The organism is Streptomyces olivochromogenes, assembly GCF_001514115.1.
GTDB lineage: Bacteria > Actinomycetota > Actinomycetes > Streptomycetales > Streptomycetaceae > Streptomyces > Streptomyces olivochromogenes.
Map to the genome: position 1 here is coordinate 1 of NZ_KQ948469.1, position 57,671 is coordinate 57,671.

45 protein-coding genes and 4 pseudogenes (1 of these 49 running past the window's edge) are annotated in these 57,671 nt (G+C 70.3%); 28 read left to right on the forward strand and 21 right to left on the reverse strand.

The window, feature by feature from the left end:
- Positions 1-228 precede the first annotated feature (228 nt).
- Both AQJ27_RS37950 and AQJ27_RS37955 read right to left on the reverse strand, forming a co-directional pair.
- Entirely contained in the window at positions 229-1,443 is a 1,215-nt protein-coding gene (locus AQJ27_RS37950) for a glycosyltransferase (RefSeq protein WP_067379176.1), read from the reverse strand.
- Positions 1,440-2,243, reverse strand: coding sequence for a MerR family transcriptional regulator (locus AQJ27_RS37955; protein WP_067379178.1), 804 nt, complete (start codon positions 2,241-2,243; stop codon positions 1,440-1,442). Before AQJ27_RS37955 ends, AQJ27_RS37950 begins: the two co-directional genes overlap by 4 nt.
- A 162-nt stretch (positions 2,244-2,405) precedes the next feature.
- On the opposite strand from AQJ27_RS37955, the pseudogene AQJ27_RS59145 reads away from it, so the two are divergent.
- The 4 genes and pseudogenes from AQJ27_RS59145 to AQJ27_RS59155 form a co-directional block, all read left to right on the forward strand.
- Positions 2,406-2,543 (forward strand): annotated as a pseudogene (locus AQJ27_RS59145) (SAM-dependent methyltransferase); the annotation flags it as partial.
- Positions 2,544-2,664: 121 nt separating this feature from the next.
- Positions 2,665-2,827: pseudogene (locus AQJ27_RS59150) on the forward strand (IS5/IS1182 family transposase); the annotation flags it as partial.
- 299 nt (positions 2,828-3,126) lie between these two features.
- Positions 3,127-4,410 carry a phosphatase PAP2 family protein gene (locus tag AQJ27_RS37960; RefSeq protein ID WP_067379182.1) on the forward strand — a complete coding sequence of 428 codons (1,284 nt, stop codon included), beginning with the start codon at positions 3,127-3,129 and terminating at the stop codon, positions 4,408-4,410.
- A gap of 264 nt (positions 4,411-4,674) precedes the next feature.
- Positions 4,675-4,884 (forward strand): annotated as a pseudogene (locus tag AQJ27_RS59155) (tRNA (adenosine(37)-N6)-threonylcarbamoyltransferase complex transferase subunit TsaD); the annotation flags it as partial.
- Here AQJ27_RS59155 and AQJ27_RS56695 read toward each other — a convergent pair.
- Positions 4,855-5,031, reverse strand: a complete 177-nt coding sequence (locus AQJ27_RS56695) for a hypothetical protein (protein WP_159064494.1) — start codon at positions 5,029-5,031, stop codon at positions 4,855-4,857. The pseudogene AQJ27_RS59155 and the gene AQJ27_RS56695 sit on opposite strands and share 30 nt — an antisense overlap.
- A 131-nt stretch (positions 5,032-5,162) precedes the next feature.
- On the opposite strand from AQJ27_RS56695, the gene AQJ27_RS59160 reads away from it, so the two are divergent.
- Positions 5,163-5,324 carry a hypothetical protein gene (locus tag AQJ27_RS59160; RefSeq protein ID WP_235613735.1) on the forward strand — a complete coding sequence of 54 codons (162 nt, stop codon included), beginning with the start codon at positions 5,163-5,165 and terminating at the stop codon, positions 5,322-5,324.
- Positions 5,325-5,339: 15 nt separating this feature from the next.
- A complete protein-coding gene (locus AQJ27_RS37970; RefSeq protein WP_235613736.1) occupies positions 5,340-6,044 on the forward strand; it encodes an MDR/zinc-dependent alcohol dehydrogenase-like family protein in 705 nt (234 codons plus the stop codon).
- Between the two features lie 267 nt (positions 6,045-6,311).
- On the opposite strand, the gene AQJ27_RS37975 is transcribed toward AQJ27_RS37970, so the two are convergent.
- Positions 6,312-6,944 carry a TetR/AcrR family transcriptional regulator gene (locus AQJ27_RS37975; protein WP_067379187.1) on the reverse strand — a complete coding sequence of 211 codons (633 nt, stop codon included), beginning with the start codon at positions 6,942-6,944 and terminating at the stop codon, positions 6,312-6,314.
- A 220-nt stretch (positions 6,945-7,164) separates the two neighbouring features.
- Positions 7,165-7,620 carry an Lrp/AsnC family transcriptional regulator gene (locus AQJ27_RS37980; protein ID WP_067379619.1) on the reverse strand — a complete coding sequence of 152 codons (456 nt, stop codon included), beginning with the start codon at positions 7,618-7,620 and terminating at the stop codon, positions 7,165-7,167.
- Positions 7,621-7,725: 105 nt separating this feature from the next.
- On the opposite strand from AQJ27_RS37980, the gene AQJ27_RS37985 reads away from it, so the two are divergent.
- A complete protein-coding gene (locus AQJ27_RS37985) occupies positions 7,726-8,292 on the forward strand; it encodes an RBBP9/YdeN family alpha/beta hydrolase (RefSeq protein ID WP_235613737.1) in 567 nt (188 codons plus the stop codon).
- A gap of 392 nt (positions 8,293-8,684) precedes the next feature.
- Here the strand turns inward: AQJ27_RS37985 and AQJ27_RS37990 are convergent, their stop codons facing one another.
- The 6 genes from AQJ27_RS37990 to AQJ27_RS38015 all read right to left on the reverse strand — a co-directional run bounded on the left by AQJ27_RS37990 (position 8,685) and on the right by AQJ27_RS38015 (position 16,427).
- Positions 8,685-10,319 carry a Na+/H+ antiporter gene (locus AQJ27_RS37990; RefSeq protein ID WP_067379191.1) on the reverse strand — a complete coding sequence of 545 codons (1,635 nt, stop codon included), beginning with the start codon at positions 10,317-10,319 and terminating at the stop codon, positions 8,685-8,687.
- 69 nt (positions 10,320-10,388) lie between these two features.
- The gene (locus AQJ27_RS37995) at positions 10,389-11,255 is read right to left on the reverse strand and encodes an NAD-dependent epimerase/dehydratase family protein (RefSeq protein WP_067379193.1); all 867 of its coding nucleotides are present in this window, start codon (positions 11,253-11,255) and stop codon (positions 10,389-10,391) included.
- Positions 11,256-12,058: 803 nt separating this feature from the next.
- Positions 12,059-13,183: a PP2C family protein-serine/threonine phosphatase gene (locus AQJ27_RS38000; RefSeq protein WP_067379195.1), complete on the reverse strand. Its 1,125-nt coding sequence runs from the start codon at positions 13,181-13,183 to the stop codon at positions 12,059-12,061.
- Positions 13,184-13,856: 673 nt separating this feature from the next.
- Positions 13,857-14,936 (reverse strand): sensor histidine kinase, encoded by a 1,080-nt coding sequence (locus tag AQJ27_RS38005; protein WP_067379198.1) that lies wholly within the window; start codon positions 14,934-14,936, stop codon positions 13,857-13,859.
- Entirely contained in the window at positions 14,929-15,612 is a 684-nt protein-coding gene (locus AQJ27_RS38010; RefSeq protein ID WP_067379200.1) for a response regulator transcription factor, read from the reverse strand. The genes AQJ27_RS38005 and AQJ27_RS38010 overlap by 8 nt, the downstream gene beginning before the upstream one ends.
- A gap of 104 nt (positions 15,613-15,716) precedes the next feature.
- On the reverse strand, positions 15,717-16,427 hold the full coding sequence (locus AQJ27_RS38015) for a VanZ family protein (RefSeq protein WP_067379203.1): 711 nt from the start codon (positions 16,425-16,427) through the stop codon (positions 15,717-15,719).
- A 454-nt stretch (positions 16,428-16,881) separates the two neighbouring features.
- Between AQJ27_RS38015 and AQJ27_RS38020 the strand changes: the two genes are divergently transcribed.
- The 4 genes from AQJ27_RS38020 to metX all read left to right on the forward strand — a co-directional run bounded on the left by AQJ27_RS38020 (position 16,882) and on the right by metX (position 24,620).
- A complete protein-coding gene (locus AQJ27_RS38020; protein ID WP_067379205.1) occupies positions 16,882-19,791 on the forward strand; it encodes a helix-turn-helix transcriptional regulator in 2,910 nt (969 codons plus the stop codon).
- Positions 19,792-19,930: 139 nt separating this feature from the next.
- Complete coding sequence (locus AQJ27_RS38025; protein ID WP_067379206.1) at positions 19,931-21,559, forward strand: S53 family peptidase; 1,629 nt, start codon at positions 19,931-19,933, stop codon at positions 21,557-21,559.
- A 551-nt stretch (positions 21,560-22,110) separates the two neighbouring features.
- A complete protein-coding gene (locus AQJ27_RS38030; protein WP_079065547.1) occupies positions 22,111-23,472 on the forward strand; it encodes a bifunctional o-acetylhomoserine/o-acetylserine sulfhydrylase in 1,362 nt (453 codons plus the stop codon).
- Positions 23,469-24,620 (forward strand): homoserine O-acetyltransferase MetX, encoded by a 1,152-nt coding sequence (gene metX, locus AQJ27_RS38035; RefSeq protein WP_079065562.1) that lies wholly within the window; start codon positions 23,469-23,471, stop codon positions 24,618-24,620. Before AQJ27_RS38030 ends, metX begins: the two co-directional genes overlap by 4 nt.
- Before the next feature lie 35 nt (positions 24,621-24,655).
- Here metX and AQJ27_RS38040 read toward each other — a convergent pair whose 3' ends face one another.
- Positions 24,656-25,630 (reverse strand): sulfurtransferase, encoded by a 975-nt coding sequence (locus AQJ27_RS38040; protein ID WP_067379208.1) that lies wholly within the window; start codon positions 25,628-25,630, stop codon positions 24,656-24,658.
- A 455-nt stretch (positions 25,631-26,085) separates the two neighbouring features.
- On the opposite strand from AQJ27_RS38040, the gene AQJ27_RS38045 reads away from it, so the two are divergent.
- From AQJ27_RS38045 to AQJ27_RS38065, 5 genes are all read left to right on the forward strand, one after another.
- Complete coding sequence (locus AQJ27_RS38045) at positions 26,086-27,018, forward strand: ABC transporter substrate-binding protein (protein WP_067379210.1); 933 nt, start codon at positions 26,086-26,088, stop codon at positions 27,016-27,018.
- A gap of 126 nt (positions 27,019-27,144) precedes the next feature.
- The gene (locus tag AQJ27_RS38050; RefSeq protein WP_067379215.1) at positions 27,145-28,182 is read left to right on the forward strand and encodes an ABC transporter substrate-binding protein; all 1,038 of its coding nucleotides are present in this window, start codon (positions 27,145-27,147) and stop codon (positions 28,180-28,182) included.
- Entirely contained in the window at positions 28,179-28,952 is a 774-nt protein-coding gene (locus AQJ27_RS38055) for an ABC transporter permease (RefSeq protein WP_067379218.1), read from the forward strand. Before AQJ27_RS38050 ends, AQJ27_RS38055 begins: the two co-directional genes overlap by 4 nt.
- The gene (locus tag AQJ27_RS38060) at positions 28,949-29,719 is read left to right on the forward strand and encodes an ABC transporter ATP-binding protein (protein WP_067379221.1); all 771 of its coding nucleotides are present in this window, start codon (positions 28,949-28,951) and stop codon (positions 29,717-29,719) included. Before AQJ27_RS38055 ends, AQJ27_RS38060 begins: the two co-directional genes overlap by 4 nt.
- On the forward strand, positions 29,716-30,798 hold the full coding sequence (locus AQJ27_RS38065) for a phosphotransferase enzyme family protein (RefSeq protein WP_067379224.1): 1,083 nt from the start codon (positions 29,716-29,718) through the stop codon (positions 30,796-30,798). Before AQJ27_RS38060 ends, AQJ27_RS38065 begins: the two co-directional genes overlap by 4 nt.
- 93 nt (positions 30,799-30,891) lie before the next feature.
- Here the strand turns inward: AQJ27_RS38065 and AQJ27_RS38070 are convergent, their stop codons facing one another.
- Genes AQJ27_RS38070 through thiM form a run of 4 tightly spaced genes read right to left on the reverse strand, consistent with a single transcriptional unit; the run spans position 30,892 to position 34,737 of the window.
- A complete protein-coding gene (locus AQJ27_RS38070) occupies positions 30,892-31,593 on the reverse strand; it encodes a GntR family transcriptional regulator (protein WP_067379227.1) in 702 nt (233 codons plus the stop codon).
- Positions 31,594-31,629: 36 nt separating this feature from the next.
- Positions 31,630-32,547, reverse strand: a complete 918-nt coding sequence (locus tag AQJ27_RS38075; RefSeq protein ID WP_067379230.1) for a sulfurtransferase — start codon at positions 32,545-32,547, stop codon at positions 31,630-31,632.
- A complete protein-coding gene (locus AQJ27_RS38080; RefSeq protein ID WP_067379233.1) occupies positions 32,544-33,923 on the reverse strand; it encodes an LLM class flavin-dependent oxidoreductase in 1,380 nt (459 codons plus the stop codon). Before AQJ27_RS38080 ends, AQJ27_RS38075 begins: the two co-directional genes overlap by 4 nt.
- 34 nt (positions 33,924-33,957) lie before the next feature.
- A complete protein-coding gene (thiM, locus tag AQJ27_RS38085) occupies positions 33,958-34,737 on the reverse strand; it encodes a hydroxyethylthiazole kinase (RefSeq protein ID WP_067379237.1) in 780 nt (259 codons plus the stop codon).
- A gap of 214 nt (positions 34,738-34,951) precedes the next feature.
- On the opposite strand from thiM, the pseudogene AQJ27_RS38090 reads away from it, so the two are divergent.
- Both AQJ27_RS38090 and AQJ27_RS38095 read left to right on the forward strand, forming a co-directional pair.
- Positions 34,952-35,876 (forward strand): annotated as a pseudogene (locus AQJ27_RS38090) (LLM class F420-dependent oxidoreductase).
- 160 nt (positions 35,877-36,036) lie between these two features.
- Positions 36,037-36,861 carry a DUF1684 domain-containing protein gene (locus AQJ27_RS38095; protein WP_067379242.1) on the forward strand — a complete coding sequence of 275 codons (825 nt, stop codon included), beginning with the start codon at positions 36,037-36,039 and terminating at the stop codon, positions 36,859-36,861.
- 69 nt (positions 36,862-36,930) lie between these two features.
- Here AQJ27_RS38095 and AQJ27_RS38100 read toward each other — a convergent pair whose 3' ends face one another.
- On the reverse strand, positions 36,931-37,959 hold the full coding sequence (locus AQJ27_RS38100; RefSeq protein ID WP_201264411.1) for a helix-turn-helix domain-containing protein: 1,029 nt from the start codon (positions 37,957-37,959) through the stop codon (positions 36,931-36,933).
- A 202-nt stretch (positions 37,960-38,161) separates the two neighbouring features.
- On the opposite strand from AQJ27_RS38100, the gene AQJ27_RS38105 reads away from it, so the two are divergent.
- From AQJ27_RS38105 to AQJ27_RS38115, 3 genes are read left to right on the forward strand one after another with little or no spacing between them, the layout of a single operon-like run.
- Positions 38,162-39,202, forward strand: coding sequence for an FkbO/Hyg5 family chorismatase (locus AQJ27_RS38105; RefSeq protein ID WP_067379246.1), 1,041 nt, complete (start codon positions 38,162-38,164; stop codon positions 39,200-39,202).
- Positions 39,199-40,821: an AMP-binding protein gene (locus AQJ27_RS38110; RefSeq protein ID WP_235613738.1), complete on the forward strand. Its 1,623-nt coding sequence runs from the start codon at positions 39,199-39,201 to the stop codon at positions 40,819-40,821. The genes AQJ27_RS38105 and AQJ27_RS38110 overlap by 4 nt, the downstream gene beginning before the upstream one ends.
- On the forward strand, positions 40,808-41,842 hold the full coding sequence (locus tag AQJ27_RS38115; RefSeq protein WP_079065549.1) for a DMT family transporter: 1,035 nt from the start codon (positions 40,808-40,810) through the stop codon (positions 41,840-41,842). The genes AQJ27_RS38110 and AQJ27_RS38115 overlap by 14 nt, the downstream gene beginning before the upstream one ends.
- Before the next feature lie 87 nt (positions 41,843-41,929).
- Here the strand turns inward: AQJ27_RS38115 and AQJ27_RS38120 are convergent, their stop codons facing one another.
- The gene (locus tag AQJ27_RS38120) at positions 41,930-43,330 is read right to left on the reverse strand and encodes an NtaA/DmoA family FMN-dependent monooxygenase (RefSeq protein ID WP_067379250.1); all 1,401 of its coding nucleotides are present in this window, start codon (positions 43,328-43,330) and stop codon (positions 41,930-41,932) included.
- Positions 43,327-44,436: an LLM class flavin-dependent oxidoreductase gene (locus tag AQJ27_RS38125; RefSeq protein WP_067379253.1), complete on the reverse strand. Its 1,110-nt coding sequence runs from the start codon at positions 44,434-44,436 to the stop codon at positions 43,327-43,329. The genes AQJ27_RS38120 and AQJ27_RS38125 overlap by 4 nt, the downstream gene beginning before the upstream one ends.
- Positions 44,437-45,446: 1,010 nt before the next feature.
- On the opposite strand from AQJ27_RS38125, the gene AQJ27_RS38130 reads away from it, so the two are divergent.
- The gene (locus tag AQJ27_RS38130; protein ID WP_235613739.1) at positions 45,447-48,821 is read left to right on the forward strand and encodes a lectin; all 3,375 of its coding nucleotides are present in this window, start codon (positions 45,447-45,449) and stop codon (positions 48,819-48,821) included.
- 691 nt (positions 48,822-49,512) lie between these two features.
- On the opposite strand, the gene AQJ27_RS38135 is transcribed toward AQJ27_RS38130, so the two are convergent.
- Together AQJ27_RS38135 and AQJ27_RS38140 are read right to left on the reverse strand one after the other, a co-directional pair.
- Positions 49,513-50,247, reverse strand: coding sequence for a YoaK family protein (locus AQJ27_RS38135; protein WP_067379261.1), 735 nt, complete (start codon positions 50,245-50,247; stop codon positions 49,513-49,515).
- A gap of 103 nt (positions 50,248-50,350) precedes the next feature.
- Entirely contained in the window at positions 50,351-51,295 is a 945-nt protein-coding gene (locus AQJ27_RS38140; protein ID WP_067379265.1) for a LysR family transcriptional regulator, read from the reverse strand.
- Positions 51,296-51,858: 563 nt separating this feature from the next.
- Here AQJ27_RS38140 and AQJ27_RS38145 point away from each other — a divergent pair.
- From AQJ27_RS38145 to AQJ27_RS38170, 6 genes are all read left to right on the forward strand, one after another.
- A complete protein-coding gene (locus AQJ27_RS38145; RefSeq protein WP_067379270.1) occupies positions 51,859-53,055 on the forward strand; it encodes an exo-beta-N-acetylmuramidase NamZ family protein in 1,197 nt (398 codons plus the stop codon).
- Positions 53,056-53,190: 135 nt separating this feature from the next.
- Positions 53,191-54,189: a GNAT family N-acetyltransferase gene (locus AQJ27_RS38150; protein ID WP_235613740.1), complete on the forward strand. Its 999-nt coding sequence runs from the start codon at positions 53,191-53,193 to the stop codon at positions 54,187-54,189.
- Positions 54,186-55,535 carry an ABC transporter substrate-binding protein gene (locus tag AQJ27_RS38155; RefSeq protein ID WP_201264412.1) on the forward strand — a complete coding sequence of 450 codons (1,350 nt, stop codon included), beginning with the start codon at positions 54,186-54,188 and terminating at the stop codon, positions 55,533-55,535. Before AQJ27_RS38150 ends, AQJ27_RS38155 begins: the two co-directional genes overlap by 4 nt.
- Complete coding sequence (locus AQJ27_RS38160) at positions 55,529-56,494, forward strand: carbohydrate ABC transporter permease (RefSeq protein WP_067379275.1); 966 nt, start codon at positions 55,529-55,531, stop codon at positions 56,492-56,494. The genes AQJ27_RS38155 and AQJ27_RS38160 overlap by 7 nt, the downstream gene beginning before the upstream one ends.
- Entirely contained in the window at positions 56,491-57,360 is an 870-nt protein-coding gene (locus AQJ27_RS38165) for a carbohydrate ABC transporter permease (protein WP_067379281.1), read from the forward strand. Before AQJ27_RS38160 ends, AQJ27_RS38165 begins: the two co-directional genes overlap by 4 nt.
- Positions 57,361-57,471: 111 nt before the next feature.
- A protein-coding gene (locus AQJ27_RS38170) for an ester cyclase (protein WP_235613741.1) crosses the window boundary here: on the forward strand, positions 57,472-57,671 show its beginning. 259 nt of this gene lie beyond the right edge of the window; the window shows 200 of its 459 coding nt (coding positions 1-200); it begins with the start codon at positions 57,472-57,474; its stop codon lies off the right edge, out of view.

Below are 57,671 nucleotides of genomic sequence, written 5' to 3' on the forward strand. Positions count from 1 at the left end.
CGTTCTTGGTGATCCCGAAGACGCTCGAGCGGATGGCCGGTGTCCCAACCTGCCGCGTCGAACAATGCGATCAGGAGCTTAGCGCCGCCCGGGCAGCACATCGGGAACTGATGACCCGGCTCAATGCCCCACTCCGCTCAGACTGATCCCTGTCCTGTTGGATCAGATCGTGATCCGATGTGCAGGCCGGCGGAGTGTCGAGTGATGAGGACGAGGAACAGAATGGCGTCATCCGTCGGTCAGCTGCTGGATGGCCTTGAGCACCTGGGCTGCTCCGTCCTCGGTCTCCAGGTATTGCGCCGCTCTTGCGGCGGCTAGTACGTATGCCTGCTGCGTCACTACTTGGTCGAGTGAGTCGGCAAGCCGTTCGGCAGTGAGGGACCGGAAGGGGATCGGGTCGGTGGCGGCGCCGAGGGCGGCAAGTCGCCCCGCCCAGAACGGCTGGTCCGCAGTCACCGGTACGGTGACGGCGGGCACTCCGGCGCGCAACGCGGCGGCCGAGGTGCCGGCCCCGCCATGGTGGACCACCGCAGCCAGCCGTGGAAACAGCAGGGCGTGTGGTAGGTCCCCGATGGTGAGTACGTCGTCGCCGTCGGCGGCGAGCCCGGCACTGCCGGCTTGGAGGATGCCGCGCAGCCCGGCGCGGCGCAGGGCTCGCACAGCGATCTCGCTCAGCCGTTCCCCGTCGCCGGACGCCATGCTCCCGAAGCCGATGAGGACGGGCCGGGGTCCGGCACGCAGGAAGTCCTCCAGGTCCGTAGGCAGCCGTTCGGCCGCGTCGTGATGGGGCCACCAGTTGCCCACGACCTCCAGGCCAGAGCGCCAGTCGGAGGGACGGGGCACCAGGGCCGTGCTGAAGCCGTGCAAGATGGGCCAATTCGCCCGTTCCTGTCGCCGACGCATCTCGGAGGGAGAGGCCGCGGGCAGCTGGAGGCGATGGCGCAGCTTTGCGACCGCCTGTTCATACACGCGGTCGGCCATCCGCAGAGCAAAGCGTCCGGTTGCTCGGTTCGCGAGACGGCCCAGTGAGCGCGAGGCTGTGACGACGGGCGGGAAGTCGCCCGTCGGTGCCGTGGGTTGGAGATACACACCGAGGCTCGGTGTGCCCGTGGCCTCGGTGAGGTGCCAGCCGAGCGGGGCCGTGGTGGTCGACAGCAGGAGCAGGTCCGCGCCATCGTCCATCGCGTCGGCGAAACCCTGACCCAGTTCGGTGATGAAGGCGGCAGCGGTGCGCATCAGTTCACGTCTGCCTGTAACGCCGCCACGCACCCGCAGGTCGGCGGGGAGACTGCGGAATTCCAGCCCTGCGTCGCGTACGAGGGGCGCGAAGGTGTCTGTGGTGGCGAGGACAACATCGTACCCAGCCCGGCGCAGTTCGGCGCCCAGGCCCGTGTAGGGCGCGACGTCGCCGCGCGATCCAGCCGCGGCGATCAGGATCCTCATCGGCCCTCTTCCTCGGAATCAGTACGGCCACCTGCGTGGCGGGCCGCGTTGGCGTGGACCGCCTTGCACGTATAGGCAGCCAGGCCCGGCCGTTGCTGCGACGGCGGTACGACCAGAGCGAAGGCGCGCGGGTCGGCGACGAAGTCGTCCGCGATGCGCCGGTGCATGTCGGGCGGGCAGGAGGTGAACCAGCGCGAGATGTGCAAGCGGTGTTCCTCGGCGAGGTCCATGGCGCGCTCGCCGTCGCTCGGCTCCCCCTCGTCGAAGGCCGCGAGCAGCTCCGCGCGCCAGGCGGCGGCCTCGCCCATGAGCCGGCGCCAATCCTCCTTGGTGTGGGCAGTCGCGCGTGCCATCGCCTCGCGCTGTCCCTGCGAGTGCGCCCACTTCAGCTCTGCCTCGGTGGCATAGCTCAGGTCGAAGGTGATCTCACCGAAGACCTCGAAACGTTCCTGAGGAGTCAGGGACACCCCGGTCTTCTGGACCTCTATCGCCCGTTCCGCCACCTCGGCCAGCCGCTGCAGTCTGGCGATCTCCTCACTCAACTGCCGCTGCCGGGCCCGGAGGCGCTCCAGGGGGTTCACCTGCGGATCCTTGAAGATCGCGGCGATCTCATCGAGGGAGAAGCCGAGTTCACGGTAGAAGAGGATCTGCTGGAGACGGACCAGGTCAGCCTCACTGTAGAGCCGGTAGCCGGCGTGGCTGCGGTCACTGGGCGAGAGCAGTCCCGCCTTGTCGTAGTGATGCAGTGTACGCACCGTCACCCCGGCGAAGGCCGAGACTTGTCCCACGGAGTAACTCATCCACCTGCCCTTTCGTCGGCATACAGCCTCAAGCCTGACGTAAGGGGAGGGTCAACTCGCGCTCGCCTGGCCTCGGAGGTGAGGACGGCGAACTCTCACCGGTCCGCACGCTACGGCCGGCGAGACGGCGTGCAGGAACGAGCAGCCCGAGAGAAAGGGCCCCCTCGGCCCGACCGCATTGTGACCACCAGCTATACCTTCGACTGGACGTTCAACGGGCAGTCCGTCCCGATGAGGTTCTGGCGCAAGCCATTGCACGTGATGACCGATGCCTTTGCCACCGCCGGTTTCCGCCTTTCCGTACGAGTTCTGGGTGCACTACGGCTTTACGGGCACCGGCGCGCGGCTCTCCCCCGGAAAGGACCGCCGAGAGGAAAAGGGTTCCCTGTCTCTCGACGGCTGGCGCGTTTCCGAATTGGGCTGGAGGCAGGAGCACAACCGCTCGCACGTATAGGTCCGGCGTCAAGTACACCTTCGCCCGCACGGAGACCCGGAAGATCCTCTGCGACTGCCGCCTCAGGGGCGACGGCGTCCACCACGTCATGCTCGGCATCGCCCGCCCGCACAACCTCATCCTCGCGGGGCAAGTGAACGGGCCTCACGGCGGCGGAGCCGCTGGGCAACCCGTGACGCCCTCGATGTCCGTGGGGCGGCGGGAGTTTCATGGTCATTCCCGAGACGCTGGACCGTCGAGCGCAGGTGCGACTGACCTTCGCTCCATCCGTTAACCAGCTGAACCCACCCGCATCACTCCGATAGCATGATCGATCTACTTAGCCACCATCTAACAAAACGGCCAAAACAGTTGATATCGAGATCATCGCGGGTGTTTTCGCGAATAAACTGCAGAATTGCGTTCGCTGCGTGGCGCCAACCGCGGGCGATGCTGTGGACCGTGGCGGGTGTGACGACCCTCGGGTTCCTCATCGCGCTGGAGATCGCCGCGCGTCGTTACGGCCTGCCGGGGCCGATCACCAACCAGGCGCGGGAGGTGATATTCGCCCCCAAATCGGGTTTCCTGCTGTACGCCGGTATGGCGTTGATGATGGTGGTGCTCACCTGGCGGCAACGGTTCATCGCGGCTGGTGCCGCGGTCGGTATCGACATCGCCATCTTTCTGGTGCGGTGGGCGTTCGACGCCAAGGTGACCGACGGCCACCCCTTCGGCAACGGCGCGTTGTGGGTGATTTTGGGCTACGCGGTGATCGCCGTCACGCGCCGCACCGGCCAGGAGCGTGTCCTGCTGCTGAAGGGCGTCGGCCTCGGCCTGCTGCTGGTGACCGGCCGCAAGACCGGCGACGCCTGGCTCCTCATCACGTCGAAGACTCGCCCGGCGGTGCTCGACCAGTACGTGGCAACCGCCGATCACGCGCTGGGCAACCCGTCGTGGCTGGTGGGCCGGATTGTCACAGCCACCGGCCCGATCGGAGCCCATGTTCTCGGCACCGTCTACGTTCAGCTTGCCGTGGCCGCGGTCATCGTGGCGCTGTACCAACTGCGTAACGTGGCGGTCGAGCGCCGCTTCCCGGGCCATCATCTGGTACGCACCTTTCTCGTCATCGGCCTCCTCGGGCCGGCCATCTACATGATCTTCCCGGTGGTGGGACCGGTCTTCGCATACGGCGCCGACGGCGGGCACTGGGCGGTGGCCAACGTGTGGCCGAACACACCGCCGCCGATCAATCCCCCGCACCAGATGCCATTCGACGTGATCACCCCACGCAACTGCATGCCCAGCCTGCATACAGCATGGGCTACCACGATTTTCATTCATTCCCGTATGGGCCCACGAACTCTGCGATTCGCAGGCACCTTCTGGCTGATTGCCACGCTCAGCGCAACGCTGGGGTTCGGCTACCACTACGGCGTGGATCTCGTCGCCGGCGTGGTGTTTGCACTCACGGTCGACGCAGCACTGCGCTCGCTCGACCGTGGCTGGGATCGGCCAGGAATCCAGCTGGTCACCTACGGCGCTACGGTCTTCGCTGCGCTCTTGGTGTCATATCGCTTTCTGCCGCTGGAGATGGCCAAACATCCGTGGGTGTCCGGGCCACTTCTCATTCTGGCGATGGCCTCAGTGGTCCACGTCTACGTACAGACCGCCAAGCTGTGGGATCCGAAGGCCGCACCAGCGCGGCGACCGGAACCTCAACCCGAACTGGTTTGAGCTCCAGGCCATTTCATTTTGGGGAGTCTGTGATAGCAGATGAGCGCGGCCGTGACAGTTGGTTCCATGTGGAGGTATTTGGCCTCGGCTATTTCCTCTGTGCCGCCGACCAACGGTCGAGCACTCGAGGTGACTCGTGTTCTCGCGTTCGAGCAAGCGGCCCACTGGAGGAGGCGGGGACTTCGGTGATCCATGGGGATGAACCGACGCTGCGCGAGACCCGAGGCGAGGTGCGTACCTCGCAGGCGAACCTCGTCGCGGTAGGACGGGCAGTCGCTCGGGCGCGCGGTGGCGTCGAGCATGAACGAGCACACCCGCTGCCGCGGTGCCGTCCCAGAGATCGCGGCCCGCGCGCACGTGCCCTCCCTCCGGCCGGTGATCCAGCGCACCCTGGACACCCGGGAACACCGTCCGCTGTCCGACCCATGCATGGTGCTGATCGTCTCAGGCGACCACACCTCGCTGCTCCTCGTCTCCTATGGCGGTGCAGGCCTCCACGCCCAACTCGCCGAGCACCAGGTCGCTGAGCTCCGTGGTCGTGCCGAGGTCGTCTCCCGTCGCCCAGTACGATCCGGGCGCCGGGCAGGTGGCGGACAACCCACGTGCTGCCCGTGTGGTCACCGACGTCGTACCGCCCCCACCAGTCAACACCCTGTTCGCTCCGTTCATCGCCGCGGACCCCCGGCATGCCGACAGCACCTGCTGCTGCAGGACGTCGACTGACACACACTCCGGCGCTCAGGAGGAGCATCATGAACCGTCGTGTCGTCTACACCCGTGGCGGGTCGCCGGCCGGCGTCCTGACCGTCATCGGGGAGCCGGAGCCGACGCCCGGGCCCGGTCAGGTCCTCATCCGCACCACCGCCTTCCCGGTGCACCCCGGCGATCTCCAGGCCGTCGAGGCCTACCCCTAGGAGGCGTCGAAGCCGGTGCCCGCCGGCGTGGAGGCCACCGGCGTGCTGGAGGCAATCGGTCCAGGAACAGACGTGGCGCCGGGCGTCACGGTCGGCGGCCGCGTAACGGTCTTCCCTCAGCCGGGGGCCTGGTCCCAGTGGATCGTGGCGGATGCCGGGGCGGTCGTCGCCGTACCGGACGAGCTGTCGGACGAGGTCGCGGCGCAGACGCTGGTGAACCCGCTCACCACGGTGACGCTGCGCCGTGAGGCGCAGGATCACCCGGCCGTCGGATACGACGGTCTTCTGGTGCGGACCGCCGCGGGCTCGTCGGTCGGGCGGCTGCTGACGGGCGTGTCCCTGATGCACAACCTGGCGCTCGCCGACGTCGTCCGCGGCGACCGCGGTGCTGCCGAACTGCGCAAGCGATTCCCGGGCGTGCCGGTCGTGGCGACGGAGCATCCTGGCTGGGTGGACGAGATACGCCGAGCAGCCGACGGCCGCCCGGTCAGTGTGGCCCTGGCCCCGATCGGTTGGAAGCTGACGGAGCGCCTTCTGGACCTGTTGACACCGAGCGGGAAGCTGGTCAGCTACGGGCAGATAGCCCAGGAGCCGATCTCGGTACATGCGTCGACGCTGCTGCACAAGTCGCTGACGCTACGGGGCAAGAGCATCGGCCGGTGGCTGTCCGAGGCTCGCGCTCAAGGACCAGTTCGACGTGGCCGCCACGTACGGCCTTGACGAGCTGGGCGACGCCCTGGAGCACGCGGTACGGCCCGGCAAGACCGGCACCGTCCTCGTCCGTCCCTGGTAGCCGCCGCCCGTACAGGAGTCCTGGTGACCGTCGGCAAGCCGTCGGCAGGAGCCGGGCGTTGATGCCCCGACTCCCCACATGTCGTACGGCTGCGTCAAGGATCGGACACCCGCGTGGCGCTCGCTCCTGTGTCCCTCTGTGACACCTGGTCGCTGCGCGGCGGTGACGGGCGAATTGTGGTGCCGTGGCGACGATCAGGCACCGGTCGAGGACCTGACACCCGGCGCATGCTCGTCCGTCGAAACGCGGGGAAGGAGCGCCAAGGCCTGCTCTGCGGCCCCGTTGACGACCTTGGGAGTGGCTCCCGCCTTGCCCAGGGCCTCAAGGCCCCGAAGCACGGCAAGCAAGAGACCGGCGAGGGTGTCCGCATCCGCGTCAGCATCCAGAGACCCTTCCGCTTGGGCCCGCGCGATGCAGCCGCGCAGCGCGCCATGCAGTCCGCGGACGACCTCGGCGATTCGCTCGGCAACACCCTCATCGACGGCCGACAGTTCCGCAGCGATCTTGGCCATCATGCAGCCGCGCCGTTCCACGTCCCCGATGATGCCCGCCGTGACATCACGTACGTGCCGCTCCAGCATGGGCAGGGCCGGTCCGGGGCCGCCCAGAGCTGAGCGCCAGGCCTCCAACGCGTCACTGTTGTAGCTGTCGAGAGCCCGCAGGAACAACGCGTGCTTGTCCCCGAACGCTCCATACAGACTTCCCCGGCCCAAGCCTGTCACAGCGCTCAGGTCGTCGATGGAGGTGTTGTTGTAGCCCACGGACCAGAACTGATCGCGGGCAGCCCGCACAACCTCTTCTTCGTCGAACTGTCGAGGCCGAGCCATGGGGCAACTGTACGCCGCGCACCACAGCCGAGATCGCCGTCGGCGGCCTGCTCGAGTTCGAATCGGCCGGCACCTTCCTGAAGGCAGCCGACACCTTCCTGAAGAAGGGGTGCGGTGGGCCGCCTGAAGAAGGGGGCGGTGGGCCGCGGGTCGACGGCAGCACTCACGCCAGTGCTCCCCTGGCGAAGGCGTCGGCCCTCGAACGGCCGGTTGAAGCAGGTCACGTCGTTGTTGACGTGGCGTCGGTCAGCGGCTTCGGGGGGTAGGCGCGGAGCACGAGTGACGTGGTGGCAGGCCCGTAGCGGGCAAGTGCGTCGACGACTTCTTCGAGTCGTCCTGCTTGCGGGCAGTAGACGTCGAAGATGAGGCAGTCCTCGCCGGTGACTCTCAGGGTGGAGACGACCTCGGGAATCCGGGAAGCCAAGTCCAGGGCGCGAGAGAGCTGGGCATGCGTAGTGCGCAAGCGAATGATCGCGTGAATGTTCAGACCGAGTGCCGCGGCGTCAACCTCGGCCCGGTAGCCGGTGATGACGCCGTTCTTCTCCAGCCTCTGGATGCGCGCGCTGGCCGCGGGCTGCGACAGTCCGACTCGGCGTCCTACCTCCGCTCCGGTCAACCGGCCTTCGCCCTGGAGCAAGGTAAGAATGTCCCGGTCGATCCGGTCAAGTGATTCCATCGTTGTCCGCACCATCTTCTTTGAGATCGCTTGCGTGGCTGTCGCTGTTCTGTTGCTTCCAACAGAATCAGCTCCAGACACCCCCAGGATCGCAGGGGGCGACGAGTGAAACGGTGGCAAGCAGTGGTCGCGTACGTCATCATCCCCGGCATCGACGGCTCCGACGAGCAGCACTGGCAGACCTTGTGGGAGCAACAGTGGGGAGCCTCAGCGGTGCGGATCTCCCCTGCCTCGTGGTCCTCCCCTGACCTGGATGACTGGGTCGACGCTGTCCAGAGGGCGTACGACGATGCTTGCCGCCAGGACAGCCGCGTTGTGCTGGTAGCCCACAGCCTGGGCTGTTGGACGGCGTCCACCTGGCTGAACAGAAACCCGTCGAGCCCGATCGGCGGCGCGTTCCTGGTCGCGCCGCCCGACCCGCAGGGGCCGGCGTTCCCACGTCAGACGGCCCCGACGTTCATCGGGCTGTCCGCACAACCGTTGCCGTGCCCGGCCCTGGTGGTGAGCAGCACCAACGACCCGTACTGCAGCCCCGAGGCAGCCGTGGACTTCGCGGAGCGATGGGCAGCGCGATGGCATCCGGCGGGCGCGTGCGGACACATCAACTCCGCCGGCGGCCTGGGCCCGTGGCCGCATGGCCGTGCACTCCTGGACTCACTGACCCAGCTGTGATCAACCACCGCAGGGAACATTGCCCACCACCAGGTGCCACCCTGCGGTTCCGGCCTCTCGACCGGCTCGATCTAGGCCCACTACAGCAACAAGACCGACCTGGTCCAAGCCGCCGCCCGCGAGGTGCTCGCCCAGCGCGCCGCGGTCCTCGGCGAGTACGCCGCCAGCGACACCCGGCCCGACCCCGGTCGGCGAGGAACACGGACTGCCGCTGGTCCGCTTTCCGCTCGACCGCACCGCCGACGCGCACCGTGCGCTGGAGAACGGCGCGGTCGGCAAGGTCCTGGTGGACATCATGTCGTGACGCCCAGTCAGCGGCCGTGCGAACCTGGCGCCGTGGTCGCCATCGGCACGCCGTACCCGCAGGTGGGGCGTAGAGCGGACGTGGTCGCTCACTCCCCTGCCGCCCCGCCGCGCGCATCGGCCGTGTCGTCGGCCGGTGGTGAGGGTGGTCGGCCGGTGAAGGCACGCAGGGCCAGTTCGATCCTGATCTCCTCGCTGTCCAGGACCGCCTGCAGCCGACGCAGGACGATGTCGTCAATGATGCGCTGGTCGCGCAGGCTGATGAGGGCGCTGCGTTTGACGCCGATCAGGGCGCGGCGCAGTTCAAGCCCGGTGCGCACGCCGGGCCCGGTGTCGGGCGGTCCTGCGTCCTCGGCAGCGTATTGGCGCAGTTCGCTCCCGATGGCGTCGGTGGTCTCCGGCGGCGCGTGCAGGCGGTCGGCGTAGTCGGGAAGGACTTCCAGCGCGGCATTGACGATCCGACGATGGGCGCGGCGTTCCTCGCTGGTCTCGTCGGGATCTCCGCGGAGTCCGGCCCAGCGGATCACCGCGGGCATGGTCGTGCCCTGGACGACCAGCGTCACGAGGATGACGGCCACGGCGGTGAAGACCACCAGGGAATGTCCTGCGAGCGGCCGACCCGCGGCCGTGGTGGCCGGGACACCCAGGGCGGCCGCCAGCGACACCGCCCCGCGCACCCCGCTCCAGGCCACAGGGAACCTTTCCCGGGCACCGGAGCGCAGCGTGCGCTGGACCGGGCGGCGGTCCACGGCGCGGAGGAGGTAGGGCACCGAGTACAGCCACAGCAGGCGCGTGGCGATCACCACGCCGCCGACCAGCAACGCGGTGACCACGGCGTGTCCCAGTGAGGCGGAGCCGATCGCGCTCACGATGGCGGGTGTCTGGATGCCCACCAGAACGAACAGGGCGCTGTTGAGGACGAAGGTACTCACCTCCCAGAAGCCGGTGATCTGCACTCTGGCCCCCGCGCTGGTCACCCTGGGGCCCGCCTGGCTGAGGATGAGCCCGCAGGTGACCACCGCCAGGACGCCGGAGACGCCCAGCACTTGCGCGGGCAGGTAGGTGGCGAACGGGGTGAGCACGGCCAGGGCGCTCTCCAGCACGCGGTCGCGCAACCGTCTGCGCAGTGCCACCACGGCCGCGGCGCAGGCGGCGCCGATCGCGATACCGCCCGCGTAGGCCAGCAGGAAGCGTGCGGCGGTGCCCGACCAGGTGACGGCCTGTCCCTGAACGGCGACCCCGACGACCACCGCGTAGAGGGCAAGTGCGGTGCCGTCGTTGATCAGGCTCTCCGCCCGGAGGACGGTCTGGATCCGGCGGGGCAGGAGTCGGGCGACCGTCTGCACGGCGATGGCGTCGGTGGGGGCCACGACGGCGCCCAGGACGAAGGCGAGCGGCCAGGAGAGGCCCAGCGCGTGCCCCACCCCGGCCACGGCGGCTGCGGTGGCCAGCACCAGGCCGGTCGCCAGCAGCACGATCCCGCGCAGGTTCGTCCGGATCTCGCGGAGCGAGGTGGTCAGCGACTCCCAGTAGAGCAAGGGTGGCAAGAAGAGCAGCAGAACGACCGGGGGCGGCAGGACCAGCGTGCGGAACCCGGGGGTGAGACCGATCAGGCAGCCACCCGCCACCAGCAGGACCGGCTCGTTCCAGCGCAGGCGGCGAGCCAGCCACGTCATGGCCAGCACGGTCGCGAGAATTGCCGTGATGACTTCCAGGCCCCGCATTCGGCACCGCCTTCCCGATGGGTCGGGCACCCCCTTCCCCGGTTGTTCAGCCCTTGGCTCCCTGGTCGCTCAGCCCTGGGCGAGTTCCGCCAGGGCGTCGAGACGGGTGGGCGTCCAGCCGAGCTCGCGGCGCGCCCGGGCCCCGCTGAACTGCTGGTCGAGGGCGAACGCCTCGGCGATCGGACCCATCCGCCGTACGGCCTCCTCGACGGGCAGCGACTCGATCCGGTCCGGGCATCCGGCGGCGTGGCTGAGGGACCGGGTGACGTCCGCCAGCGGAAGGTTCTGGCCGCCGACCCCGGCGTAGACGGAACCGGCCGGGGCGTTCAGAGCCAGGACGTACAGCTCGGCGATGTCGTCGACGTGGACCAGCGCCCAGTGGTTGGAGCCGTCCCCGATGCAGGGCACGGCACCCGCGGTGCGCCCCGGCTCGACGAAGAACGACTGCGCCAGTCCGCCGGAGTGGCCGTAGACCAGCCCTGGCATCACCACCACCGGGTGCCCTCCGGTGGCGGCCCGGGCGAGCACCCGCTTCTCGTTCTCCAGTCGCCAGGCGGTGATGCGCGGCGGGCTCAGTGGGGCGTCCTCGTCGACGACCCCGTCGGTGTCGCCGTACACCCACACCCCGCCCGTGTGCACATAGGGTCCGCTTCCCGCGCCGTCCTGCAGCGCGTCCGCCGCCGCGCGGTCGACGTCCTCGGTGCCCTCGGCGTAGTCCACTCCGAGGTGGATGACCCCGTCGGCCCTGCGGGCCGCCTCATGGAGGACATCGGTGTCGCTGAGCGCCCCCGCGACCGGGGTGGCACCGTGGTCCGACACGGTGCGCGCCGCGTGCTCGCTGCGCGCCAGCGCCGTCACTCCGATGCCGTGCCTGGTCAGTGCCTGGATGGTGGAGCGTCCGATGTAGCCGCTGCCGCCTGTGATGAAGATCTGCATCGCTCTCACGGTCCTTGTGATCGGCGGCGGGGGATTCCGCCGCTCCTCCACCCTGTCTCCGTGCCGCGGTCGGCGTCCAAGACCTCTTCCGTCAGCGGCGATACCCCCAGGGCATCGGTGCTGGACAAGGTCAGGACGAGGAAGTCTCCGGATGTCGCGACGTGTTCCGGCCTCTCCTCGCCGCCGGTGAACGAGGGCCGCGGCCCACCCCCTCACCGCCGGCCGTCAACTGCTGGAGGACGCTGTCCGGAAAAGTTCGAAGGGGGCTCGACGACACCGGAAGTCCACGGCAGGGTGAGGTCCGCGGTGACGGCGTCGAGGTCCTGGCCGAGGGAACCGGCGAAGCCCCGCATCGTCTTCGGGGCATCCTGTTCGGCCTGGCGGATCCACTCCAGCGGCAGGGTGGCCGCGCCGGTGACTGTCGAGATCGGCAGCGACTTCCGGTGCGCCGGGGCGGCTTGCTCGACGGCCCTTCGTGCAGCTTGACCGCCGTCGTGCAGGTGGAGGCCCGGTCACGGCAGATGGTCTCCACGCCGGGATGGTCCTTGAGCCAGGCCGCGAACGTCACCGAGGTGTGATCGGGCAGCCCCTCCACGACCCGGCCCGCCTCGACGCCGACCAGGACAGCTCCGTAGGCGCAGCCCTCGCGGAAGACGAACTCGTCCACCCCACAGCGCCCACGGGGACCATGTGGCTGCATGCTTCTCCGCCGCGGGCGTCCGGAGCATCGTCTGCCATGACCCGAGGCAGGACAGGCAGCGGGCGCTTCGGCCGCCTGAGGCGCGGGCTGCTCCTGTCGCAGCTCACCATGGCCCCGGCATGCGCTCGATCGCCACCATGGCGGCATCGTCATCCAGACAGCCGCCGGCGTGGTGCAACAGGTCCGCGCACAGGTGGGCCAGGAGAGCGTCGGGACCTTTGCCGGACTTGCCAGCCACCCGTTCCGCGAGTGGGTAGAACGTGCCGTTCCGGTCGCGGGCCTCGATGACGCCGTCCGTGTAGAGAAGGGCGATGTCGCCGGGCTCGAAGGCGAATGTTTCCGGGACGAGTTGGGATTCCACGAATTCGGTGAGACCCAGAGGAGGTGCCGGGTGGCGCACCTCGAGCAGGCCGACCTGGCCGCCGCGCAGCAGCAGGGGCGGGGGGTGCCCGCAGTTGATCATGTGAAGGGCCGGCTCGTGGTCCGGGACGTCCAGTACGGCGGCGGTGATGAACGCCTCTCCGCGATCCTCGGCCTCGCCTTGAGGGGCCGCGGGGTCGTCCAGGTCCGAGGAGACGGTTCCCTCCAGGAAGGCGACCAACGCGGGCAGGTCGGCCTGTCTGTGGGCCGCGGCCCGGAATGCGCCGAGAAGGAGGGCGGCATCCCCGACCGCCTCGAGGCCCTTGCCCCTGACATCGCCGATGACGATCCGCGTTCCTTTGGCCGTACGGGCTGCGGCATACAGGTCGCCGCCGATCTGCGCCTCGGTCTCCGCGGCCAGGTAGACGGAGGCGATGCGCAACGGGCCGATCCGGTGGGGAATCGGCTTGAGCACCACTTCTTGTGCGGCCATAGCCACCGAGCGGAGCTGGCTCACTTGCCTTTCGTGGCGTCCTCGCAGGTGGGCGAAGAAGGTCACGAGCGCTGACATCAGGATCAGAACGATGAGCTGGAAGGTGTGGTTCAGATCGATAAGGCTGGTGCGGATCACCGCGACGACGGTCTGGGCGAGGACGGCGAGCGCGCCGACGAGGCCGGTCGCCCAGGGCCCGGCGAACGACGCCGTGAGAGCGGGTGCGGCGACCAGAAAGGGCCCGAGGTGGACGCTGGGCGGAGCGAGTATGTCGACGACCGTGACAATCGCGATCAACGCGATCGGTACCACCAGCAGGGCATGACGTGGCTCCCCTGACAAACCGTGATCTTTACCGAGTCGCCCAGAAACCATATGTCCTGGATACACCGCATCGCGCCCCGGCGCCCGTGCCGACAGGCGGCACTCCTACCGCGCCTGCGGCACCCCACGGCCGGGAGCGCCGATCACCAGGTCTGGCTGTGCCGCCGAAGGTGCCCTTGCCCTGGTCGGCACGGCCGCCCGGACGCTGAAGGGGCGGGCGGCCCCGGCTCGTCTCCGGCGCCACGCTCGCCGAAGTCCCCCCACTCGCTTGATCCCCCGACGCCGCAGATAGGCGTGGCGTGGTTGTCGCGGCGCGGGCGTGATCCTGATCGACTCCTGAGAGGACACGGAGGTGGTCGCAGAGGCCACCGACGGCCTCGCCGCAACCGATGCCGGCTGCGCCGACGCCGCCGACCTGCAGGGCACCCGACTATTTATCCTCACCACGTTCCGAACCGACATCCTCACCACGTTCCGGACCGACGAGCACGTCGCTCGGGCGCTGCGCGTCGGCGCGAGTGGCTTCCTCGGGAATAGCACCACCGCCGACGCGCCCCTCGACGGCATCCGCACCGTGGTCTCCGGAGAGGTCCTCCCGTCCCCCGCGACCACGCGCTCCCTCATCACGGGCACTTCGACAAGAGCTGGCGTCACGGGTGAAAGACCTGGACGTACCCATGCCGGGCGACAAGCTTCTGCTTCTCTTCCCGGGCGGGGGCGCTGCCTACGCCGTGCCGGGAAGCCGGACCGTGACGAGGAGACCGCCGGCGGGGCCCGGGAGGAGGTCGAGCGTCCCGTCGTGGGCGCGGACGATGCTGTCCACGATGGCCAGGCCGAGGCCGACGCCGACGTGTTCGTCGGTGCGTACGCGTTCCGTTCCGCGCTGGAAGGGTTCGGTAAGGGTCGGTACCAGTTCCGGTGGGAGCCGACGGCCCGTGTTCTCGACCCGCAGCACGCTCGTGTCGCCGTGCGCCTCGGTGTGGACCGTCACGGTGCCGCCGACGGGGAGGTTGTGGACGATGGCGTTCTGGACGAGGTTCGTCACCATCCGCAGCAGGAGCTCCGCGGAGCCGCTGGTCTGGGCCGCCCCGCCGGTGACGTCGAGCGTGATCCGGCGCCGTTCGGCGAGGGGAAGCAGCGCTTCGGCGGCTTCTTCGGCGATGAGGGAGAGGTCGACACTCTCGCGGGTGAAGCTTCCGCGGTCGCCGCGGCTGAGCAGCAAGAGGGCCTCGGTGAGGTCGATCGCCCGCGTATTGACAGCGTGCAGGCGTTCGATGAGTTCGCCCCGGTCCCGCGTGGGGTCCTTGCGGGCGACGTCGAGGAGCGTCCGCGAGATCGCCAGCGGGGTGCGCAGTTCGTGGGAGGCGTTCGCGGCGAACCGCTGCTGCTCGGCGACGTGGGACTCGAGTTGTTCGAGCATCGAGTCGAACGCGTCGGAGAGTTCACGGAACTCGTCCTGGCGGCCCTTCATGCGGATCCGGTGGGACAGCGACCCGTTCCCGGCCATCCGTGCCGCATCCGTGATCCGGGTGAGGGGTGCGAGCATCCGGCCGGCGAGGATCCATCCCCCGACGAGGCCGAACACGAGCAGGAAGACCATCGCCACGGCCGCGGCGGGGGCGAAGGTGTGCACAAGGAGGTAGCGGTTGGGCGAGATCCCGAGAAGGCCCTGGGAGTTGTCGGGTACGTAGCGCAGCAGGAACACCCACACCACGGCCAGCAGCAGAGCACCGGCGACGGCGAGGAACCCGGCGTAGCTGAGCGTGAGTCTCAGTCGGGCGCTGAGCCCTGGGCGTCTATGCATGCGTACTGCCGGGGCGGTTGGTGTCGATGCGGTAGCCGACACCCGGCACCGTGGCGATGATCCATGGTTCGCCGAGCCGTTTGCGCAGTGCGGAGACGGTGATGCGCACGGCGTTGGTGAGGGGGTCGGCGTTCTCGTCCCAGGCCCGTTCCAGCAGCTCTTCGGCGCTGACGACCCCGCCCTCGGCGGCGACGAGGACTTCAAGGACGGCGAACTGCTTACGGGTCAGCGCGACGTAGCGTCCGTCGCGGAAGACCTCCCGGCGGAAGGGGTCGAGCCGCAGGCCCGCGATCTCGCGGACCGGGGGCCGGGCGTACGCGCGCCTGCGGTCGAGCGCCCGCAGCCGCAGGACGAGTTCCCGCAGTTCGAACGGTTTGGTGAGGTAGTCGTCGGCGCCGAGCTCGAACCCGGAAGCCTTGTCGTCGATCCGGTCGGCAGCGGTGAGCATGAGGATCGGGATGCCGCTGCCGGAGGCGACGATGCGCCGGGCGACCTCGTCGCCGGAGGGGCCCGGGATGTCCCGGTCGAGGACAGCGAGGTCGTAGGAGTTGACGCCGAGCAGTTCCAGGGCGGAGTCGCCGTCGCCGGCGATGTCGGCGGCGATCGCCTCCAGCCGCAGGCCGTCACGGACGGCTTCGGCCAGGTAGGGCTCGTCCTCCACGATCAGTACGCGCATGTCTGAAGCCTAAGCAGCACCGCTTATCGCCGACGTATGCAAAAACGGGTGCACTGCCCGGTGCATTGACGGGTGCACTGACGGGTGCGCACCGGACACGCGACTCAGCTTGCCGGTGCCGGCGCGGGGCGAGGCCGGTCCGACGGCGTTTCCGCCGCAGTGCGCCACCAGCGGCGCGACGCCAGCGCGGCCAGCACGGCGCCGACGGCGTTGACCAGCACGTCGTCCACGGAGGACACCCGGTCGAGCCGCAGGACGTACTGTGCGGTTTCGACCAGGACCGAGCAGCCCGCCCCGAGCGCCAGGATCCGCGGCAGGGACGCCAGCGCCGTGAACCGCATCGGGGCGAAGAACCCCAGCGCAGCGAAGACCAGCAGGTTGCCGACGATCCCGAGCGGCCCCATCGTGACCAGGTCCCGCAGTGGTACCAGGCTCACCCGGGCGGGCACGGTGCCGGCCCCGCCGCCCGGCATCATGGTCAGCCACAGGAACGGCACCGTCCCGTGGACCATGCCCACCTCGGCCAGCGACTTGCGCCACGCCCACGCCGATGTGACGCCGGCGGCACGCCGACGGCTCGCCAGAGCCCACACCACCAACGCGGCCAACGGCAGCGCGACCAACGTCATGAGCACCACACCGTTGAACGTGTCGAAGCAGCCGTGCCACCGCCCGGCCATGCACCTCGGAGCGGACATCATGAGCGGCCGCCGCACGACGAACACGGCGCTCGCCGTGCCGAGGACCGCCAGGCCGAGGAGCACGATCCTGCGCGCGCGGCGGGTTGGTGCTGACAGGGATGCGTCGTGGTTCATGCCCCCATTGGAGACGGAGGGCCGTTGCGGTGGGGTATGCGATTTTCGATACGCTCGCGATACACGCAATCCCCGCCGGCACGTGGCAATCAGCAACACCCGGACCGCGGAACGCGACCCGCGCCATCAGCCGTCATGGTTCGGTATGAGTGTCCGTCATATCGCTTGTCCGGTGAGGGCGTTGCTCGTAGCGACAGACGCCAAGACCTCCCGATGACCTCTGAGCACTTTGTGACGCTCACCCGCAGGGAACTGGCGTACAGGCGGCGTGACAGACGTCATTGACAAGCCGAATCCACGAAGGTTGTCATGAGCACATGCTGCGATGCCTTGGGACCTGCTCCACTCGCCGAGCCGACGGCTCCGCCCTCGGCGCCGGTCGTTGCCCGTCACCGGGCGCAGCGTGCGCGACGGCCGCGAGTGCCACCACCAGGGCAAAGGGCGGCCGGCTGCCATGGGACTACGGTCATTGACCGGGCGCCGCGAGCTGCTCGACACCGCCCGGGCCGAGTTGACGGCCCGTCCCGGAGTGCTCTTCCACGGTCCCGCAGGGATCGGCAAGTCCGTGCTCGTGACCGCCCTCTTGGCGTCCTTGGCCGCGCACGACCGGCCGGCCGGCACGGTGCTGCACTGCTCGCCCGCGGAGGAGGACACCCGGCTCCCGTTCGCCGGCCTCATCGACCTGTTCGCGCGCGTGCCGGACAGCTGCCTGGAGGCGCTCGCGCCCGCGCCCCGGGCGGCTCTGCGGGCGGCCCTGCTGCGCGGCCGGGAACCGGTCGACGACCAGAGCCGTCTCGCGGTGCGCGTCGCCGTCCTGGAAGTGCTGCGAAACCTCGCCGCCACCGGCCCCGTTCTGCTGGTCATCGACGACCTCCAGTGGCTCGACGGGCCCAGCGCCGAGGTGCTCGCCTTCGTCGTACGCCGCGTCGAGGGCCTCGACATACGCGTGGTGGCCGCCGAGCGGGTGGCCGACGGCGAGCAGCCCGAACGGCTGCGCTGCTGCCCGCCGGGCACGGTCGAGCTTCCCGTGCCGCCGCTGGCGGACGGCGAGGTGGCACACCTCGTGCGCACCGGCATCGGTGCCGACCTGCCGCCGGCGGTGCTGCGGGCCATCCAGGACGCCGCTGCCGGTAACCCGTGGTACGCACTGGAGTTGGGGCGGGCGGCCACGCGCGAGGGAGGGCCCGTCGGCTTCGGCCGGACGCTGCCCGTACCCCGAAGGCTACGTACCCTCCTGCTGAACCAGGCGCGTACGCTGCCGGAAACAGTGCGGCACACCCTCCTCGTCACGAGCGCCGCCGCCCGCCCCAGCCTCACTCTGCTGCGTGCCACCGGGCTCCATGACCCCGCCGCGGACCTCGCGGAGGCCGAACGACTCGGTGTCGCGACGGCCGACGCCGACGGAACCATACGTTTCCGCCATCCGCTGATCCGGGCCGCTGTCTATGCCGACGCCCCGGAGTACAGCCGCCGGCAGGCACACGCCCTGCTGGCTCAATCGGTCACCGAGCCCGTGGAGCAGGCCCGCCACCTCGCTCTCGCCCACCCGCACGAGGACGAGACCACCGCCCGCACGCTGATGTCCGCGGCCGAGTCCGCACGCCGCCACGGCGCACCCGACGCCGCCTTCGAACTGGCCGAGCTCGCTGTCCGACGCACTCCAGGCGACCGCTCCGCGGATCGCGCCGACCGGCTGCTGGCCGCGGCCGAGTACGCATGCGACGCCGGACAACTGGAGGAGGCGGGCCAGGCGGCCGAGAGCGTCCTCGCCGAGTCGGGCTCCGCACGGCAGCGGGTGCGGGCCCGGCTGATCCTGCTGCGCAACGCCGGGCAGGCCCTGGAAGGCACCCATGACCTGATCGAGGAGGGCCTCCGGGACGCCGACGGCGACCCGGCGGCCGAGGCATGGCTGCACCACTGGGCGGCGGTACGCGGCCTGCTGTGCGGGGAGTTGGAGGAGGCGGCCCGGCATGCCCGGCGCGCTGCCCGGCATGCGGCCCACGCGGGCGACATCGACACCCGGATCGGGGCGCTCGCCACCCTGGCCCGGGTGCGGTCCCTGGCCGGGGCACCGGTCGCCGCCGACGCCGCGCTCGAGGAGGCACTCACTCTGGTCGGCGGCGCCGACGCCGGTCCGGAGAGCTGGGGGCTGATCCGGATGCGGGCGATCCTCGCCCTGGACTCCGACAAGGTGACCGAGGCCCGGGACCAGGTCGGCGGACTCCTTGCGGAAATAGGCGAGTTCGCCGGGGTCGAGGAGGTCATGGCGACCTTGGTGTCGCTGACCCGTATTCAGGTGCGCTCCGGGGACTGCCGGGAGGCGCTGCGCACCGCCGCCCGCTGCTCGCGTGCCATGGCCGAGACGGGCGTACAGGCGGCTCCGGCGCTGTATGCGGCGGCGCTCGCGGCGACCGCGGGCGGCACCGCCGACGAGGCCCGACACCTCGCCCAGCAGGCGGTACGGGCCTCGGAGGCGGACGGCGACCGGTTGTTCCTGCTGCGCGCGCTGGCGGTGCTCGGGCAGGCCGAGCTGCTCGTCGGCGACCCACGGGGGGCTGCGTCCGCGGTCGAGGCGCTGCAACGCGTCAAGGAACTCGGCGAGGCCATGTCCGCCGCCGACCCGCCCTTGCTGCACTGGTACAGCGACTTGGCCGAGGCCCTGGTCGTCCTGGGCGAGACGGACGCGGCCGGGGCCGTGCTCCGCGAGGCCCGCACGCGTGCGTCCGGCGATGCGCCCGGGAGCGTCGTGGCAGCTCTGGAGCGGGCGGAGGGGCTGCGTGAGGCGGGGCTCGGCCGGGCGAAGGAGGGGGCGGTACGACTGCGTGCGGCCGTGGACCGCCTACGCCAACTTCCGTTGCCCGTGGAGCTGGTACGCACCCTGATCGCGCTCGGCGCGGTCGAGCGCCGCGCCCGCCACAGGAACGCGGCGCGTGCGGTCCTCGGCGAGGCCCTGGAGACCGCCACACTGATCGGCGCCGCTCCGCTGGCGGCGCGGGCCAGGGACGAACTGGCGCGGCTGGAAGCCGGAGAGCGGAGCGGCGAGGCAGGCGCGGGCGGGCCCGAACTCACCCCCACGGAAGCCAGGATCGCCGGACTGGTCGGCGGCGGGGCCACCAACCGGGAAGTCGCCGCAGAGCTGTTCATCAGCGTCAAGACGGTGGAAGGTGCCCTGTCGCGGGTCTACCGCAAGGTCGGGGTCCGCTCGCGCACCGCGCTGGCCCATGCGATGGCGGTAGCCGTCATCGCGTCCGGGGCGGCCGTGGATTCCGGCGAGGACGACCAAGTCAAGCCCCCGGCCCAGGCGGTGATGACAAGTCAGCCCGGCCGTGTCCGGATTCCCCGTACGCGCGGCACACGCCGTTGACGTGACATCCGCAGTTCACGTGACATCCGCAGTTAACACGCAACGCAAGGGTTCCCCCGCTTATGCGGGTGGGGCTGATGTTCCTACGGTGAAGCCGTTCCGCTTCCGGGACACCACCCCCACTCTCCGGAGGACTTCAGTGAAGTCACGCCTGAAACTGCTCGGCCTGGTCGCCGTGCCGGCCCTGCTCGCCGCCGCCGTCCCCACCGCCTACGCCGCCGGCACCCCCCAGCCGCACTCGACCCGCGCGGCCATCACCGGAGATGTCCTGAAGGGCCTGAACCACAACGCGACCCACACCGGCAGCGTCGCCGCCGGGAAGCGGATATCGGTGGCGATAAGCCTGGCCCCCAGAAACGACAAGGCGCTCGACACCTTCGTCGCCCAGGTCAGCAACCCGCGGTCGAGCTCCTACGGGCATTACTTGACGAAGCATCAGTTCGCGGCCCGATTCGGCCGGACCGATGCCGAGATCAAGCAGCTCAAGGAGTACCTGCACGCGCAGGGGCTCACCGTCGGCACCGTCCACTCGGGGAACCTGCTGGTCGACGCCAGCGGTACCGCCGCCCAGCTGGAGAAGGCCTTCGGCACCAAGCTGTCGACCTGGAAGGACGCAGCGTCGGGCCGCGCGTTCTACGCCAACGACACCGCGCCGACCCTGCCGACCGCCATCGCCTCCCTCGTCAGCGACGTGGCCGGCCTCAACAACCGCGCCCAGCTGCATCACCAGGCGCCCTCCACCGTCACCCCGCGCAACGGCCCGGGCGGCGGCTACACCCCGCTACAGCTCAAGGGTGGCTACAACGTCTCCGGTACGTACACCGGCAGCGGCCAGAAGATCGCGCTGCTGGAGTTCGACGGCTTCCAGCAGTCGAACATCACCAAGTACGACACCAACTACAGTCTGGGCTCGCCCACTCCGACCGTGCAGAAGGTGGACGGCGGTTCCGGTTCGCTCGGCGACGGCCAGGTCGAGGTGGAGCTGGACATCGAGGTCCTGCACGCGATCGCCCCCAAGGCGAACGTCACCGTCTTCGAGGGGCCCAACTCCGACGCCGGTGAGGTCGACACCTACCAGGCCATCGTCGACAGCGGCATCCCGACCACGTCGATCAGCTGGGGCGCCGCCGAGAGCGCGCGCACCACATCCAACATCAACGCCGTGGACGCCGTCTTCAAGGCGGGCGCCGCCGAGGGCCTCGGCTTCTACGCGGCCTCAGGAGACGACGGCTCCGACGACGCGGGCGACGGCGGCACCTCCGTCGACTACCCGGCCAGCGACCCGTACGTCACCGGTGTCGGCGGCACCAAGCTGACCGTCACCTCGTCCAACGCCTGGAGCAAGGAGGTGGCCTGGTCCGGGGGCGGCGGCGGCAAGTCCTCCGTCTTCAAGATCCCCAGCTGGCAGACCGCCGTGCAGAAGAGCGCAGGCGGCGGCTACCGTCAGGTACCGGACGTCTCGGCCCACGCCAACCCCAGCCCCGGCGTCTCGATCTACTCGCAGGGCAGCTGGAGCTCGGTCGGCGGCACCAGCGCCGCCGCGCCCGAGTGGGCGGCGTTCGCCGCGCTGTACAACCAGCAGGCCGCGGCGGCCGGCAAGGCCAACCTCGGCTTCGCCAACCCCGCCCTCTACACGGCGAGCGGCACCGGCTTCCACGACGTCACCAGCGGCAGCAACGGCGCCTACTCCGCCGCCACCGGCTGGGACTTCACCACCGGATGGGGCTCGTACAACGCCGCGACCCTGGCGAGCAAGCTGCTCGGCTGACCTCCAGCGGATGTGAGTGCCAACCAATAGGGTGCGGGTCGGGATCACTCCCGGCCCGCGCTTCGGGTCTGTTCCCGTCCCTGCGTTCCGAATGCGTCGCACATGAGTCCGCTGGCGGGTTCGGCTCGCGGAGTGGACTGCTGGACCATCCCGCCACCAGCCGCCGCACCGATGCGAGCAGGAATCATGCGTGTCTGTCCGATGGCTTCAGGCCGGATCAGAGCACACGCGTGCGGGTGCACCCGCCATGTGTCCCGGCGGGTGAGGGCGCACGGTCGCCCGTCAACTCCCCACGTCACGCTGGTGCTTCATGACCATCTGTGGTTACCTGGCTGCATGACCGTGCTCGTGACTCGCCGCCACGTCGACTACGTGCGTGTCACCACCACGGGTTGTTCCGCCGAGAGCTGACGCCCCGCTCCGGCACCTGATCACTCCCCCTCTCCGCACCGTGCTGCCCGCTGCCCCTGCCCGGGCGCGGCGCACAGCCCTGCGGTGCCTTCACCAACCCCGCGCGCCTTCGTACGTCGCACGCCGCACAAGGGAGAAGCATGAGCCAGCCCATCGACTCCGTCACCGCAGGTCACACCCCCGAGGACGAGCCCGTCGGCCCCGACACCTCGGCCTGGTCGTTCGAGACCAAGCAGATCCATGCCGGTGCCGCGCCGGACCCGACGACCGGGGCACGGGCGGTGCCGATCTACCAGACCAGCTCGTTCGTGTTCCGCGACACCCAGCACGCCGCCGACCTGTTCGCGCTGGCCGAGCCCGGCAACATCTACACGCGCATCCACAACCCCACCCAGGACGTCTTCGAGCAGCGCGTCGCCGCACTGGAGGGCGGAGTGGCCGCGGTGGCACTCGCCTCCGGTCAGGCCGCCGAAACGCTCGCCATCCTGACGCTGGCATCCGCCGGCGACCACCTCGTGTCCAGCACCTCCCTGTACGGCGGCACGTACAACCTCTTCCGCCACACCCTTCCCAAGTTCGGCATCGAGGTGTCGTTCGTCGACGACCCGGACGACCTCGAGGCGTGGCGGGCCGCGATCCGGCCGAACACGAAGGCCCTGTTCGCCGAGACACTCGGCAATCCGCGCGGCAACGTACTCGACGTACGAGCGGTGGCTGACGTCGCGCACAAGGCGGGCGTTCCGCTGATCGTGGACAACACCGTGCCGACCCCGTTTCTGCTGCGGCCCATCGAGCACGGTGCCGACATCGTCGTCCACTCCGCGACGAAGTTCCTCGGCGGCCATGGCACCACCATCGCCGGCGTCGTGGTCGACGGCGGCACCTTCGACTTCGGCGCGCACGCCGACCGCTTCCCCGACTTCAGCGAACCGGATCCCAGCTACCACGGGCTGCGGTACTGGCCCGCGCTCGGCCCGGGCGCCTTCGCGATCAAGCTGCGGGTGCAGTTGTTGCGCGACATCGGTCCGGCCATCTCGCCGCACTCCGCCTTCCTGCTCCTGCAGGGCGTCGAGACGCTCAGTCTGCGCATCGAGCGGCACTCCGCCAACGCCCAGGCCCTGGCCGAGTGGCTGGAGCAGCGCGACGAGGTCGCCGCCGTCCACTATCCGGGACTCGAATCCAACCGGTGGTACGCGGCGGGGCAACGCTATCTTCCGCGCGGCGCCGGGGCGGTGCTGGCCTTCGAACTGCGGGACGGGGTCGAGGCCGGAAAGCGATTCGTGGACGCGGTCGAACTCTTCAGTCACCTCGCCAACATCGGGGACGTACGCAGCCTCATCATCCACCCGGCGTCCACCACCCACAGCCAGCTGGACGAGGCGCAGTTGGCGGCGACCGGCACCTCACCCGGACTGGTACGCCTGTCGGTCGGGATCGAGAACCTCGCCGACCTCAAGGCCGACCTGGAGGCCGGGTTCCGCGCGGCCAAGGGCGCGTCCTGAACAGCGTACCGACGCCGTCCGCGGTCCCCCTTCCGCCGGCCTCCGGGGCCTGGTGGGAGGGGGACCCGCCCGGGCGCCGCCAGTGGCATACCCGGGAGAAGCCGCTTGCGCTGGAGGCGGGCGGTGAACTGCCCGGCGTACGGCTGGCGTTCGAGACCTGGGGCCGGCTCGCACCGGACCGCTCCAACGCCGTACTGGTACTGCACGCGCTGACCGGCGACAGCCATGCCGCCGGATCCGCCGAACCCGGTCACCCCACCCCCGGCTGGTGGGACGCCCTCATCGGCGCCGGGCAGGCCCTGGACACGGACCGGTGGTTCGTCGTCGCGCCGAACGTGCTCGGCGGCTGCCAGGGCAGCACCGGGCCGTCCTCGCTCCGCCCCGACGGGCGGCGCTGGGGCGGGGACTTCCCGTTCCTGACCCAGCGCGACCAGGTCGCCGTGGAGGCCGGCCTGGCGGACGAACTGGGCATCGAGCGCTGGGCGTTGGTGATCGGCGGCTCCATGGGCGGGATGCGCGCCCTGGAGTGGGCAGTGACGTATCCGGAACGCACGGACGCGCTCCTGCTGCTCGCCACCACCGCGGCGGCGAGCGCCGAGCAGATCGCCTGGGCGAACATCCAGCTCCACGCCATCCGCGCCGACCCGCACTGGCGCGGCGGCGACTACCACGACGCCGGCCCCGGCCGCGGACCGCACACGGGACTCGGCCTGGCCCGTCGCCTGGCCCACGTCACCTACCGCAGCGAGCCGGAACTGGCGGTCCGCTTCGGCCGGACGCCCCAGGGCACGGAGGACCCGTGGAACGGCGGCCGCTATCAGGTCGAGTCGTACCTCGACCACCACGCCGCCAAGTTGGTGCGCCGTTTCGACGCGGGCAGCTACGTGACGCTGGCGCAGGCCATGAACAGCCACGACATCGGCCGTGACCGCGGAGACACGCGCACCGCCCTGCGCCGGGTGACCGCGAGGACCCTAGTCGCCGGAGTCGACTCCGACCGCCTCTACCCGCCGTCCCAGCAGGCGGAGCTGGCCGCCGCGATCCCTGCCGCGGACCGCCTCCGTCTGATCGAATCCCCCTACGGCCACGACGGATTCCTGATCGAGACGGGGCAGGTCGCCGCGCTCGTCCGTGAACTCGTCGGCTAGCCGCCCGACCGGAGAGGTGCTCGTGAGCCCGGGACTCAGGTGCCCGTCGTGAGCGGCCTGGACGGATCCTGGGACCATTCCTCCAGCGAACCGTCGTACAGGGTGATGTCCTGACGGCCCAGCAGCGTGAGGGCGAGCGCGGTGCCGGCGGCCGAGATGCCGCCGCCGCAGTAGAGGATCACCGGTGACTCCTCGCCCTTGAGGACCGCACCCACGCGTTCGGCGAGTTCGGCGGCAGGCAGAAACCGGCCCGTGCCGTCGAGAAGGCCGCGCCCAGGCAGGCTGAGACTGCCGGGGATGTGGCCGCGTCGGCTGTAACGGGTGAAGGCGGAGCCGTCGAAGCCGCCGGGCGGCAGCGCACACACCAGCGTGCCGGGACGCTCGCCGCGGCTGACGGCCCCCACCGTCTCAATTCCGGTCCACATGCCAGGACGGGGTACGGGGGTGAGGGGGCCGATGGCCGGAGTGGCACTCGCCTCGCCACCACCCGTCTCGTCGCTACCTGTCTCGTCGCTACCCGTCTCGTCTCCACGGGCGATCGGATGTCCGCCCGTCTCCCATGCCTGCCATCCACCGTCCAGTACCGCCACCGGCACGGAGATCGACCGCAGCATCCACCACAGCCGGGCCGCCCAGATGCCACCGCCGCTGTCGTAGGCGACGACCTCCGAACCGTCGCGGACACCGAGCCGTTGCAGGGCGGCGGCCAGCGCCTCCGGTGCCGGGACCGCGAAATGGTACGGCGCCCCCTGGTCCGACAGTTCGCCCGTGAGGTCCGCGTGGCGAGAGCCGGGGATGTGGCGCTCGGCCCACTCGGCGCGACCGGTGCCGGACCGGTGGTCGCCGTCGTGGCGGGGCGACGGCAGCAGCGCGGTGGCATCGAGGACGACCAGCCGGGGGTCGCCGAGGCGGGCGGAGAGCCACACGTCGTCGACCAGCGGTCCGGGAAGCAGGGCGTCGGAGAGCACGGGGTCGGAAAGCACGGGATCGGGGCGCAGAGGGTCGGTCATGGCGGGGATGCTAACCCCGCGGTGCCCGTTAAGGGTGAGCCTGATCTGCGAGTTCTCGTTGGCTGGGCAAGCTCGTCCCACATCGTGGAACTCGTTTGTACAACATCGACTGCTCGGGGTTATGGTTTCGGCCATCTACGCGGGAGCCCCTACCCGGTTGGGCTGAGAGGGCGTCTGGGAGCGGTGTCGACAACTGTCGACCCGGTCCCCATGGGAACGCCGACCGCATCACTTGAGCCACAGTGCCCGCGTAGGAGTACCGCATGTCTTCAGCAGTCGAGCAGCAGTGTCCCCCGGCGTCCGCCGCGGCGGCCCGCTCCTGTTGTTGACCCGCCCGGTCTCCCCTCCCCCTTCTCCTTGCTTTTCGCACCAGGCAGCCAGGCCACGGGCCCGCACGCCTGAGTGCCGTCCGCATTCTGCCGTCTGCCGTCTGCCGTCCACGGAGCCGTCTGCCCATGTCGCACGTCCGAGTCATGCTCGACTACTTCCACCCCTGGCCGAATTCCGCCGGTTTGTACGTGGCCCGGGAGCGCGGCTGGTACCGCGAAGCGGGTCTGGACGTGGAACTCACCGTCCAGGATCCGGGACGCGGCGACACTCTGGAGTACCTGGCCCGGGGCGAGGTCGACTTCGGCCTCTTCCCGCCCAACCGGCTGCTCGCCCGCCGCGCCGCCCCCGGCCGGCCGTTGCTCGCCGTGGCAGCCGTCAACCACCGCGCCCTGGAGGCGATCCAGACCGCCCGCCCCACCGGCATCACCCGCCCCCGCGACCTGGCCGGACGCCGCCTCGCCTACAACCCCACCCCGCGCGGACGCGCCATGGTCCGGCACCTGGTCGCGGCCGACGGCGGCGATCCGGACGCCGTGATCACCGTCGACGCGGGCTACCGCGAGCTGACCGTGGACGACATAGCGGCCGGCGAGGCGGACGCCACCTTCGGCACCTACTGGTCCTGGGACGCCCTGCGCGGCGACCTTCCCGAAGAGCAGCGCCTGACCTGGCCGGTCGACGAGATCGGCGCCCCCCGCTACCACAGCTACCTCCTCGGTACGAGCGAGAGCCTCGCCGACGCCCGCCCCGACCTGATACGCGCCTTCCTGGCCGCCACCGCCCGTGGCTACGCCTCCGCGGCGGCCGACCAGGTAGGCGCCCGCGCCCTGCTGGAACGCGTGATCCCCTACTTCTCGCGCCCCCTGATCGCCCGTTCCCTCAGTCTGGTCGCCCCGACCTGGACCGACGCGAACGGGAACTGGGGGGTCATCGACGAGACCCGCATGGGCCCCTACGCCGACTGGCTCGCGCGGCACAAGGCCGTTCCGCACGCCCGCGACTGGCGGTCGTCGTACACGAACGACCTGCTGGCCACCACCCCGGCAGGCGCCGAATGACCTGCCAGGCAAGGGAACTGACGAGACGCATGGCCATCGACCTCATGCGGGTCGACAGCGCGCTGTGTCGGGCGTGAAGAGGACTCCCACGCCCCCAGCACCAGCGCGCCCATCCGAGGAAACCCCATGAGATCCCGTACGACCGCCCTGTTCGCCGTGACCACCGCCGCCGTCCTCGCCGCGACGGGCTGTGCCGCGCAGGACTCCACGTCCGCCGCCGCCAAGAACGGCACCACCCAGGTCACCCTCGCCCTGGACTGGACACCCAACACCAACCACACCGGCATCTACGTGGCCCAGCAGAAGGGCTGGTTCAAGGCCGCCGGAATCGACCTGAAGATCGTGCCGTACGGCACGACCGCGCCCGAGACGCTGATCGCCGGCCACAAGGCGGACTTCGGGATCTCGTACCAGGAGGGCGTCACCACCGCGCGCGCCGCGGGCCAGGACATCACCTCCGTGTACGCCGTCACACAGAAGACGAACGTCACGGTCTCCGTGCGCGCCGACCGCGACGACGTCAAGTCCCCCAAGGACCTGGACGGCAAGACGTACGCGGGCTTCGGCGCCCCGTATGAGAAGGCCCTGCTCCAGAAGGTCATCCAGGAGGACGGCGGGAAGGGCACGTTCAAGCAGATCACGCTCAACACCTCGGCCTACGCGGCCCTTTACGCGGGCAAGGCGGACTTCGCGATGCCCATGCCCACCTGGGAGGGCCTGGAGGCGAAACTCACGGGCAAGCCTCTCAAGGACTTCCAGCTCGCCGACTACGGCTTCCCGGCCATCTACTCGACCCTCATCGCGTCCTCCGGGCAGTACCTGAAGCAGAACCCCGAGGTCGCCAAGAAGTTCCTGGCCGTGGTCGACAAGGGGTACGCGTACGCCGCCGACCACCCCGATCAGGCCGCCGATCTCCTCATCGCGGCCAACAAGAGCACGCTCACCAACTCGGAACTGGTCAAGAAGAGCGAGGCGTTGCTCGCCAAGGAGTACTACCGCGCCGCCGACGGCACGCTCGGCACCCAGACGGCGAAGCGCTGGCAGGACTTCGCCGACTTCGAGTTCAGGTCCGGCCTGCTGGTGGACAAGAACGGCAAGAAGCTCACCAAGGCGCCGGACGCCTCGACGTTCTTCACCGACGCCTACCTCCCGGACACCAAGTGAGGACGGCCCTGCGGGCGGTCTGGCCGCCGCTGCTCGTCCTCGCCGTGCTCGTGACCGGCTGGCAGGCGTACGTGACGGCCGCCGGCGTCGACCCGACGGTGCTGCCCAGCCCCGGCCGCGTCCTGTCGCAGGGCTGGGCGAACCGTGGCGACCTGTGGGACCAGACGCTGCCCACCCTCCAGGAGACCCTGCTCGGCTTCGCGCTGTCCTTCACCGCCGCCTGGCTGGTGGCCGTGGTGCTGGACTTCTCGGCTGCGGCCCGCCGGGGGCTGTATCCGCTCCTGGTGGCTTCGCAGACCATCCCGATCGTGGCCGTCGCACCGCTGCTGATCATCTGGTTCGGCTTCGGCCTGCTGCCGAAGATGCTGGTGGTGACCCTGACGACGTTCTTCCCGCTCGCGGCGACCCTGGCGGCGGGCTTCGCGGCCACCGACCGCGACGCTATGCGGCTGCTGCGCTCCCTGGGCACGGGCCGGGTGCGCGCCTTCCGGCTGGTCCGGGTGCCGAGCGCGCTGCCCCACTTCTTCACCGGGCTGCGGGTGAGCATCACGTACGCGGTGGTGGGCGCGGTCTTCGCGGAGTACGCGGGCGCCGAGAAGGGCCTCGGGATCTATATGCAGGCGCAGAAGAGCGCGTTCCGCACGGACCTGGTGTTCGCGGCGGTCGCGGTGACCGCCGCGCTGAGCATCGCCCTGTTCGGGGCGACCTGTCTGCTGCAACGACTCGTTCTGCCGTGGGAGCGGGCGCTGGTGAAGGAGGGCCGGTCATGAGTCTCGAAGTGCGGGGCGTGACAAAGGCGTTCGGGTCGCTGGCAGTGCTGCGCGACCTGAACCTCAGCGTGGAGCCGGGTGAGTTCGCGGCCGTGATCGGTCCGAGCGGCAGCGGCAAGAGCACACTGTTCAACCTGATCTCCGGTCTGGACAGGCCTACTTCGGGCGAGATCCTGGTCCAGGGTGCCCCTGCGTCCGTGGCCTCGGGCAAGGTCGCCTACATGCCCCAGAAGGATCTGCTGTTCCCGTGGCGCACGGTGCTCGACAACACGGCGCTGGGGCTTGAGGCCCAGGGAGTGCGGAAGAAGGAGGCGCGGCGCAGGGCCGGGGAACTCTTCGAGGCTTTCGGACTCGACGGCTTCCAGTCCTCGTATCCCTTCGAGCTCAGCGGCGGCATGCGGCAGCGCGCGGCCCTGCTGCGCACCGTCGTTCTGGAGCGGCCCGTGCTGCTGCTCGACGAGCCGTTCGGCGCGCTCGACTCGCTCACCCGCACCGAGATGCAGCTGTGGCTGGCCGACATGTGGCAGCGCTACCGCTGGACCGTCGTCCTGGTCACGCACGACATTCGTGAGGCCGTCCTGCTCGCCGACACCGTGCATGTCCTGTCGCCCCGCCCGGCCACGGTCGTGGAGCGCATCGAGGTGCCGCGTTCCGGCCCGCGCGGTCTCGACGCCCTCTCCGAGCCGGAGTTCGCGGCGACCGAGCGGCGACTGCTGGACTCCCTGAGCGGCCGGGTGAGCCGGGTGAACGAGGTGACGGCCGGATGAGCGCGCTCCTGGCCCACGGCATGGGTACGGAACCGGTGGCCCCCGACTGGCCGCCGCTCACCGAGGCAGAGGTCGAGGCCGTCCTCGGTCCCGTGCGTGTGCTCTGGCGCAGCCCGCGCCCGCTGTCGGCGGCCGCCCTGGTCGAGCGGGGCGGGCGGCGGCTCTTCGTGAAGCGGCACCACAGCGACGTACGCACCTTGGAGGGTCTGGCCGAGGAGCACGCCTTCCTGCGGTATCTGCGAGAGCGGGGTGCGCCGGTCGTGGAGGTGCTGGGGGCCGAGGCGCACGGGGAGTGGGTGTACGAGGTACATACGGCCGGAACCGGAACGGATCTCTACCGGGACGCGCTGTCGTGGTCGCCGTTCGCGTCCGTGGCCCATGCCCGGGCCGCCGGTGCCGCACTGGCCCAACTCCACCTGGCGGCGGAGGGGTTCGGCGCCCCGCGTCGGCGCCCGCAGCCCCTCGTCTCTTCCTTCAGCATCTTCGCGGCGGTCGACCCCGAGGCCGCGCTGGAGGCGTATGTGGCCGAGCGGCCGGCACTGGTGGCGGCGTTGGCGGACCGTCCCTGGCGGGAGGACCTGCGCGCGGTCCATCTTCCCTTCCACCGGCGTCTGCTGCCCCACCTCGGCCGCCTTGAACCGCTGTGGACGCACAACGACTGGCACGCCTCGAACCTACTGTGGGACCCGGCGACCGGCACCGTCTCGACCGTCCTCGACTTCGGCCTCAGCGACCGCACGACCGCCGTCCACGACCTCGCGACCGCCATCGAGCGCAACACCGTCCAGTGGCTCGACCCGTCCCGCCCCGTCCGCCCGGACGACGTGGACGCGCTCCTCGACGGGTACACCTCGATACGCCCCCTGAGCCCCGCCGAGTCGGCCGCCCTGCCCGAGCTGCTGCCGCTCGTGCACGCGGAGTTCGCCCTGTCCGAGCTGGGCTACTTCCACGGCGTCACCGGATCGCGGGCCAACGCCGATCTGGCGTACCGGTATCTGGTGGACCACACCCGGTGGTTCACCACCGGCGACGGGCTCCGGCTCCTCGATCGAGTACGGCTGCGGACACGTCGTCCCTAGTGCCGTATGGGCTGTGAGGGCTGTGCTCCTGTGGCCGGATACTCCTGGGCCTTCGTCACGCCGGCCGCGACGATGTTCTCCCGGCGCACGGGATCACGGCGGAGCGTTCCCGGCGCTGTCACGTCTTCCGGGGCCGACAGGTGCCGTCGTGGACGCCGTTGTCCCGTCCACGCGCACGCGTTGCCGTATGCGCCGGTCCCGGTCGTGTCCGTGGTGCTGGAGCATGGCGATCCGGGCCGCCTCGGCGTCCTGGGCCCGGATCGCCTCGGTGACGGCGCGGTGTTCGGCGAAGGCGGCGGTGAACGTGTCGGCGACCTCGGGCGTGCGCCAGGGCGCGCTCGTCTTCACCTGCGCGTCAAGGGTCTGCAGGAAGGCGACGACGGTCCCGTTGTGGGCCGCATGGCGTACGGTTTCGTGCCAGTCGTTCAGGCTCCGTCGAATCTGCGCGGGATCCTCCAAGGACTGGGCGTGGTCGAGCAGGGCGTCCAGCCGGGCCAGGTCGACCGGGCCGCGGCGCAGCGCCGCCGACGCGGCGGCCGTGGCGTCCAACACCGCCTGAATCTCGAACAGTTCGAGCATCTCCTCGTCCGACCGCAGGCGCAGCGTGAACCCGCGCCGCGTGGGGACCAGCAGCCCGTCCCGCTCGAGCAGGGCCAGGGCCTCGCGCACCGGGGTACGGGAGACCTCGAACTCCTCACTCAGCGCGAGCGGTACGAGCGAGGCGTCCGGCGGGTAGTACCCGGAGGTCAGCCGTTGCCTGAGTTCGTCGTAGATCGTGTCCCGTGTGCTCTTCATCCGCTTCCTCGTCGTAGGCCCTCGGGCCGGGACCGATCATGCCCGATGGGTGGGCGGTGTGTCTCGGCCGACGTCTCCCTCGGGGCCGGTCACCAACGGCAGGTCGGGGTGGGCTCGCCACTCGCTGAGGGAGCCGTCGTAGAGGACGACGTCGTCGATGCCGATCTCGTGCAGGGCGAGTGCCAGCCCGGCCGCGTTGATCGCCCCACCGCAGTAGAGCACCGTACCGGCTCCCTGCCGCAGTCCGTGCTCCTGCGCCAGACGGACGGTGCGTACGGGGTCGATCGTGTGATGAGGGCCGAGCAGGTCGGCGTAGGGCAGGTTCGTGGTCCGGGGGATGTGTCCGGAACGGGGGCGGCCAGGATCGCCCGCATACTCCGTGCGGCGCAAGGCGCAGACGGCCGGGGTGGCGTCGCGGCCGTCGGCGACCCGCTTCATCCGGGCCAGGTCCGTGAAGTGCTCGCGGGCCGGGCCCGCGACGACGTCGCCCGCCGGCGGTGATCCCTCACGCCCTTCGGTGACCGGGAATCCGGCCGCCTCCCACGCGGTGAGCCCACCGTCGAGGACCCGCACACGCGTGATGCCCGCCGACCGCAGCACCCACCACAGACGGGCGGCCCACGCTCCCGTGAGGCGGTCGTAGACGACGATCGTGGAGTCCCGGCGGATGCCCAGCTCTCGCGCGTAGGCGGCGATGCGGTCAGGGGACGGGCAGGTGAAGGGGAAAGGGGCCGAGGGGTCGGAGAAGCCTTCCACGAGGTCGGCGAAGTGGGCGCCCGGGATGCGGCGTTCCGTGTGCAGGGCGAGACCGTGGACGAAGACAGTGGTCCCGTCCGGCTCGGTCCGCCGGTCCACACTGGCGTCGAGGAGTACGACGTCTTCCAGGTTCCTGCGCAGCCACGCCGCGTCGACGAGAGCGGAGGCGGCGGGGGCGGGAGTGGCGGGGGCGGTCAAGGACGGCCTCCCGCTGCCGGTCGGGCGCGGTGTCGCCATTCACCCCGGGCGGGACGGGTGAGTCCGAGGTTGTCGCGCAGGGTGCCGCCGGTGTAGGCGGTGCGCACCAGGCCGCGGCGGCGCAGCTCGGGCACGACGTGGTCGGCGAACTCCTCGAAGGCCGCCGGCACATGGGTGGCCTGGATCATGAAACCGTCGGCCGCGCCTGCGTCGAGCCACTGTTCCATGGTGTCGGCGATGTCCGCGGCCGAGCCGATCATGTTGCCCTCGGTGCGGGCGCCGTACCAGCGGCCGATCTCGCGCACGCTGAGCTTCTCTCGCTCGGCGAACTCGACCACCTCGCGGTAGTGGCCCTCCACACCGACCTCCTCCAGAGAGGGCAGCGGGCCGTCGAGGTCGTAGCGGGTGAGGTCCACGTTGACGTGGTAGGCCAGCCGCGACAAGCCGGCCTCCGGGTGGACGAGTTCGGTGAAGGCCTCGTGTTTGGCGAGTGCGTCCTTCAGGTCCGTGCCCACGACGGTCGTCGCGGCCGGGAGCACCTTGAGCTGATCGGGGTCCCGGCCGTGCGCGGCGGCACGGGACTTGACATCGGTGTAAAAGGCGACGGCGGACTCCAGCGACTCGTGGCTGCAGAAGATCACGTCCGCCCAGCGGGCCGCGAAGTCCCGGCCGGCCGGGGAGGCACCCGCCTGGATGATCACCGGGTAGCCCTGGGGCGGCCGGGGAACGCTCAACGGGCCGCGTACGGCGAATCGTTCGCCCCGGTGCTCCACGGCACGCACCCGGTCGGGCCGGCCGAAGACGCCGCTCTCCTTGTCGGCGACGATCGCGTCGTCGGCCCAGCTGTCCCAGAGTCGGGCGGTGACCTCGAGGAACTCCTCCGCGCGGTCGTAGCGGGTCTGCCGGTCGGGCAGCCTGTCCTGGCCGAAGTTCTGGGCCTCGGCGTCCTGGAAGCTGGTGACCACGTTCCAGCCGGCCCGGCCGCCGACGAGGTGGTCCAGGGTGGCCATGCCGCGGGCGACGTGGAACGGCTCCTGATACCCGGTGGACACGGTGGCGGCGACTCCGAGGTGCTCCGTCGCGGCGGCCATCAGGGTGATGACCGGGATCGGGTCCAGACGCGGGGTGCCCGTACCCCAGGTGACGGCGGGATCGAAGGAGTCTCCGAGGCTGCGGGGCACGGCCAGTGAGTCGGGGACGAACGCCATGTCGAAGCCGGCGCCCTCCAGGACGCGGGCGATGCGGGTGTAGTGGGCAGCCGTGAGGAAACCGTCACCGGCGTCGGGATGACGCCAGCCGACGGTTCCCTGGGGTCCCGCGTTGAGGAATGCCGCCAGGTGCAGCCGGGGGTCGGTGTGCGGGTCGTCGGTCGTCAAGAGGTGCTCCCGGAGGGATGGTGCGGTGGTCCGCTCAGGCGGCGAGCAGGGACAGCTCGTCGAGCAGGGCGACGGCGAAGGAACCCGTACCGGTGGTCCGGGCGCCGGCACGTTCGGCGGCGACGGCGTACGCGGCGTGCGCGACCGCGGTGGCGGTCAGCGCGTCGGGCACGACGGCGAGCGCCCCGGCGATCAGCGCCCCGAGGCTGCATCCGGCGCCGGTCACCTGCGTCAGCCGGACGTCTCCGCCAGGCACGGCCACCGTGCGGGTGCCGTCGGTGAGGTAGTCGGTGGGGCCGCTGACGGCGACGACGGCACCGGTACGCCGGGCCAGGTCCTCGGCGGCGCCGACAGCGTCCTCGGAGGAGAGGGTGGTCTCCACACCCTTGCCCGTGCTGTCGCCGCCCGCGAGGGCGGTCAGTTCGCTGGCGTTCCCGCGGATGACGGTGGGGCTGTACTCCAGGAGGGAGGCGACGAACGCGTCGTACTCGGTGGCTCCCGCTCCCACCGCCACCGGGTCCAGCACCCAGCGGGTACCCGCCGCATGGGCCGCGCGGGCGGCCGTGGACACCGGTTCTGCCGGGTTGCTGATGAGCGCGGCCGTGTTGATCCACACGGCGCCGGCGCCGGCCGGGAAGACCGTCGGGAAGTCGGCCGCGGCACCGATGGCGGGGCCCGCGCCGACGGCCAGCAGTACGTTGGCGCTGAGGTTGGCGGCGACGTAGTTGGTGAGGCCGTAGACGAACGGAGAGCCGGCACGGATCGCCGCTATGCCTTCGGCGACCGTCGGGTCTTCGTAGGTGATTTCTTCCATGGTGGGTGCGTCTCCGAAGCGTAGGAGGGAGGCGGGGGCCGATGCCGCGGCACGAGGTGTATGCAACTGTATGCAGCTGTGCGGCGGTCTCTCCAAGGCCTGACGGACTCATTTCATGAAGGCGCAACGACGGGCGGCCCTGTACACATACCTGACAAGAAGCTGTCACACGCGGACCGGAATGCCTGGTCGGGCGGTCGGGGTTGGCACTGGCATGACTGTAGGAGTGGCGCTCAACGCGTCCAAGGCGGAAAACCAGGTCGACACCGCCGTACAGCTTGCACACGAGGCCGCGGCCTCCGGCCTGCGGTCGGCCTGGTTCGGACAGACCTTCGGCGCGGATTCACCACAGCTCGCGGCGATCGTCGGGCGCGAGGTGCCGGGGCTCCACGTGGGCACCTCCGCGATCCCCGTCTTCGGCCGCCATCCGCTGCTGGTCTCCAGCCAGGCGCAGACCGCCCAGGCTGCAACTCACGGCCGCTACCACCTCGGGCTGGCCCTCGGCACCAAGCTCCTGACCGAGGGCGGCTTCGGTATCCCCTTCGAACGGCCCATCGCCCGTCTGCGTGAGTTCCTCACCGCTCTGCGGCAGTTGACGCAGAGCGGTGAGGCCGACTTCCACGGCGAGTTGCTCACCGCCGTCACGCCGATCTCCGCGCGCGTACCGGGGGGCCGAGGGCGGTGTTCCTCTGCTGGTCGCCGCGATGGGCCCGCAGGCTCTGCGGGCCGCCGGTGAACTGGCGGACGGCATCCTCCCCTATCTGGCGGGCCCGCGCGCCCTGAGCGAGCACATCGTTCCGGCCCTCACCGCGGCGGCGGAGGCCGCGGGTCGGCCCGCGCCCCGGATCGTGGCCCTGGTGTCCGGCGTGGTCACGGACGAAGTCGACGCCGTACGGGCGAAGGTCACCGAACAGCTCGCGTTCTACGAGCAGATCCCGTCCTACGCGCGGGTCATCGAACTCTCCGGCGGCCGACGGGCCTCCGACGTGGCGGTGATCGGCGATGAGAAGACGGTCGCGGCCGAAGTACGGCGCTATCGGGACGCCGGGGCGACAGAGGTGGTGTTCTCGGGCACCGAGATCGCGGGGGAAGCGGACCGGCGGCGCACCTGGACGCTCCTCGGAGAACTGGCTGGTTGACCGTGTGACGGCCGCGCCCGGTCGTCAACCCGACCACCCGCCCTCCGCGACCACCGAGAGCAGACAACAGAGAACAGACAGCAGACAGCAGGCAGCCACGCCTCAGCCGAAGACCCTCACACCATTCCGAGGCCGAGCCTCGCGAGACGAAGGAGTGCCCATGACCGTTCAGCTCCCTACAACGGACCTTCAGGCCTTCACCCAGGACTGGCTGGAGTGGTACCGCGGGCAGGAGGAACGGCTCGCCGCGCCGCACGGATTCCTGGCGCTCACCGGCCTGCACTGGCTCGACGACCGGCCGCAGCGATTCCCTGACGCACCGGGCGCCTGGCGGACCGACGCCGCCGGGGTCACCGTCGTCCTCGACGACGGCGAGGAACTCATCGTGGAGGGAACGCCGGTGCGGGGCGAACACCGCTTCGGAGTGCTGCCCGAGCGTGGTGGCGTCGACGCGGTGTGGGGCGACGCCGTGATCGAGGTGGCTAAGCGTGGCGGGCACGACATCGTCCGGCCCCGGCACCCGGACGCACCGTTGCGCACCGCCTTCGCCGGTACACCCGCCTACGCCCCGGATCCCCGCTGGGTGGTGACGGGTCGTTACCGCGCGTTCGACGAGCCGCGTCCGACGACCGTGGGCGCCGCGGTCGAGGGTCTGGAGCACGTGTACGACGCCCCGGGCCGGGTCGAGTTCGAACTGGACGGACGCCCCCTGGCCCTGACCGCGTTCCCCGGACACGGCCCGGGGCGACTGCTGGTGCTCTTCACCGACGCCACCTCCGGGGTGACCACCTACGCCGCCAACCGGGCCCTGTCGCTCGACCCGCCGGCCGCCGACGGCACGGTCGTCCTCGATTTCAATCGCGCGACGAACCTGCCGTGCGCCTACACCGACCTGGCCACCTGCCCGCTGCCCCCGGTGGAGAACCGACTGCCGGTGGCCATCGAGGCCGGGCAGAAGACGCCCCTTGAGCGGGACCGAGCCTGATCGGCGGAACCCTCTCCAGCTGGGCTCGGGCATGAGCCCAACTGCGGCTGTCCGGCCACTCACCCCGCCCTAGGCCGCCCTCCGCTCGCCCGTTCGCACACGTTGCCCGAGCACGTAGCCGGCCTGGAGGCGGGTCCTGACTCCCAGGCCGTCCATGAGATCCGCGATGCGCCGCTGGCAGGTGCGCAGAGAGATGTCCAGCCGCCGGGCGATCACCTTGTCTTCGAGGCCGTTCAGCAGCAGGCGCAGAATGGCCTCGTCGATCAGGGCGGAGGTGGAGCGCGCGCTGTCGTGGTCGTAGCTGCCGTCGAAGGGCCGTGCCTCGTCCCACGCGCCGCTGAGCGTGCGCCACAGCGCTGCGACCACGGACTCCTCGCGTACGAGGCTGAGCCCCTGCCCCTCCCCGACGGGTACCACGGCGACTTCGGCGTCGACGACCAGCAGCCACCCCGGAGGGGAGACGGCCGTGCGCACCTGTCCTCCGTCGCGCAGCAGCGCCTCCGCCTGCTCCCGCACCCGCACGTCGAACCTGGCGGCCTCCGGCAGCAGTACCCGGAGGAGATCGGAACGCGTCCCCCCGTACCCCGGCCACGCCCCGCGGTCCAGGTCCGCGAGTTCCTCCCACGGATCCTGGGTCGGGAGGGACAGCAGGATCTCTCGCTCCGCCTCGACGGTGATCGTGGTGAGGATCCCCCGGGCCGCTCGGGGGTCCTCGACGCGTTGTACATGCGGGTGTTGTGGCTCACCCGCGAAATTGGCCCGATACAGGGGCAGCAGGCTGTGCATCTGCTGCCTCAACCGCTCCAGCTCGTTCTGACGTCGGCGAAGAGCCTCGTCCTGCACCGCCAGCAGTTGCAGGGAGGCGGACATCGGGCTGACGGCAACGTAGGCGTAGGTGCAGCCGGGCACCAGGTGCAGGAGCCGCAACCGGACGAGATCCTCGATGGCCGCGGCGGCTTCCGCCTCGGAGACGCCGAGATCTCCAACACACCGCTGGATGTCGACGTACTCACTGCGTAAGGCGAGCGTGTACACCTCGCTGGCCGCGGTGCCCGCCTGCGGGATGTCCGGCAGATCCGTTATGCCGTCGATGTTCACGGTTCGTCTCCCCCTCGTAATCGTGCCTGACGCAAGTCGGCGGGTGCCCGGTGAGGGCGCCTGCCAGTGATTCTTCAACGGAGACAGGCCTCGGATCCGACCCCGGGGCGCTTTGTTCACGCTCCCGCAACACCTGGGCAGCGCATGCCGGCCGACCGCACCCACCGCGCTCCGGACGGCCCCGGCAGAGACAAGGAGATTCATGAGTAACCGTCAGCCCGAGGCCCGCCTGCACGGCCTCTGGTCCGACCTGGTTCCGGTCGCCGCTCCGTCGGAAGCGCCCACGGCCCCGCACGGCAACGTGCTGGGGCGGATCCGCTTCACGGACGCCCCCACCGAGCCCGCTCTCGTCGACGCCACTCCCCTGCTGACCACCCACATGACGAACGAACAGGTCACTCCGGTCGAGGAGATCTGGCGCACCGGCCTCCCCGTACGGGCCGGCGTCTCCGGAGACGCCGTCTTCGCCGAGGACGGCGAGCACCTCTTCTACGCGGTGCGCCTCGGCCCTCAGCCCGTGTACCGCCGACCGGTGCGCGAACTGTACGAGAACGCCCTGCGCTTCACCTGGGAGCGCGGCTACACCGACCTGGTCCGCATGTGGAACCTCATCGGCGGAATCACCAGCCCGAACGCGGACGGCCTGGAGACCTACCGCGACTTCTGCATAGGCCGGGCGGAGGCGTTCGCCGCCTTCGCCGACCGCTTTCCCCAACTGTCGGCCGCCACCGGGATCGGCACGCTCAGCCCGGGCGTCGACGTCTGCTTCCTCGCGGCGAAGCCGGGTCGCGCCGTACACCTGGAGAATCCCCGGCAGACGCCCGCCTACAAGTACCCCTCCAGATACGGGCCGAAGTCTCCGAGCTTCGCCCGGGCGACGTTCCTGAGGGACGTCGACGCGCCGGGCCAGGAGACGGGGAGCCTCTTCGTCTCGGGCACGGCCAGCATCCTGGGCGACGACACGGTGCACGTGGACGACGTCGCGCAGCAGACCGAGGAGACACTGCGCAACATCGAGGCACTCGTCGGAGGCGACAACCTCCGGCGGCACGGCGTGGCGGGTGCGGGGTACGACGTGAAGGACCTCGACCAGGTCAAGGTCTACGTCCGCGACGCCGAGCACCTGCCCGTCGTACGGAACATCTGCGAGTCGACGCTTCCCGCCGACACGGACATCTCGTACTTCAACGTCGCGGTCTGCCGGCCCGACCTGCTGGTGGAGATCGAGGGAGTGTGCAGGTGACGGACATCCTCACGGGCATACCCGCCGTGCCGACCAAGTCCGGTCCGACCGAGTCCGGTCCGACCAAGTCAGGTCCGACCAAGTCCGGTCCGACCGAGTCCGTCCCGGCCGACGGCAACCTGTCCGTACGACTGGAACAGCTCGCGCGGCACAAAGGCTGGCTCGACCGCACCGCGTACCTCCAGGGAACGCACCGCTACTCCTACGGCGAGGTGTACGACCGGGTGCGCCGGACCGCGGGGGCCCTGCGACGACTGGGTGTTCGGCGCGAGGACCGGGTGCTGCTGGCGCTTCCCGACAGCGTCGCCTTCGTGGTGACGTTTCTGGCCGTTCTGCGGATCGGCGCGGTGGCCGTGCCGGTGAACACGTTCTTCCACGCCGACGAACTGCGCTCCAGCGAGGAGATCGCCGAGGCCTCACTGGTCGTCTCCGACGCGTCGCTCCAAAAGGAGTTCCGCGGCCGCAGCGTGACACCGAGGGAACTGACGGAGAGCTACGGCCCCGCGGACGACGACGTCGACACCGGCGGCGCCCCGGAGCCGCTGCCGTCCGACGCTCCCGCCTTCGCCGTGTTCACGTCCGGCACCACGGGGGCACCTCGCCTGTGCTTCCACGACCACGGCGACGCCCTCCACTTCGACCGGGCGATCGGCGGTGTCCTCGCGCTCCGCCAGGGCGAGGTCTGCTATTCCGTGTCGCGGATGTACTTCGCCTACGGGCTGGGCAACTCGGTCCTCCTTCCGCTGCAGCGCGGCGCCGTGGTCGTACTGACCCCGCAGCGGGCGGACGAGACGAGCGTTCCGCTGGTCCTGCGACGCCACGGGGTGAGCGTCTTCTACGCCCAGCCCAGCTTCTACGCCCGGCTGCTCGCCCGCCCCGAGGCCGTCGGCCTGCTGGGCCGACTGCGTCTGGCGCTCGTGGCCGGCGAGACGCTGCCCCGGCCCCTGGAGGACAGGCTGCGCCGCGTCCTCGGACCACGCCTGCTGAACATCTGCGGCACCAGCGAGATCGGTCACGCCGTCCTGGCCAACGGTCCGCACGAGACACACCCGTACAGCCTCGGCCGCATCCTTCCTCCGTACCAGGCGCGGGTGGTCGACGACGCGGGCGAACCCGTCCCGGACGGCGAGGTCGGGCAACTGCAGATCGCCGGCCCCACCATCGGCCCCGGTGTGACACGGGGCAGCCTGCCGCCGCACCGGCTGGGCCCCGACGAGTGGTTCACGACCGGAGACGCCGCACGCGTGGACGACAAGGGTCTGGTGTGGTTGCTCGGGCGCGTGGACGACATCGAGATCGTCGCCGGAGCCAACGTCCACCCCACGGAGGTGGAGGACCTGATCACCGGGATCGCCGGGGTACGTGAGGCCGCTGTCTGCTCGGTGCGGCGGGCCGACGGTGTGACGAGCCTGCGCGCCTACGTCGTCGCCGAGCCCGGGGTGGACCGGCTCGCCACGCTGGCGACCACGATCCGCTCGACCACCGGGGCGAAGCTGACCTCGTACAAGGTCCCCGAGGACGTCGAGTTCATCGACGCGCTGCCCCGCAACAGCACAGGAAAGATTCTCCGCCGCGTCCTGCGCGGAGCGAACAGGGAGTTGCCCGATGGCACAGCATGAGACGTCCCCCGTCGCCGCGAAGACCCCGGTCACCGCGTTGGCCGCCGCACTGCTCACCATGGTGTTGTGGGCCTCGGCCTTCGTGGCGATCCGGCACATCGGCGAAAGCGTGCGCCCCGGCTCCCTGGCGCTGGGCCGCCTTCTCGTCGGAGCTCTCGCGCTCCTCGCCGTCGTGACGATCCGACGCGAAGGGCTGCCACCGCGCGCCGCCTGGCCCGGGATCGCCGGCATGGGCGTCTTCTGGTTCGGGCTGTACATGGTGGCACTGAACTGGGGCGAGCGGCACACAGAGGCGGGGACAGCGGCCCTCCTCGTCGGCGCCGGTCCGCTCCTGGTCGCGCTGCTCGCCGGGTTCCTGCTGCACGAGGGCTTCCCGCGTCCCCTGCTCGTCGGCCTCGCGGTGGCGTTCGTGGGTGCGGCGCTGGCAGGGGCTTCCAGCGGTGGCGGCGACACCGCTGTGGTCGGCGTGCTGCTCTGCCTGGCAGCGGCGGCAGGTCACGCCGTGGGCGTGATCTTCCAGAAGCCCGCGCTCTCCCACGCGTCACCATTGCAGGTCACCGCCTACGCCAGCACGATCGGTGCCATCGCCTGCCTGCCCTTCGCGGGACAGCTCGTCACGGATCTGGGCAACGCGTCGGCCGGGAGCTGGGCAGGAGTGGTGTACCTGGGACTGCTTCCGACGGCACTGGCCTTCTGGACCTGGTCGTACGCTCTGGCGCACATGCCCGCGGGTCGCCTGGGAGCAGTGACGTACATCGTGCCGGCCATCACCGTGGTGCTGGCCTGGCCCACGCTGGGAGAGTTCCCGTCGGGCCTGGCGCTCGCCGGGGGTGCGCTGTGCCTTCTCGGCGTGGGGCTCTCGCGCCGTACGCCGCGGACCGCGACCGGACCGACCGCATCGCCTACCGCATCACCTACCGCAACACCGGCCCCTGAGCCTGTGTTTGCCGAGTCCGGATCGGTGGGCGATGTGCGGGGGGAGACAGCCGACGCCTCAGGACCGGCGCGGGCACAGGACTGACTGAGTCGGGCGCCGCGAGGACGTGCTCGCGGCGCCCGAGGGGTCTCGTCCTGATGGGGTGGACCATCGCCGCCGAGGCGGAGCGGGTCAGCCGGCCTGCCGCCGGTCGGTCGTGGAGCGGTGGGTGAGTGGCTCCCGCAGGCCCAGGTGCTCGCGCAGCGTCGTACCCGCGTACTCGGTGCGGTACACACCGCGTTCCTGCAGTGCGGGGACGAGCAGGTCGACGATGTCGTCGAGGCCGTCGGGGATCAGGTACGGCGTGACGTTGAAGCCGTCGAGAGCGCCCTGCCGGACGAAGTGGGCGAACTTGTCCGCCAGCCCCGCCGGAGTGCCCACGTGGCCGCGCTGGGGACCGAGCGCGATGACGGTCTCGCGCAGCGACCACCGGTGCGCCTCGGCCTTCTCCCGCCACTCGGCGACCACCTTGCGCGGGTCGGCGATACGACGGGCGCCGAAGGAACCGTCGTTCTCGGCGACGACCGGGTCCTCCTTGGGCAGCGGACCGTCGGCGTCGCGATCGGAGAGGTCCAGGCCCCACAGGAGCCCCGCGATGCCCAACGCGGTGGCCGGAGTGACCTGTTGGAGGCGGATCCAGCGCTTCTTCTCCAAGGCCTCCTCCTCCGTGGCCCCGATGATGATCTCCGTGCCCGGGAGGATGCGCAGGTCGTCCTCGGGCCGCCCGACTGCCCGCAGGCGACGCCGGAGGTCGTCGGCGAAGGCGAGCGCGTCGTCGAAGTCGTTGCCGTGCGCCGAGAAGATGACGTCGGCGTTGCGGGCGGCGAAGTCCCGGCCCTCGCCCGAGTCCCCGGCCTGGAAGATCACGGGGTGTCCCTGGGCGCTGCGCGGCAGCGTGGGCGCGAGGTCGACGTCGAACTGCGGCCCCCTGTGCCGGACTTGACGTACGGCGCCGGGTGCCGCCCAGGCGGGGGCGCCCGGGGAGCCGGATACGGCCCCGTTCTCCCAGCCGTCCCAGAGCGCGCGGGCGACGGTGAGGAACTCCTCGGCGCGCCGATAGCGGTCGGCGTGGTCGAGGTAGCCACCGCGGCGGAAGTTGGCGCCGGTCCAGGCGTTGTCGGTCGTCACCACGTTCCAGCCGGCGCGGCCCTCCGAGAGCAGGTCGAGTCCGGACAGGCGGCGGGCGAGGTCGGCAGGCTCGTTGAAGGTGGTGTTGGAGGTGCTGACCAGGCCGATCCGGTCGGTGACGGCGGCCAGTGCGGCGAGCTGGGTGATGGCGTCCGGCCGCCCGGTGATGTCGAGGTCGTGGATCTGTCCGTCGACCTCGCGCAGCCGCAGCCCCTCCCCCAGGAAGAACGCGTCGAACAGACCCCGTTCCGCGGTCTGGGCGACGCGCCGAAAGTTGGCAGGGTCGATCTGGGAGCCGCTGGCCGGGTCGGACCAGACGGTCCAGTGGTTGACGCCCTGGAAGAAGACGCCGAAGTGGAGCTGTGCGTCCGGGCGGGGTACGTCGAGGGGGTCGGTGCGGGTCATCGGGTCTCCTCAAGGGCCTCGAACGCCGCACCGGCGGCGTAGCGGTTGGCGGGCCGTTCGAGGCCCAGGTGGGTGCGTAGGGACGCGCCGGGCAGCGGGCGGACGGCGTGCCGCCGCGCGAAGAGGTGGGGCAGGACGAGCCGGGACAGCTCCGGCAGGTCCTCGTCCAGCACCAGCGGGTGCAGGCGTACGCCGTCCACGACGCCTCTCAACTGCTCCAGCAGGGTGGCGAGTCCGGCGGCTGAGCCGATGTGGCGCAGCCGTCCGCCGGTGGTCCAGGGCGCATGGCGCTCGAGGTCGGCGACGCGCTCGTCGGCCGTGGCGTCCACGGTGTCGAGGGCGACCTCGACCTCGGCGAAGGTGCGCGGTGTTCCGGCGGCGGCCGCGGCCGCGGTGAGCGAGGCGATGTCGGGGCCCTCGACGAGGGCGACGTCGAGTTGTTCGGCGGGCACGAGGCCGGGCCGGCCGAGGACGACGAGCTGGCCCTGGGGCGGACGAGGAACGATCGCCGGGCCCTTCACGGCGTAGGTGTCGCCGGTGAAGTCGACGTAGTGGAGCCGGTCGCGGTCGAGGTAGCGGCTGGTGGCCACGGAGCGGATGACCGCGTCGTCCTCCCAGGAGTCCCACAGGGCGCGGACGACCTCGATGCCGTCGCGGGACTCGCGGGCGCGGGCGGCGGCGCCGTCGACGAGGGGGCGGTCCCAGGCACGGGCCGCCTCAGGACGTACCTCCTCGCTCACCACCCATCCGGCACGCCCGATCGAGATGTGGTCCAGGGACGCCAACTGGCTGGAGACGTGGAACGGTTCGGCATAGGTGACCGGAACGACCGGCGCGATGCCGATGACACTCGTCGACGTGGCGAGGAACGCGGCCCGCTCCACCGCGCCGATGCGGCCGACCACGTCGGGCGTGGCGCCGGGCGGGAGTGCGCCGTCCTCCAGGGTGAGCAGGGTGAACCCGGCGTTCTCCGCGGCGGCGGCGACGCGGGCCACGCGGCGCGGGGTCAACAGGTGGTCGGGGGAATGGGCGGCGCGGCGCCAGGCCGCGGGATGGGCGCCGTCACCGTCGAGTTCGACGGCGAGCCGCAGGGCAGGGCCGGACATGGGGTTCCTTCCGAGGGCACGACGAGACGGCCGGCCCGACGGGCCGACGGGGTCAGGGGCGTGCGGAAGGACAGACGGCGGAGGCGGTGCGGCAGTAGTCGACGTGCCGCCTGATGATCAGCCGCGTCCCCGTGCCGGCACCGTGTGGTGCGGCGCCACGTACGCGCATCGGGGCCTCCACCCGTCCGGGAGCGATCGCTTCAACCTACGTCGTCGCCCCCGGAAGGTGTCAAGAACATTAGATGTACGCGCATACAGCAGCGCCACGGCGGGCTGGCGGGCTGGCGGTACGGAAGCACCGCGGAGGAGCGGTGCGGAGCATGGACGGCCGCGTTCGTACCGTTTGTTCATCCATGCCCCCCTTGCGACCGTCCTGGGCGAGGCGCCGTCCACCCGACGCGTTTGCGAAGGAGTGAAACGCCGGAGGGCGGAAGTGCGCCGAGTAGGGCACGGCGGAACAGGCCCGGGATGATGCCCGTCGCGACGGGAAGTACCCTGCGTTGCCCGTGTCTTTGGTGGTGTGTACTCGTGACCGCGGACCCAAGGATCCTTCACCGGGAGACGGCAACTCCCTCAAGGTTGGGCCCGGATCCTGGCTGGTCCGGCGAAGGGAGCAGGTCTGCGTCCTCGGTCGCGGGGACCCGCGCGCGAGGGCCTTTCGTGGCCGACCGCCAGATACGCCGGAGGCCCGGGGCCGCTCGCTGGTCCAGGGCGGCGTGACCACTCGTCGACCTCAGGATCACGTCCCTCAGAGCACCCGGCTGTGAACTTCGCGCTCAGAAAGTCCTGTTGACCTCGTTGACATGCCCCAAGCACTCGCGTTTCACTCAACTCTCGTGCATGGCAACGTTGTCAGGCCGTCGGAGCGACCGGCGCCGTTGCCCGCCGCTGGCGTGCCCCGTTCCTTGTTCCTCGTTCCCCGGAGACGTCAGCACCGATGTGCGAATCGTGAACCGCTGCGGAGGCAACCGATGGTCAGACCTCGACGTTCTACGGCGCCACGTGACCGAATGAGATTCCGCCAACGCCTGGCGGTGGTGTCCGTCCTGGGCATCGCCGTACTCCCACTCCCGGCGATCGAGGGCGCGCATGCCGCGAACGCCGCGACGCCTGCCTTGGTGAAGGACCCCGCGTCCCTCGTCAACCCCCTCATCGGCACCTCCGGCGCGGTGGACACCTTTCCCGGCCCCGACATGCCGGCCGGCATGGTGCAGTGGGGTCCCGACACGACGCCCGACCGTCCCTCGGGCGGCGGCTACGAATACAACGACGACAAGATCTCCGGCTTCAGCCTCACCCATGTCTCGGGACCCGGCTGCGGCGTCGCGGGCGACCTGCCCATCCTGCCGGTGACCGGCGCACTGTCGGGCAACCTCGGTGATGCGTCCGTGGGCTTCAGCCACGACGACGAGCAGGCGGGCATCGGGTACTACAAAGTCACGGACGCGAACGGCGTCAAGACCCAGCTGAGCGACACCACCCGCGCCGGCCTGGGCACCTTCACCTTCCCCGCGGGCCGGCAGGCGAACCTGCTGTTCAAGCTCAGCGGGGGCGCCACACAGGTGGACGGGACCCGCGTCCAGGTGGTGAACGACAAGGAGATCCGCGGCTCGATCGACAGCGGTCACTTCTGCGGCGCGAGCAACAGGTACACGCTGCACTTCGACATCAAGTTCGACCAGCCGTTCACCGCGAGCGGCACCTGGGTCGGCAGCACCATCAACTCCGGCGCGACGTCGCTGAAAGCGGGCAAGGCCCAGCAGACCCTGCAGTCACACCCGTCGAAACCGCTCAAGGAGAAGCACTTCACCGTTCCCGCGGCGCCCTCCCCGACCGTGCACGGGAACGGTCCCACGTCCACGAGCACGCCGTCCCCGGCGCCGAGCGCCGACGCCGCGCCCCGGACGTCCGCCGCGAGCAAGGCCGTCCAGCCCCCCACCACGGGGGCGAACGGCATGTACCTGACCTTCGACACCTCCTCGACCCCGACGGTGAGCGCGAAGGTCGGCATCTCGTACACGAATGACGCCAACGCCGCGGACAACCTCACCACCGAGATCAAGAATTGGAACCTCGGCGCCGTCGAGCAGGCGAACCACGACGCCTGGAACGCGGTGCTGAACAAGATCCAGACCGGTGGCGGATCCTCGGACCAGGAGGTGCAGTTCTACACCGCGCTCTACCACGCGCTGCTGCACCCCAACGTCTTCTCCGACGACAACGGCCAGTACATGGGCATGGACAACCAGGTCCACAAGCTGGCCAAGGGCCAGCAGGCCCAGTACGCCAACTACTCGGGCTGGGACACCTACCGCTCCCAGACCCAGCTGATGGCGGTGGTCGAGCCCAAGGTCACCAGCGACGTCGCCACCTCGATGCTCAACGGCTACGACGAGACGGGCCTGCTGCCCAAGTGGGCCTCGAACAACGGCGAAAGCTATGTGATGGTCGGCGACCCCGCCGCCGGCATCATCGCCGACGCATACGCCTTCGGCGCCCGGAGCTTCGACACCGACAAGGCGCTCGCCGCCCTGCAGCACGAGGCCACCGCCCCGAACAACGACCGCCCCGGCGAGTCGGTGCGGGACGCGAAGGGCTACCTCCCACTGGACGAGAACGACTACGGCTGCTGCAACTTCTACGGCCCGGTCTCCACGCAGTTGGAGTACGACTCCGCCGACTACGCCGTCGCCGCCTTCGCGAAGTCGCTGGGCAAGACGGCGGTCTACGAGAAGTTCGCCACCCGCGCCCAGGACTGGATGAACGTCTTCAACCCGCAGACCGGATACATCCAGGGCAAGAACAAGGACGGCCAGTTCGCGACCGGTTTCACCCCCGGCACCTCCAACGGCTTCGTGGAGGGCACCTCGGCCCAGTACACGCCGATGGTCCCGTTCAACCTGCGGCAGCTCATCCAGGCACACGGCGGTGCCAAGGCGTACTCGTCCTTCCTGGACAGCCTGCTCGACGACATCACACACCCCGGCAACACCGACGCCGACCTGAGCAACGAGCCCAGCGTGGAGATCCCCTGGGAGTACGACTACACCGGCCAGCCGTGGAAGACCCAGGCGGCCGTCCGCAAGGCCCAGCAGAACCTGTACTTCAACGCTCCGGTCGGCTCGTTCGGCAACGACGACCTCGGCGCGATGAGCTCCTGGTACGTCTGGTCCGAGCTCGGCATGTACCCGGAGACCCCGGGCACGGACACCCTGGCACTCGGCAGCCCGGCGTTCCCGGTGGCCAAGGTGACCTTCGGCAACGGCAAGACGGTGCGGATCAACGCTCCGCAGGCCGCGCCCGACGCGCCGTACGTGCAGTCGCTCGACGTCAAGGGCAAGGACTGGAACACCTCCTGGCTGACGTACCAGCAATTCGCGGGCGCGGGCACGGTCGACTTCACGCTCGGCACCGAACCCGACACGTCCTGGGCGTCCGACCCGTCGGCGGCACCGCCGTCCGACACCACGGGCGGCGACCGGGTCCTGGCGGCGACCGGCCCCTCCAGCGACGGCCTGGTGCTCCAGCCGGGCGCGTCCGGTGACGGCACGCTCGACCTGACCAACCTCGGCGGCAAGGCCGTCTCGGTCGACTGGAAGGCGACGGTGCCCGACGGCGTCACCGTGGATACGGCATCCGGTTCGGTGACGGTACCCGCCTCGGGCAACGCCGAGACGAAGGTCCACGTGACGGCGGGCACGAGCGAGGGAACCTTCCCGGTCACCTTCGCGCTGACCGACCACAGCACCGGTGCGGCACTCAGCGGGGCCACCCTCCGCGTGGCCGTGGCCAAGGCAGGTGCGCTGTGGCCGTACGACACCAACGAGGGCGTCTACCCCGACGGCACCAGCTACTCGGGCGGTTTCGACGGCGGCGGCTGGGCGTTCTCGCAGAACGCGCTGTCGGCGGCGGGAGTCACCAGCGGCTCCACCCTCACGGTCGACGGCATCTCCTACACCTGGCCGACGGTGACATCCGGCCGGCTCGACAACCTGGAGATGGCCGGTCAGACCATCCCGATGCCGGCCGGAACGTCGGGTGCGTCGCTGGGCCTGCTGGGCTCGGCGGCCAACGCGCCGACCGACGGCAGCGGGGTCTCGGGCACGGTGACCGTCACCTACACCGACGGCACCACCTCCCGGGCGACCGTCGGCTTCTCGGACTGGACACTCAACGGCGGGGCGAGCAAGCCGCTCGCGGGTGACACGACGGCCGTCACGACGGCCTACCGAAACACCGGGAGCGGAGGCCGGGACAACGTGAAGACCTACGTCTTCGCCACGAAGGTTCCGCTCGACGCGTCCAAGCAGGTGGCGTCGATCACGCTGCCGGTGACGGGCTCGACGGGCACCGACCACCTGTTCGCCTACGCCTTCGGCCAGTAAGAACTCGGCACGCGCCGACGAAGACGGGCCGGTTCCCAGGCATGAGCCCGGGAACCGGCCCCACGCGGGCACAGGCCCGCCCTGCCATCCCCTACCTGGGAGTGCTCGTGGCCGCGCTCCTGCGACCGGGCAGGCCGTCACCGGTAGGTCGGGTGGTCGCTCCACGCTCGTCCCGTACGGTCAGGTCCGGCGGACGACAATCATCCGGGGGCGGGATGCGCGGAAGCGTCCCCCTCGACGTCGGCGAAATCCCAACTCCAGGAGTACGTAGCCTTGTGGCGCAGCGTCAGGCGCGGGGTCGCCACGCGCGCCAGAAGGCGACGCACGCCCGTTCGCACCCCGGTCGGCAGATCAACTCTCTGGACAGCAAGGTCAGTCCCAGATCAGGTCCATGGGGGCGCTGAGCTGGATGTGGGCACGCACGACGAGGTCGCGGTAGTCGCTCCACGCAAAGCTGTGATGGTGGGGGTGGTGCGGCGCATGGATCCCCCGGGTGCGTTGACGTGCTGCCCTGTCTGCCCTGCATGGTGCGCCCGGCCGCACCGTGTGGAGGCGGAACGGCCGGGCCAATCGTCAGGTCAGGACAGCTTCCATACGGCCAAGGGATGCCGCAGGGCGTCTTCCAAAGGTGTCGGGCGCTACCCGACGCGAGTCTCCAGTGTGGTCTCGCGCAGGCGGAGGTGGTCCGGAGTCACGCCGGGTCGGTCCAGGCGGCGTCGGTCCGGGTCAGCGTGAACGCGGCGATGGTTGCGGCCGCGAGGAGCATCGCGGCGAACAACAGGGGCAGGGCCAGGCCCCCGTGCAGGACGGTGACGGCGCCGATGAGGCCGCCGGAGAACATCGCCACCGCTGAGAGCAGACGTCGGCCGGCCTTGCCACCGCTGCCTCCGGCGGCACGGCTGTCGGAGGCTATGCCGGTGATGGTGAGCGTCAGGACGGTCGTGGTCAGATCGGGTACGGCCAGCACGCGTGCGGCGGCGTTCTGCACGCCCATGGCGAGGCCGAGCAGCGCGATCAGCGCGTACTGGCTGGTGCCCGCGTAGGGGGTGGCGGCGGCCTCGGCGATGACGTACGCCGCCAGGACCAGAACCGTCTCCACGACGAGGGCCAGGTGCAGTACACGTCCGCGATGCGCACGCGCCCCATGGGCCACACGGCCGCCCAGCAGGGCGCCCACCGCGAACGCGGCGAGCGCGGCGAGCGACGCGGCCAGGGAGAAGCCCACGGCACCGGCGATCGCGAAGCCGGAGAAAACCACATTGCCGGTCATGTTGGCGACGAAGACATGCCCCAGGCCGAGGTAGCTGAAGGCATCCACGAGGCCGGTCACCACCGTCAGCGCGAGCATCAACGGCGGGAGTGGGCCGTGCCGGTCCTTCCCGTCGGGGACGACGGTGGCCCAAGCGTCGCGCAGAACGACCAGCATGACAACGCTCCGATTCGTGAGGCGGGCGGTTCCCGTTCAGCCTCTGGCGCGTCGAGCGTTTCGTCCAACATATGGATGCGGGCGCTGCGATCGGTCTCACCGATCAATAGGCCTCCTGCTGCCCCTTTGCGGCGTGCCGTTCCATCACGTCGAGGAACGCGGCGGCAGCCGGTGCCAGCCGCTTGCTGTCGTAGACCGCGCAGACGTTGTGCACCGCCGCGTCGTCCGCGAGGCGGAGCGCGCGGGCGCCGTACGGCAGCGCGCTGTCGGCGTTGGAGCCCAGAAGGGAGCCGGCTCCGAAGACCGACGAGCGGGGTACGACCGTCACGCCGATGCCTCGCGCGGCCAGTCGGATCATGTCGTGGATCTGGCCGACCTGGAAGTGCCGGCCGGGTTCCACTCCGGCGCGCGCGAAGGCGGCCTCGACCTGACGGCGCAACCCGGTGCCCGTCGTGAACTGGATGAGCTGGTGACTCTCCGGCAGGTCGGCCAGGTGCACCACGTCACGGTCGGCCAGGGCGTGGTCGGCGGGCACGATCAGGACGAGCGGGTCGCCGGCCAGGATTCGATGGTCGAGCCCTTCCGGCACCTGCCGGGGGCCGAGGCCCACCACGGCGAGGTCGAGTGCGCCGGACAGGACTGCGGCGGCCATCTCGGAACTCGGTGCGTTGACCACGTGGAAGTCGATTCCCGGGTGCTTGGAGTGGTACTCGGCCATCACCTCGACCAGGTCGAAGGAGGAGGCGCGCGTCTGCATGAGTCCCAGGCGCAGCCGCCCGCGTCGCAGGCCCGCCAGCGCGTCGAGTGCCGCCTGGGCGTTGTCCACGTCGGCCAGGATGCGCCGGGCCAACGGTTCGAGCAGTTCACCGGCGGCGGTCAGCCGTACCGAGCGGCTTGTACGGCTGAACAGTTGGGCGCCGACCTCCTTCTCCAGCCGGGCGATCTGCTGGCTCAGCGCGGACTGCGCGACGTAGCAGTTCGCCGCGGCCTGGGTGAAGTTACGCGTCTCGGCAACGGCGAGGAAGTACTTCAGATGCCTCAGATCCATCCCACGCCCATCTCCTAAGGCGATCGACACATGAAGAACCATGTGTTGAACCGCTTGATTGTTCCAGCCCGATTGTCGCCTCCGTCATTCATCTGGTTGAGCCGGCGCTCGTACCAGTCGAGGAACCGGGGTAGGCGGGGGCCCATGGTCCGTCGTGCGGCGCGTTCGACCTGGCGAAGAAGGTCGGTGAACGCACGGGCGAAGTCTTCTGCGCCCAGTAGCCGTGGGCTGCCCGCCGAGGCCGTGGCGGCGCTCTCCGTCCATAGCGGATTCGGCCCTTGGTCAGTTCAACCAAGCTCTGACGGGGGCGAGTTGGCCCGGTCTCAATACGGTGTCCAGAGTCTCGTCACACACAGATTCGGGCCCGAGGCGAGAGGGAGCGCCCACAGCTTCCCCTCAGAGGCGTTCCGGCGCTCGGCGCACCGCCGCGCTGCCCAGCCGCCGCAGGAGATTCCCGCGGCCGCCCTTGGCGGGAACTGATGGTAAATCATGGCAACATTCCGGGACATGCAAGTACATTTCCGAGCACTGCTTCGCGATGGCACCGGCAGACGGGCCAAGGGATGAGCACGGACGACCGCGTCGCGGTGACGCCCGGGATCGCACGACTGCATGCGTCGCCCGGACTTGCCGGGCCCGGACGGCTCGGGCTGGTGACCAACCACACCGGCGTCCTCCCCGACCTGCGCCCGGCCGCGCCCGCGCTGCTCGAGGCCGGCGCGCGGTTGGTCGCCCTGTTCGGTCCCGAGCACGGGCTGCACGGGACAGGCCAGGCCGGCGAGAGCGAGGCCGCTGAGGCGGACCCCATCACCGGCCTGCCGGTCCACGACACATACCGGTGCAGCGGCGAGCGCCTCGACAAACTGCTGGTCGACAGCGGCGTCGACGCCCTCGTGTACGACCTGCAGGACATCGGGGCCAGGTTCTACACCTACGTGTGGACCATGTTCGACCTGATGGTCTCGGCGGCCCGTACGGGCGTACGGTTCGTGGTCGCCGACCGGCCCAATCCCCTCGGTGGACTCGTCAGCGAGGGTCCGCTGCTCGACCCGGCGTGGGCGAGCTTCGTCGGGCGCGCGGCGGTACCCGTCCGCCACGGCCTCACCTGCGGCGAACTCGCCCGGCATCTCAACACCTCGGCCGTGCCCCAAGTGGCGGGCAACGCGGCTGACTTGACGGTGATCGAGGCTGTCGGCTGGCAGCGCGCCATGGACGCGGAGGCCACCGGCCTGCCGTGGGTCGCGCCGTCGCCGAACATCCCGACGCCGACCACTGCCATGTTCTACCCCGGCACCTGTCTGTTCGAGGGGACGAATCTCTCGGAGGGCCGCGGTACCACGCAGCCCTTCGAGATCGTCGGGGCCCCGTACATCGACGCGCGGTTCGCGCCCTCGCTCGCCGCGCTCGCCCTGCCTGGAGTGCACTTCCGTGATCTGCGGTACGTACCGACCTTTCACAAACACGCCGGAAGGCCGCTGCGCGGGGTCCAGCTCCACATCACCGATCGCGAGGTGTTCGCGCCCGTGCGGACCGCCGTCGCGATGCTGGCCACGCTGCGGCGGCTGTACCCGGACGACTTCGACTGGCGCACCGCGGACGGCGGCCTGGAGGGGACCGGCCACCGCCACTTCATCGACCTGCTGTGGGGGTCCGACCGGTTACGGCGCACCGTCGACGAGGGTGACGACCCACTGCCGCTGTGCGATCCACCGGCGCGGCCCGGCCGGTGGGCCGGCGACGAAGCGCTGCTCTACTCCTGAGACCTCCTGGCCCACCGCCGCGACGCGTTGCCCGCCGGCATCACCAACGCCACGCCCAGCCCCGTCGCCGACGCCGTCGCCGCGGGCGTCGTTCGACGCCGTCCGTGATCTGCGTATGGAAGGACAACCCCTTTGATGACGACAACCCCGTCGACGACCGATCGCACGACGACATCGCGGGTCGGGATTCGTGGCTTCGGCGCGGGCGACGGCCCGCGGTTGGTGGAGGCGTGGCGCCGGAGTGCGCCGGCCGACTCCATCACCCCGGACCGCTTCCGCTCCCTGGTGCTGCTGGACGCCAACTTCGATCCGGAGGGGCTTCGGGTCGCCGTCGACGGCGACCGTGTCGTCGGCGCGGCCTACGCGGTGCGCCGGCTGACGCCGCTGACCGGCACCGACCTGGAGCCGGAGCAGGGCTGGATCCCGTTCTTCTTCGTCGACCCGGCCGTCCGCGGGCGCGGCCTCGGCCGCCGGCTGCTGACCGACGCCCTCGACTGGCTGCACAGCCACGGCCGCACCCGGGTGGACTTCTCCTCGTACACCCCGCACTACGTCCTCCCCGGCCTGGACGCCGAGGCGTACCCGGAAGCGGCCCGGCTCCTTGAGTCCCTGGGCTTTCGCACGCTGTACGAGGCGGCGGCGATGGACCGCGGCCTGGTCGGCTATCGCATCCCGGAGGATGTCGCGCGTCGCTTGGACGAACTGACGGCGCAGGGCTACCGGTTCGCCACTCCGTGCGACGACGACCTGGTGGACCTGTTCGCGCTCGCCGGGAACCACTTCGGCCCGGACTGGGCGTGCACGATCCGGCAGTGTCTGGCCGCGGGCACACCGCTCGACCGGATCGTCGTCGCCCGGGACCCTTCGGGCCGCCTCGTCGGCTGGGCGATGCACGGCACGTTCGATTCGGTGGACGAGCGGTTCGGGCCGTTCGGCGTGCTGGAGGAGATGCGCGGCACCGGCCTCGGCAAGGTCCTGCTCCACCTGGTCCTGGAGCGGATGCGGGCGCGCCGTGCGCACTCCGCGTGGTTCCTGTGGACCGGCGAGCAGTCCCCGGCGGGCCACCTCTACCGCAAGAGCGGTTTCACGACGACCCGGGTGTTTCGCGTGATGCGCCGGGAGACCGCCGGATGACGCCCTCGCACCGCACCGGTGCCCTGAGCCGCCGTCACTTCGCGCTCACGCTCCCCTCGGCGCTGCTCACATCCGGAGCTTCCGGATGTGCCGCGCCGTATCAGGGCACCGGGCGGCCCGGGGATCCGATCGTCCTCACCCTGCTCTCCCACTACGCGAGCGGGACGCTCAAGGAGGCTCTGCAGCGCCCGGTCGACGAGTGGAACGCCACTCATGACCGGGTCAGGGTGCGGACGAAGGCCGTCGAGTTCACCGACCTGCTGACCACGTTCATGGTCCGCCAGGCCGCGGGCCAGGGTGCCGACATCCTCCATCCGTACTGTCTGTGGAACGGCCAGCTCGTCCAGGCCGGCGTCCTGCGGCCCGCTCCCTCCGAGCACGCCGAGGAGATCAGGCGCGGTTACGGCGGGGCCGCGGTCGGCGCCTCGTCGGTGGGGGGCACGATCTACGGCTACCCCACCGAGGTGCAGACGTACGCCCTCTACTACAACAAGCGGCTGCTGCGCGAGGCCGGCGTCGAGCGCCCTCCGCGCACCTGGCACGAGTTGGAGGAGGCCGCCTACCGCACCGCCAGGCGGGACCGGTACGGCAACACGCTGGTCCAGGGGTTCGGGCTGTCGACCTACGACGACTCCACCACCGTCGGCCAGACGCTCGCCCTGCTCAACGCCGCCGGCGGAACGTTCGTCTCCGCGGACGGCAGGAGTACCGCCATCGACTCGCCGGCCGGCCGGGCCGTGCTCGACCTGGAGCACCGCCTCGTCGTCAAGGGTGCGAGCGCCCCCGGCGTCAACGTCTACAAGGCGTTCCAGTCCGGACAGGTGGCCATGGTGGTCAGCGCCGGCTGGTGGACCGGAAGCCTGAAGGCCGAGATGGGCAAGGACTACCGCGATGTCGGCGTCGCGCCGCTGCCCGTCCCTGAGGCGGGCGACAAGCGCGCCACGCTCTCCACCGGCTTCATGCTGGGGGTCAACACGGCCAGTGAGCACCCGCGCGAGGCCTGGGAGTTCCTGCGCTGGCTCAACACCGAGAAGGTGAGCGCGAAGAGCGCCAACAGGGGTGCGACAACGACCCGGATGAGCTCCCTGCAGGTGTCGGTCGGTTCCCTGACCGGCCGCGCCGAGGACATGCGGACACTCCTGGGCGAAGGCAGCGATCCGAACCTGCGCCCGTTCCTGGACGCGCTGGCGTACGCGGTGCCGGAGCCGAACGTGCCGGGCGCGCAGCAGGCCAAGTCGCTGCTGCGCAAGAACATCGAGGCGTTGTGGACCGGTCAGCAGTCGGTCGACGAGTCACTGCGCACCATCCGCCGTCAGGTCGATCAGGAGGTGTCGCGCTCATGGTGAACGCCTTGGCACCGGAGACGACCGAGCGGGTACACAGCCCGCGCGCCACCGGGTCCACCGTGGACGGCCGCCGCCGGACCCGGCCCCGACGCCGCCAGGCCGTCGTCGCCTATCTCTTCCTGGCGCCGACGTTGCTGTTCTTCGCGGTCTTCCTCGTCCTGCCGCTCGGCTTCGCGCTGCTGCTGTCGATGTCTCGCTGGGCCGGGTTCGACCTCGGCGAGATCGATCCGGTCGGCCTGGACAACTTCACCGACCTCTTCGTGGACGGATCGACGTTCCTGACGCCGATCCTCACCAATACGCTGCTGTTCGCCCTGGGCACCGTGGCCCTCGCGCTCACGGGCTCCGTACTCGTCGCCAACTGCATCGACAAGCTGCGGTTCCAGGGGCTGTGGCGCACCCTGTACTTCCTGCCGATCGTCACGACCGTCGTCGCCATCGGCAACGTATGGAAGTACATGTACGAGCCGGGCGGCCTCGTCAACGGCGTCCTCAACGCCCTCGGGCTCGGCTCGGTGGCGTTCCTCCAAGACCCGGACACCGCGCTGCCCTCGGTCGTGGTCGTACAGGCCTGGGCCTCGGTCGGCACGGCGATCCTCATCCTGACCGCCGGACTGAAGTCCATTCCCGAGTCGTACTACGAGGCCGCCGCGCTCGACGGTGCCGGGCCCATCACGGTCTTCTGGAAGATCACGCTGCCGCTGCTGCGGCCGTCCCTGCTGTTCGTGTGCATCACGCAGTTCCTCACCGGCCTGCAGTCGTTCGCGCTGATCATCGTGATGACCAAGGGCGGTCCGGGTGACGCGACCAATGTGGCCGCGCTGGAGATGTACCGCCAGGCGTTCTCCTACGGCGACTGGGGCACTGCGAGCGCCGCCGCCTTCGTGCTGTTCGTCGTGGTCCTCGTGGTCACCCTCGTGCAGTTGTGGATCTTCCGGCGCAAGGGGGAGGACACATGATCCGCCGCCGTTTCCCGTGGTTCTCGTATCTGGTGGTCGTGACCGGCGCCGTACTCACGGTGGTGCCGTTCCTCGACATGGTGATGACGTCGTTCAAGGGGCCCGGCGAGTCCGGCACGCTGCCGTACCGGTTCCTGCCCGAGGCGTTCGACCTGTCCAACTACCGGGCGGCGATCGACCAACTCGACCTGCCGGTGCTCTTCCGCAACAGCGTCATCGCCACCGCCGTGATCACCGGATCGGTGCTGCTCACGTCGTCACTCGCCGGATACGCGCTCGCCAAACTCCGCTTCCCCGGCCGGAACTTCATCTTCCGACTTGTGCTGTCGACGATGATGTTCCCTCCGTTCCTCTTCTTCATCCCGCACTTCCTGATCCTGGTGCACTGGCCGCTGGCGGGCGGCAACGACCTGTTCGGGCGCGGCGGCGCGGGCCTGACCGTCAGCATCACGGCGCTCGCCATGCCGTTCCTCGTCAACGGCTTCGGGATCTTCCTGATGCGCCAGTTCATGGTCTCGATCCCGGACGAGGTCCTCGAGGCCGCGCGCATCGACGGGGCCGGCGAGTTCGCCGTGTGGTGGCGGATCGTGGTGCCGCAGACCAAGCCGGTCATGGTGACGCTCGGGCTGCTGACCTTCGTCGACGCCTGGAACGAGTACATCTGGGCGCTGCTCGTCTCGACCGCCAACCCGGACGTGATGACCCTGCCCGTCGGCATCCAGCTCCTGCAGGACTACGTCGACCCGACCCGCACGATGCCCATCGTCATGGCCGGTCTCGTCCTGAGCATCCTGCCGGTCCTGATCCTCTTCCTGCTGCTGCAGAAGTACTACATCCGCGGCGTCATGCTCAGTGGCCTCAAGTAGAAGGCGTATCGATGTCCGGCACGGGAACGAAGTCGACCGAGGGTCGTCGCTTCCCGTTCCAGCAGGCCACCTCAGAGCGCCACACCTATCGTGGATGGGAGGAAGGGGCGAGTGCGCATCGTCGATGTGTACGCCCAGGGCTGCAACCTGAGGGAGCGCGTCATGTCGCGCAGCAGCAACGCCGCCGTCCTGGAGGGCTTCGGATCAGCGGTGAACACTGACCACCTCGGCGAGCTCGAGGAATACGTGGCGCCCGACTCTGTGGACCACGACCCGGCCCCGGGCCAGGTTCCGGGACCGGAAGGTTATGA

Coding starts and splice junctions, on each gene's coding strand:
- AQJ27_RS38160 (WP_067379275.1), top strand. CDS start 55,529: ATGGTGAACGCCTTGGCACCGGAGACGACCGAGCGGGTACACAGCCCG.
- AQJ27_RS38105 (WP_067379246.1), top strand. CDS start 38,162: ATGAGTAACCGTCAGCCCGAGGCCCGCCTGCACGGCCTCTGGTCCGAC.
- AQJ27_RS37995 (WP_067379193.1), bottom strand. CDS start 11,255: ATGCAGATCTTCATCACAGGCGGCAGCGGCTACATCGGACGCTCCACC.
- AQJ27_RS38015 (WP_067379203.1), bottom strand. CDS start 16,427: ATGAACCACGACGCATCCCTGTCAGCACCAACCCGCCGCGCGCGCAGG.
- AQJ27_RS38050 (WP_067379215.1), top strand. CDS start 27,145: ATGAGATCCCGTACGACCGCCCTGTTCGCCGTGACCACCGCCGCCGTC.
- AQJ27_RS37950 (WP_067379176.1), bottom strand. CDS start 1,443: ATGAGGATCCTGATCGCCGCGGCTGGATCGCGCGGCGACGTCGCGCCC.
- AQJ27_RS38165 (WP_067379281.1), top strand. CDS start 56,491: ATGATCCGCCGCCGTTTCCCGTGGTTCTCGTATCTGGTGGTCGTGACC.
- AQJ27_RS38155 (WP_201264412.1), top strand. CDS start 54,186: ATGACGCCCTCGCACCGCACCGGTGCCCTGAGCCGCCGTCACTTCGCG.
- AQJ27_RS38040 (WP_067379208.1), bottom strand. CDS start 25,630: ATGACCGACCCTCTGCGCCCCGATCCCGTGCTTTCCGACCCCGTGCTC.
- AQJ27_RS38095 (WP_067379242.1), top strand. CDS start 36,037: ATGACCGTTCAGCTCCCTACAACGGACCTTCAGGCCTTCACCCAGGAC.
- AQJ27_RS38135 (WP_067379261.1), bottom strand. CDS start 50,247: ATGCTGGTCGTTCTGCGCGACGCTTGGGCCACCGTCGTCCCCGACGGG.
- AQJ27_RS37960 (WP_067379182.1), top strand. CDS start 3,127: ATGCTGTGGACCGTGGCGGGTGTGACGACCCTCGGGTTCCTCATCGCG.
- AQJ27_RS38115 (WP_079065549.1), top strand. CDS start 40,808: ATGGCACAGCATGAGACGTCCCCCGTCGCCGCGAAGACCCCGGTCACC.
- AQJ27_RS38060 (WP_067379221.1), top strand. CDS start 28,949: ATGAGTCTCGAAGTGCGGGGCGTGACAAAGGCGTTCGGGTCGCTGGCA.
- AQJ27_RS38150 (WP_235613740.1), top strand. CDS start 53,191: ATGACGACAACCCCGTCGACGACCGATCGCACGACGACATCGCGGGTC.
- AQJ27_RS37975 (WP_067379187.1), bottom strand. CDS start 6,944: ATGGCTCGGCCTCGACAGTTCGACGAAGAAGAGGTTGTGCGGGCTGCC.
- AQJ27_RS38020 (WP_067379205.1), top strand. CDS start 16,882: ATGGGACTACGGTCATTGACCGGGCGCCGCGAGCTGCTCGACACCGCC.
- AQJ27_RS38005 (WP_067379198.1), bottom strand. CDS start 14,936: ATGCATAGACGCCCAGGGCTCAGCGCCCGACTGAGACTCACGCTCAGC.
- AQJ27_RS38010 (WP_067379200.1), bottom strand. CDS start 15,612: ATGCGCGTACTGATCGTGGAGGACGAGCCCTACCTGGCCGAAGCCGTC.
- AQJ27_RS38145 (WP_067379270.1), top strand. CDS start 51,859: ATGAGCACGGACGACCGCGTCGCGGTGACGCCCGGGATCGCACGACTG.
- thiM (WP_067379237.1), bottom strand. CDS start 34,737: ATGGAAGAAATCACCTACGAAGACCCGACGGTCGCCGAAGGCATAGCG.
- AQJ27_RS38130 (WP_235613739.1), top strand. CDS start 45,447: ATGAGATTCCGCCAACGCCTGGCGGTGGTGTCCGTCCTGGGCATCGCC.
- AQJ27_RS38125 (WP_067379253.1), bottom strand. CDS start 44,436: ATGTCCGGCCCTGCCCTGCGGCTCGCCGTCGAACTCGACGGTGACGGC.
- AQJ27_RS37990 (WP_067379191.1), bottom strand. CDS start 10,319: ATGCGGGGCCTGGAAGTCATCACGGCAATTCTCGCGACCGTGCTGGCC.
- AQJ27_RS37980 (WP_067379619.1), bottom strand. CDS start 7,620: ATGGAATCACTTGACCGGATCGACCGGGACATTCTTACCTTGCTCCAG.
- AQJ27_RS38070 (WP_067379227.1), bottom strand. CDS start 31,593: ATGAAGAGCACACGGGACACGATCTACGACGAACTCAGGCAACGGCTG.
- AQJ27_RS38140 (WP_067379265.1), bottom strand. CDS start 51,295: ATGGATCTGAGGCATCTGAAGTACTTCCTCGCCGTTGCCGAGACGCGT.
- AQJ27_RS59160 (WP_235613735.1), top strand. CDS start 5,163: ATGAACCGTCGTGTCGTCTACACCCGTGGCGGGTCGCCGGCCGGCGTC.
- AQJ27_RS38120 (WP_067379250.1), bottom strand. CDS start 43,330: ATGACCCGCACCGACCCCCTCGACGTACCCCGCCCGGACGCACAGCTC.
- AQJ27_RS38065 (WP_067379224.1), top strand. CDS start 29,716: ATGAGCGCGCTCCTGGCCCACGGCATGGGTACGGAACCGGTGGCCCCC.
- AQJ27_RS37955 (WP_067379178.1), bottom strand. CDS start 2,243: ATGAGTTACTCCGTGGGACAAGTCTCGGCCTTCGCCGGGGTGACGGTG.
- AQJ27_RS38030 (WP_079065547.1), top strand. CDS start 22,111: ATGAGCCAGCCCATCGACTCCGTCACCGCAGGTCACACCCCCGAGGAC.
- AQJ27_RS38045 (WP_067379210.1), top strand. CDS start 26,086: ATGTCGCACGTCCGAGTCATGCTCGACTACTTCCACCCCTGGCCGAAT.
- AQJ27_RS38000 (WP_067379195.1), bottom strand. CDS start 13,183: ATGGTTTCTGGGCGACTCGGTAAAGATCACGGTTTGTCAGGGGAGCCA.